We start from the raw sequence: 55868 nt of genomic DNA, 5'->3' as shown, positions 1-55868 counted from the left end.
TCCTCAGAAGTGGCAGATTTCGGTCTAACCACTCCATCGCGAGACGCTCGGAGGCGTCCAACACCGATTCCGCACGCCCGATGCCGTACGGGTATCGTCGCCGCTGATGGACCTACGCACGCTGCGCTACTTCGTGGCCGTCGCCGAAGAGCTCCACTTCGGCCGCGCCGCCGTACGCCTGCACATGACACAGCCGCCACTGAGCAGGGCCATCAAGCAGCTGGAGACCGACCTCGGCGCCGTCCTGCTGCACCGATCACCCACCGGAGTCTCGCTCACGCCGGCCGGAGCAGCACTCTACGACGAGGCGCGCACCCTGCTGGAGCAGGCAGATCAGGCCCGCACCAGGGTCGCGGCCGCGGCGGGCACGGCCACCATGACGATCGGAACCCTGGCCGACAGCGCCGAACAGGCCGGCACCCAACTCGCCGCCGCCTTTCGGCAGCGCCATCCAGGCTTGAACGTCCGCATTCGCGAAGCCGACTTCACCGATCCGACCACTGGCCTGCGCTCCGGCCTCGTCGATGTGGCCCTCACCCGAGCACCGTTCGACGAAACCGGCATCACCACCCATGTCCTGCGCTCCGACCCGGTCGGAGTGGTCCTGCGCGCCGACGACCCGCTGGCCGGCCGTGACCGCCTGCGCCTGAACGACCTCGCCGACCGCCGCTGGTTCCAGCTACCTGAAGGTATCGACCCCGTCTGGCGGGCGTTCTGGAGCCACCCCATGGGCCTGGGCCAGGACGGTCCGGTGGTACGAACCGTCCACGAGTGTCTTCAGGCGGTCCTGTGGAACGGCACAGTCGGGCTGACCACGCTCGCCCACGCCCTTCCGGAGGGTCTCGTCGCGGTTCCGCTGCTCGACATGCCGCCCAGCCGTTTGGTGGTCGCTTGGAACAGCACCGACACCAGCCCGCTCATCCGCTCATTCCGGCAAATCGCCGCCGCTGTCTACCGCCGTGCCAGCTAGTTAGCGACAGTGGCTGTGGTGCTTGACGGGAGCAGCCACCGAGCCGCAGGTAGCGGCGGGCACCCCGTTGGGGGTGTATTGCGCCCGCGACGGGCGGCAGGCCACCGTGGACACCGCCCGGGGACTTGTGCCATTGCTCTTACCCGCAGCCCTGGGATCCGCGTTTCTGGAGCCCATATTCCGACCACAGTCGCGCCTTCCGGGACAGGCACCCCAAGTCGTACGCCTGGGCCACCCCCGGCATCCGCGCCAGCCGACGGCTCGGCGAGTCCAAGTCGGCCTTGGGCCGCATCGACAGCCGGTACGACTCGGGCATGTCCGACACCCTGGTGGCCGCGACGAGCGCCTTGTTGTCCGCGTACGTCTTGACGAAGTTCCGGTAGGCCGCCCTCTGGTCTTCGTACACGTACGATTCGAGCCCGGGGACCCGCTCGATGACGGCGACGATCGCCTTCCTCTCTTTGACCGTGACCGCCGACTTGTTCGCCTTGCCCCGTCCATGCGCACAGGCAGGCACGATCCGCCGCGGTGTTTCCTCGGGTACGGGAAGACCTGGCGAGTTGGTCCGGACCGAACCGTAGGTTGTCAGCCAGTTGGTTTGGTGCCCTCGTAGATTTGGGCGATCTCCGGTGCCTACTCAGTCACCTGCTGAAACCTGTCGATCAGAGGCATGACCAGAGGTTACTGTTGCGACGGGATCTCATCATTTCTCGCTGTTCTCGGCCATCCCACGGAACAGTGGCGGAACAGGGTAGGAGATTGCTCATGGCGATCCCGAAGAGGGGTTCGCGGCTCATCACCGTCGATGACACCGTATTCCGCTGGCGCGTCCGTCGTAAGCCCACGTATTGCCAGGGAAACAGCTGGGGCCCGATGACGTTCGCGGTGGAACTGGCCGGCACGTCGGGTCGCGTTCTTCTGGTGTCGCTCCCCTGCTCACGGCCGGACGCATGGTGGGGAGAACGGACGATGGCCATACAGCCGGCGCTTGTAACGGCAACCATACGCACGGCGCTCGGTCACGGCTGGGATCCGCGGCGAGCAGGCAACGCCTTCGAGCTTGCCCTCACTGATGGGGGCTTGACCAAGCTGATGAACGGCCAGCCGCCTGCCTACGACGTCCCTTTCATGCGGAGGTAGCTTCCAAGATCGCTCAGGTGTGCACGCCTGCGCACGAACACCGGATCCAGCTTTTCCTGGGCTGCCGGCCCGATCAGGGTCACCCCAACGTGGTCTGCCGCAGATCCTTAACCACGGCTGGGTCGACCGTGGGATGTCCTGCACACCACTCGCCATGCAGGTCCAAATCCTCAAACGAAGTGGCGATTGCCGCGCCCGGAACGAAGTACAAGGGGTCGAGCTCGTACGTCGCCAGCGTTCCGTCTCTTACGGGAGCGACGATCGCCCGCGGAGGGGCCAAGGGCCGCGTCCCGACCAACTCTTGGCGATAGCCGCGCCCCTCCGTCCATACCTCGATGATCGTATGGGCGCTCAGCGCTGTCGCGGCGGCCTGGATCCACCGCCGCCGATCGAGGAGTGACCCGAGATGGTCCAGCTTGGGCGCCCCTTGCTCGTCTGTTTCGCGGATCTGATCGTCAACGACGCTGAAACGCAGGTCGCTGATGATCTCGACGTTCGCCTTTCTGTGTTCACCGTCTTGAAGATGGAGTGCGTCCGTCATCAGAGCAGCCAAGATTCTGGTGGGTAAATCCGGATGCTGCTGACCAACTCCGAAGTACATTGCAGGGCGCCTACGAACGGCCTCGTCCCAGCTCAGCACCGTAATATCCGCAGCGGAGTACCGCCGTCGCCCCATCGTGCCCACCTCCGCTGGCAAGCGTCATCCTCACCTGGATAGACCGTAGCCAGATAATCCGAGACTTTCCCTAGAGATCTGGAGCGGACGGGGAATCGAGCCCCTGACCTTCTGTTTACAAGCAGGATCAAGGACGTCCACGAGCATCCACAGCGAACAGAACAGCCTGCTCATGGCCTCCCGCAGGACTTCGGCTCCAACTCCGTCCACGTTCGCCCGCGAGGTCAGAGGGCCCCAGTTTCGTCCAGATCAGAGTCTTGACCTGCCCTTCCGGGACTGATCCCACCACCATCGACTAGGGTCATCTGCGGGCTCCATCAACAGAGGCGCTAGCAATCTCGGTGCATGCGTCGCTGTCTGAAGCGCCGTACGTGACGCTCGTACTGGCCAACTCGCGAACGCTGAGCCCGATCGATCAAGAGCGTCCGAGGGTCACAGGCCGACTCGTACAACTCAACCTCGAATGGATCCGCATCCCACTCGACGAGGCGCGCGAGAGCCGCTCGATCCTGCTCAACCGTATGCCGACGGCGAACCTCATCCCTCCACGCCCGGCCGCTCGCCTCCGCCTCATCCATGGCGCCCAGAGTACGCGGGGCTGACGAATTCAAGTAGCGTCGCTGCCTTTGCGTCCATCGCCTGGACAGACTGCGACCATCCCGGCCCCGCATCCCAACATCATATCCGGCCTCTTTGAAGCATTGTCGCCGCTCCAGCCTTCAAAACCAGGTCGGCGATCGCCCAGATATCCTGCTCAAGTCAGCCTAATAGGCGCCCAACTCCATTCGTTCGCTCGCGGCGCCGTCGAGCAGATTAAGCATCGGGAATGTCCGCCTTCGCTGCCAGGATCGTATTCCGTGGGATGATAACCAGCCGTTCGCCGGGGTCGACGCTGACCCCGGGAGGGAGACGATCCTCATACGACGCCGTCAGGTCCGACCCGATGACCGCGACGTCACCATTGTCGAGCTCCCAGATATCTGGACAACTCGAATTGCCGGAACTTTGTCCGAGCTCATGGGATGACTTCCCCATGCGCCGAAGGAAAGACGCGGTTGGATCCGCTTCCCATTTTTCGGTCATGACATTTCTCCCGAGAGATCGTGACCGCTATTATCATTAGCGAGGGCGGTGGAATCGATGTGCGACAGGCAAACGTTCTCATCGTGGGTCTACATCTATAGCTACCTGGGATTCCCTTAGCGTGCAAGCGGGAATTGCATCACAAGTACCCAAGCCGGTAATTATGGTGACAGACCAGCAAATGTCAGCCGTGATCGCAACCGCCTTGGCGATCAAGGCAGCCGAAGGACTTGGCGAGTGTTGCCAAGCCGAGTTCGGCGGCGATGGTCGGGTTGGTGCGGCGCAAATTCGAAGGTCTCGATTACGCGCAGCCCGCGCTCGCTGATGCCGACGCCGATCCGGAAAATGAAGCCAGGGGCTCTTCGTCAGGAGTTGGGGTAGGCCGCTACAGAGGATCCTGCGTTCGAGAAGTAACTTCGAGGCCTCTGGCGAGAGATCATGCCGTATCTGAGCCCGAGCGACGGCGGCGTAGTCAACACTGTCTCCGGCACCGTCGACGACAGCGTGGTGCAGGCGTGCGATGTCCACGGCGGCATCGGCTTCGGGGTCCCCGGTCGAACCGAGCCCTGATGCGAGTCAGGCCATCGAACGGAGCGGCCGTTCAATAACCCGACCGTTGACACCGTGGATGCCTCGCGTGCGAACGGCATCGGCCAAGCTCTCCGTTTCCAGGACGGTTGTCCACCTGTGGGGCTTGACCCGAATCCGGTGATGGTCGAGACCAACGTATATGTCCCAGGAGCAGACACTGTGAGCCAGACCTCGAAGTCCACGATCTCCTCGGCGGACCGGCCGGAGAGATGAATCCTCAGCCGCTCCAGTCGCGTCGACCGGGTACGAGCCCCCTGGCGGAACAACTTTCCCGCAGGTCGGTCAGTTGTCCAATTCCTCCGACGCCACCGTCTCATCCGCGGGCGGGGGCTGGATCTCCGCCTTCATCCCCCAGTCCGACAACCGGAGATCCTCCTCGAAGGCGTAGTACGGCTTTTCTCCGGCGGACTTGTCGAGGCTGTCGTTCGGGTCGTGCCACGCACTCCATGCCCTGCGGACGAGCTGGTCACGGCCGATCCACAACCGCCAGGACACCTTCCAGCTGGCGTACTTGCCCGTGGGCTTGCTGCGGAAGCCGATGCGCATGCCCGGGTTCACCTTGTGGAGTTGCGCGAAGGTGATGGTGCCCTCGTAGAGGGTGGTGCGCACACCGTCGTAGACCCCGGTGGCCCGCTTGCGCGCGGTGGTGGCCAACACCGCTCTTAGCGTGGCAGGGTCGCTGAGGCTGACATGGTGGCCGGACTTCAGAACAAGCTGGCATGGCCACTCGTACGTGACCCAGCTCTTGCCCGGCGGCAGCGGCCGGTCAGGGTCGGGCTTGGCGTACAACTGGTAGCCGCGCTTTCCGATGCAGACGTTACGGGTACCGTCGCGTCCCAGGTTGAAGTTCGTCAGGTCTGTGGCCACGATCTTGCCCTTGCCGAACCCCACGACGCCGCGCACAGGCTTGAAGGCGGACCAACTGCCGTACCAGTTCGCCCGGGTACGCTGGACGATCTTCACCCCATGACCCGGGACGAGCTGGCGCTGAATAGCGCCGGCTGGATCCATCACGGCTTTGGCCCTTACGGCCGGCCCTGCAGTGACCGTGGATGCGGTCACCAGGAGAACCACCACGGCCATTCGTCGCCTCATCACGTAGGGATCTTCGCAGCGACAGATCTCGTCGAAATCACATCTTGATCGGTGACTGGACCTAGCTAGTGCGGGTCCACGATGGATCCCTTGCCCGGCTTGGTGGTGATGAGCCCTCGTTTCCTGAGGGCCTCCATCGCCTTGCGGACAGTGACGCGGGCGACGTCGAACTCTTCTTGTAGCTTCACCTCGGAGATGAGCGTCAGGGTCGGGTAGGTCCCGTCCTCGATGCGCTCCGCCACGACGTTGGCTATCTGCTCCCACTTGTAGAGCCGCGGGTCCCATTCGATCACAGGACGACCTTAGATATCCCTGGACCTGATGCATAGAACAGGCAGGCCTAGCGATGGCATGGCTCCGGGGACCGACGCTGGCGGTATGGCGTCGGCGAGTGGCGGTCGGGAGCTCCAGCGGGTGGAGCCTCTCGTCGTGTGCACCCCGGCTTGTGGTGTCGCGGGTGCGCACCAATCGGCACCCACTCATCGGCGCCCCCGCCACGCAGTGGAGCCGCAGCTGTACGCGCCTACACCTGCGGCTGCGAGATCGTCACTGGTCCCGGTAGCGGGCTATCCTCGGCAGCCTGCGAGCCAATTCCTGCTCGTCGTCGAAGTCCCACTGCTCTCCGTGGGGGATGCCGCCGAGCGCCGGAATCAACGGGAAACCGCTTGAAACGCCGCGTGCACTCACAGCTTCGCCGAGCCCGTCCGGATCCTTTCCGGTCACCTGTTCGTAGGCGTGATACGCCACGTGGGCCAGCTGCTCGAACTCAGGTCGCTCTTCCCTCATCTGCTCCGGATCTTGGCGCTGGCGCTTGGTTGAGCTGCCATATGACTTCTCCAGCTCCAACAGGTGCAGCACCTGGGGCTGCTCGATCAGCCGATCAGGGCAGTCAGTGATGGTGTCGAACGTCTTACGCCCCAAGCTGATGAGCCAGCTCACGAAGTACTCGAAGCCGTCGAGCGAACCCATGCCGAACACGAACCAGTACGTTGCATAAAGATCGATGGTGCAGCCGCGGTTGTGTGTGATCGTCCACCAACTGTCATAGTCGATGATCTCTTCGACCGGACGGCGAGAGAGCTCGTCTTCCAACCACGCGACACGCGTTTTCCTCGTGTCGGTCTCACGTCCGGAACGCTCGATCAGGTCCCAGAACTCATCGACATCCATGCCGCGTGATGCTGACACCCCTCGGCCACCTTGTAAAGATCACGGAGCAGGCTGAGATTGAAGATCAGCCAGCGTTCCGGCGAACCCGGCCCGCCCCACAAGAAGCAGCGGGTCTCCGCACGTCAACGCTTACTTCAACAACTGCCGGGCGATCACCATGCGCTGGATCTGGTTGGTGCCCTCGTAGCCCTCGATGGACAGGTTCGCGCCTCGTCTACCACGCCGCTATGGGCCGGCGATTACTCGTCCGCGTGCTCAGCGGTGACGAAGCTGCCGAGGTTGGGGACGGTGTAGACCCTGCCTGCGTTTCTGAGGCGTTCCATGGCCTTGCGGATGGTAGGGCGGGCAACGCCAAACTCCTCCATCAGCTTGACCTCGGAGATCTTGAACTTGGGCCCCCACTCCCCTGAGTCGATCCGCGCCTGGAGAACTTCGAGGATCTGCTCCCAGCGGGAACGATCCTCATCAAACTCCCACATACGGGTGTGCTCGACATATCTGGCCACATTACAAGGCTAGAGGGGAGCTTCACGGCCCTCCCAAGCGGATCATGAAGCTCCATGGAGCTTAATGGAATAGACAGGCACTTACAGGCTGCCGTACTCTGGCGGTATGGCGTCGGTAACTGGTGGTCGAGAGCTCCTCCGGGTGGAGCTTCCCGCCGTGTGCGCCCCGGGGGGTGTCGCGGGGGCAGCCCGAGCGGCACCAGTCAGTCACCAACGCCGTCCCCGATCATGCGGCGCGAGCCATCGCGGGCAGCGTGACGATCCCCTCACGACAGTGACAAGAGACCAAGAGATACGGAGAGCGCGCGACCGACCTCGAGACCTCCCACGGCCTCCACCCAGCAGCTCCCCGAGCGGACGTCACCCTCGTGGACTGGTATCCGTGGTATCCGAGCAGCACAGTCACTCGCGTACGCGCCTACACCTGCGACTGCGCACCAGTCGTCTACGAACTGTGCGCCGCGGGCGGACACACCTACATACGGCGCTGCGACTGGTCCACCTACCCCACCTCGATCATGGAGAGCGAACGCATGATCGACCGTCGCGCCCAAGACCTATGGATGCGCATCATGAGCGGCGAGGCGAGGTAAGCGACACGCGGCACCCGTGGCACTGTCCGTCACCACGACGGCACGGGCTCGTCATCCGGCAGAAGGTCATTGAAATCCAGGAGATCACGACATCCGCGCGCCGAGAGGCCGTTGGTGAGTGACGCCTGGACCTGGGCGGACAACCCCGACGCCGAGCATGTCATCGCAGGGCTTCCTCCGACGGTCATCTTTGAGGTTGAGCGGCTTGCCGACCAACTCGCAGTCCTCGGGTGGCCGCAGTCTCCGGGTTTCGTCTGGCTGAGGATACGGCGAAGCGGCTTTTTGGCTGGGGGTTTGGGGGGCCGCGCCCCCCAATGTCACGGCCTGAGCCCCGGCGAAGACGATGCTTGTAGGGCTATTTGAGGAGTTGCCGGGCCATCACCATGCGCTGGATCTGGTTGGTGCCCTCGTAGATTTGGGTGATCTTGGCGTCGCGCATCATCCGTTCCACCGGGAAGTCCCGTGTGTACCCGTACCCGCCCAGCAATTGCACCGCATCAGTGGTGATCTCCATTGCCGCGTCCGATGCCGCGCACTTCGCGGCGCTCGACAGGAACGTGAGGTCCTTCTGTGGCTGGCCGTGCATGGCCAGTTCGGACTTGGCCGCCGCGTGGTACGTCAGCTGCCGAGCCGCCTCCAGTTTCATCGCCATGTCCGCGATCATGAACTGCAGTCCCTGGAAGTCGGCGATCGGCCGGCCGAACTGCTTGCGTTCCTTGACGTACCCGATGGCGTAGTCCAGTGCTCCCTGGGCGATTCCCAGGGCCTGGGCGGCGATGGTGATGCGGGTGTGGTCGAGGGTCGCCAGGGCGGTCTTGAAGCCGGTGCCCGGGTCGCCGATCATGCGGGAGGCGGGGATGCGGACGTTCTCCAGGATCACCTGGCGGGTGGGAGAGCCCTTGATCCCCAGCTTCTTCTCCTTTGGCCCGAAAGAGACGCCTTCGTCGGATTTTTCCACGATAAAAGCGGAGATGCCGCGAGGGCCGGCCGTCGGGTCCGTGACCGCCATCAGCGTGTAGTACTCCGAGACGCCCGCGTTCGTGATCCACATTTTTGTGCCGTTGAGCACATAGTGGTCGCCGTCCAGCACCGCCCGGGTGCGCATGGCCGCGGCGTCCGAGCCGGCCTCCCCCTCAGAGAGCGCGTACGAGAACATCGCGTCCCCACGGGCCACCGGCGCCAGGTATCGGGCCTTGAGGTCGGCCGAGGCCGACAGCAGCAGGGGCACCGTGCCGAGTTTGTTCACCGCCGGGATGAGCGAGGACGACGCGCAGGCGCGGGCCACCTCCTCGATCACGATCACCGTGGCCAGCGCGTCCGCCCCGGCGCCCCCGTATTCTTCCGGGACGTGAACGGCGTGCAGGTCAGCCGTCACAAGCGCCTTGTAGACGTCCCAAGGGAACTCCTCGGTCTCGTCCGTCTCCGCGGCGCGCGGGGCGATCTTCTCGTCGGCGAGGGCTCGAATCGTCTCCCGGAGCATGTCGTGCTCTTCGGCGGGCGCGTACAAAGGGAAGTCCATGGCGAAATACTAGGACGTCCGACCATCTTGTTACTAGGCGGTACAGTTTGCGGAAATGCCCAGGTGGCACAGAACGAGGTAGCGCGGGCCGGTAACATGCCTGGCACTCGAAAGGAGCTCTCTCGTGCCATATCGCCTCACGGTGATCGGGACCGGATACCTGGGCATCACGCATGCGTCCTGCATGGCGGATCTAGGATTCGACGTCCTGGGCCTCGATATAGACGCCGACAAGGTTCGCCGGCTCAACAGCGGTGAGCTCCCGATCCACGAACCGGGGCTCGAACCCGTTCTCCGCCGTGGACTCGACTCCGGCCGCCTGCGCTTCACCACGTCCTATGAGGAGGCGGCGGCCTTCGGCGACGTGCACTTCGTCTGTGTGGGCACGCCCCAGAAGCGCGGCGAGTACGCCGCCGACGTCTCCTACATGGACAGCGCCATCGAGTCGCTGGCCCCGCACCTCAACCGTGAGTGCCTGGTGGTGGGCAAGTCGACGGTGCCGGTGGGCACCGCGGAGCGGCTCGCCGACAAGCTGGCCCGGCTCGCCCCGGCCGGGGCCGAGGTCGAGCTCGCCTGGAACCCCGAGTTCCTGCGTGAGGGCTATGCCGTGGAGGACACGCTCAAGCCCGACCGCATCGTGATCGGCGTGCGTTCCGAGCGGGCGGAGAAGGTGCTGCGCGACGTCTACCAGCCGCTCGGGGAGATCCCGATGGTGGTCACCGACTTCGCGACGTCCGAGCTGGTCAAGACGGCCGCCAACGCGTTCCTTGCCACCAAGATCTCCTTCATCAACGCGATGGCCGAGGTCTGCGAGGCCGCCCACGCCGACGTCACAAAGCTGTCGGAGGCGCTGTCGTACGACGACCGCATCGGTGGCCGGTTCCTCAACGCCGGGCTCGGGTTCGGCGGCGGCTGCCTGCCCAAGGACATCCGCGCGTTCATGGCGCGGGCGGGCGAGCTGGGGGCGGACCAGGCGCTGACGTTCCTGCGCGAGGTCGACGCGATCAACATGCGCCGCCGCGCCCGCATGGTGGACCTGGCGCGTGAGCTGGCGGGCGGTTCCTTCCACGGCTGTACGGTCGGCGTGCTCGGTGCCGCCTTCAAGCCGAACTCCGACGACATCCGCGACTCCCCCGCGCTCGACGTGGCCGTGACGATCGGCCAGCAGGGCGGCCAGGTGACCGTGTACGACCCGATCGCCCTGGACAACGCCCGAAAGGCACACCCCGAGCTGCACTACGGCGAATCGGCCCTGGAGGCCGTCCGAGGGGCACACGTGGTGCTCCTGCTCACGGAGTGGCCGGAATTCGTCGACCTGGACCCGGAGGAGCTCGGCCAGGTGGTCGCGGCCCGCCGCATCGTCGACGGCCGCAACGCCCTGAACACCGAAACCTGGCGCTCGGCGGGCTGGCACTACCGCGCCCTGGGCCGCCCCTAAAGCACCCCAAGAACCCCAAAGCGCCATAAAGCACCAAGACCACGCTTGCCGGCCGAAAGGCAGCCGCCCAACGGCCGGCCGGCGAGGTGCTAACCGCCCAGCCGAGCCGCTTCGGCGCGCAGGCGTTCGCCCTTGGCATGGGCCTGTTCCTTCAGCTCGCCCTGGAACTCCTCCATGCGTTCCCGCAGCTCAGGGTCAGACACCCCCAAGATGCGTACGGCCAGCAGCCCCGCGTTACGCGCCCCGCCCACCGCCACAGTGGCCACCGGCACCCCGGCCGGCATCTGCACGATCGACAGCAGCGAGTCCATCCCGTCCAGGTACTTCAGGGGCACCGGCACCCCGATCACCGGCAGCGGCGTCACCGAGGCCAGCATCCCCGGCAGGTGGGCCGCGCCCCCCGCGCCGGCGATGATGACCTTGACGCCGCGCGCCGCGGCCTGACGGCCGTACTCGATCATCTCCGTCGGCATCCGGTGCGCGGAGACCACGTCGGCCTCGAACGGTACGCCGAACTCCGCCACCGCCTCGGCCGCGGCCTTCATCACCGGCCAGTCGGAGTCACTGCCCATCACAATGCCGATCATCACGCCGCCCTCAACGCCAGAGATCTCACGTGTACTCCCCAGTGGTCAGGTAGACGGCGGCGTGCCTGGCACGAGCGCGTACGGTCTCGAGATCGTCGCCCACAGCGGTCACATGGCCGATCTTGCGACCGGGACGGACCTCTTTGCCGTAGAAGTGCAGTTTGATGCCGGGGTCGTGAGCCATCACGTGCTCGTACCGCTTGAACAGGTCGGGGTCGTCGCCACCGAGCAGGTTGGCCATGACGACGACGGGCGCGCTCATCGACGGCGAGCCGAGCGGCAGGTCGAGCACGGCCCGCAGGTGCTGCTCGAACTGCGAAGTGCGGGAGCCGTCGATCGTCCAGTGGCCGCTGTTGTGCGGCCGCATGGCCAGCTCGTTGACCAGCAGCCCGTCGGCCGTCTGGAACATCTCCACGGCCAGCAGCCCGGTCACGCCCAGCTCGTGCGCGATCTGCAGCGCGATCCGCTGGGCCTCGGCGGCCTCCTCCGAGTCCAGGCCGGGGGCGGGCGCGAGCACCTCGACGCAGATCCCGTCCTGCTGCACGGTCTCCACGACCGGGTAGCTGACGCCCTGTCCGTGGGGCGAGCGGGCGACGAGTACGGCCAGCTCCCGCTCGAACGGCACGAACGCCTCGACCATCATCGGCACACCACTGCTCAGGGCCTCCGTGACCTCCGCGGGGGTCCGGCAGACCCACACCCCGCGCCCGTCGTAGCCGCCCCTGATCGCCTTCAGCACGACCGGCCACCCGTGCTCGGCGGCGAAGGCGGAGACGTCCTCGACGCCCGACACGCGGGCCCAGGCCGGACAGGGCGCGCCGAACGAGGTCAGCCGCTCGCGCATCACGGCCTTGTCCTGGGCGTGCACCAGCGCGTCGGCCCCGGGCCGCACCGCGTACCCCTCGGCGGCCAGCGCCCTGATGTGCTCGGTCGGCACGTGCTCGTGGTCGAACGTGATCGCGTGACAGCCCGTGGCGAACTCGCGCAGGTCGGCCAGCTCGCGGTAGTCGCCGAGTCGCGTGTCGACGATGACCCTGGCGGCGCTCTCGTCAGAGGTGTTGGCCAGCACCCGCAGTTCGACGCCCAGCGCGATGGCGGACTGCTGCGTCATCCTGGCCAGCTGGCCGGCGCCGACCATGCCGACGACCGGCCCGATTGGACTGTTTGCACTCACGCCAGCTGAGCTTACCCAACCTGCTCAGGCGGGGCCGCGCCGCACGCCGACCGTGGTCAGGCCCTCCGCCGCCTTGATGACGCTGGCCAGGACGATGATCTCGGCCTCCTTCTTCAGCGGGTGGGCCAGGGCCGACGCGCCCGCCTTGGGGCGCTGCCGGTAGACGACGCGCAGCGCGTCGAAGGCGAGCATGGTGTCGGCCGACAGGGGGAGCGCCATCGTGGGCTGTTCGGGCAGCTCGACGTCGATGTCGAGCCGGTCCGGCCGTACCCGCCCGGGAAGCGCGGCCAGCTCGTCCCGCAGGCCGCGTACGGGATCCCCGGCCGGGAAGCGCACGCCCGCCACCCCGGCCGGGTCGGTGAGGTAGGTGAGGTGACGCTGCGCCACCACGCGGGCCTGGCTGATCAGCCCCGCGTCGGGGGTGATGGTGGTCGGCGTCTCCGGCGCCGCCCCGCGCGCGGGGATGGGTCCCGCGCCGAGCCGCCAGCGTCCGCCCTCGCGCAGGAACACGAAGTACGCCGGCGACGGCTTGCTCGCCAGGGCGGCGAACCAGTCGCCCTCGCCGGGCAGGAAGAAGCTGGGCTCGCTGTAGAGAGCCGGGCGGCCGTTCCGGGTGCCCTCACAGGCACGACCGCCCAGCGTCCTCTCCACCCACGTGGTCAGCTCCGCGACGGCGGCGCAGTCCCGCCGCTTCCATGCCTGGTCGAGCTGGCCGAGCAGCTGGAACGCCTGTTCGGCCGTCGCCGTGTCGACGCTGTGGGCGGCCGCCGGAGCGGAGGTCGGATCCTCGGGGGGCGCCACCGTGGCGACGCCTGTGGTGCCGCAACCGGCCGCCATGACGGTCAGGCCGGCGAGCAGGACGAGCAGTCGAAGCGGCACGGGTGAACCCCGAGGGTCGTGGCCGTCTGCGACGGCGGTCCGTCTGAGCCCATCGCCGGTACGTACCGGCGATCTGCCACCGCAGCGTAACGCCCCAGATTCGTAATTGTCGGGCATAAGGCGATTTTTGTAAGCGTGTTGATAGGGGTGGGATGTCATCCGCCGTGGCCCACCACCAGCCTGACGGCCGGTACGCTGAAGTGGTCATGACCTGATTTGCGCCACGACCGGGAAGGGCCGAGTAGCAGACGTGAACTTCGCCAAGGGGCTCTACCAGCGGTTCTCGTCTCTCCTGCACGAGCTGACGAAGTTCGGGACCATCGGTGCCATCGCGTTCGTGGTCGACACCGGCCTGTACAACGTGTTCCTGGCGCTCGGCATGGGCCCGCTGACCTCCAAGGTGGCGGCCACGGTCATCTCGGCGACGTTCGCCTACCTGGGCAACCGCTTCTGGACCTTCCGGCATCGCGAGCAGAGCGGCCTGGGCCGCGAATACTTCCTGTTCTTCCTGCTCAACGGCATCGCCCTGCTGTTCGGGTTGCTGACCATCGGGTTCACCAAGTACACCCTGCACCTGCACGACCTGCTCAGCCTCAACATCGCCAACTTCGTCGGCGTCGGCCTCGGCACGCTGTTCCGCTACTGGTCGTACAAGAAGTGGGTGTTCCTGGAGGCCACCGAGCCCATCCCCACGGAGCTGCCCGGGGTCAAGCAGGACCGCTGACCACGCGGGTCCTGTCGTTCTCCTCTGCGTGGCGCAGGAAGATGGCGAACGTCGCCGGACGGCGCCGTACGAGCTCCAGACGACCCCCGTCGGCGGCGGCCAGCGCGCGGGCCAGGGTCAGCCCCAGGCCGGTGCCCCCGGCCCCGCTGACGTTGCGTTCGAAGACCTTGGGAGCGATGTCGTCGGCGATGCCGGGGCCCTCGTCGGAGACCTCGGTCACCACGTAGTTGTCGCCACTGGTCGTGGTGACGGTGACGGTGCCGCCGCCGTGGCGCAGGGAGTTCTCCAGCAGTGAGGCGATGACCTGGCCGAATCCACCGGTGGTGGCCAGCGCCCTGAGCCCGCGTGAGCCTTCGAGCAGCAGCGAGCGGCCCTCGCCGCGGAAGACCGGCTCCCACTCGGTGACCTGCTGGACCAGGACCTCGTCGATGCCGACGGGCTTGGCCTGGGCGTGCCGCTGGCGGCGGGCGGCGGCCAGCAGCTCGTCGATCACGGCGGTGAGCCGCTCGGCCTGCACGATGGCCGCCTCCCCCTCCTCACGGACCACCTCCGGCTCCTCGCTGGCGGCGACGATCTCCTCCAGGCGCATGGTGAGGCCGGTCAATGGGGTGCGGAGCTGGTGGGAGGCGTCGGTGGCGAACTCGCGTTCTCTGGTGAGCAGGTCGGAGATGCGGGTGGCGCTGCGGTCGAGCACCTGAGCCACCCGGTCGAGCTCGGGTATGCCGTAGCGATGTTTGCTGGGCCGGGCGTCCCCGGACCCGAGCCGGTCGGCGATCTTCGCCAGGTCCTGCAAGGGCAGCGTCAAACGGCGTGACTGCACGATGGCGAGGCCCACCGCCACCGCCAGAGCCGCGACGGCCAGGGCCACGATCAGGAGCAGGCGTGCTCGAACATCCTGCTCCACCTGGTCCCGGTCGCGGCTCACCCGGACATAGATCCCGTTCTCGGACTGGGCGTCCGCGGTCATCTCGTGGCCGGGCGGCGGTGGGGTGCCGACGATGGTCGCCTTGGGCTGGGTGGCGCGCTCGTAGATCTGGATGTAGCGGTCGGGGTACTTCTGTTTGAGTTGCTGAGGATCGAGAGGTGTGTCCTGGATGCGGGCGTACTCGACCTCCCCCACCAGGCGCGTCGCCTCCGCCCTGAGCTCCTGGGCCGCCTCGTCGACGATCAGACGGCTGACCACGATGCCCAGGGGGACCCCCAGCAGCAGGACCGCGATGACCGCGACGAGCAGGGTGGATGTGAGCAGGCGTCGGCGCATCTCCTACTCGCGTTCGAAGCGGAAGCCGACTCCTCGGACGGTGGTGATGTAGCGAGGCTTGGCCGCGTCGTCGCCCAGCTTGCGGCGCAGCCAGGAAATGTGCATGTCCAGGGTCTTGGTGGACCCCCACCAGTTGGTGTCCCACACCTCCCGCATGATCTGCTCACGGGTGACGACCTTGCCGGCGTCGCGGACGAGCACGCGCAGCAGGTCGAATTCCTTGGTCGTAAGATGCAGCTCCTTCTCTCCCATCCAGGCTCGGCGGGAGTCGGCGTCGATGCGGACGCCCTGCACCACCGGCGTCTCCGAGGTGCCCCGGCGCAGCAGCGCACGCACTCTGGCGAGCAGCTCGGCGAGCCGGAACGGCTTGGTGACGTAGTCGTCGGCGCCGGCGTCGAGGCCGACGACGGTGTCGACCTCGTCGACGCGGGCGGTGAGTATCAGGACCGGGGTGCCGTGCCCTTCGGCGCGGATCCGGCGCGCGACCTCCAGCCCGTCCATTTCTGGCAGGCCGAGGTCGAGAACGATGAGGTCGATCCCACCCGACAGGGCCCTTTCCAGGGCCTGCGGGCCGTCGGGGCTCACCTCAACCTGATAGCCCTCTCGGCGCAGCGCACGCGCGAGCGGCTCGGAAATCGAGGTGTCATCCTCGGCGAGAAGTACGCAGGTCATAAAGCGATCGTAGGACCTTAGGCGATCGTTTCCCGGTCACAGCGCGCGGTTTGACTCGTCGTTGACCTATCCATTGACCTGGGCAAACACAGATAAATGTCAGTTAGTCCCGCTTAAATTACCGCACTCGTCGAAGACAAAGGCGATTCCCGATCTTGCAGAATCGCAAAACCTTCTGTAGCGCCCGGCGTGTCGCGAAAACGCGCGCGCCCGCCGGGAGTACCGGCGGGCGCGTGGGACGGGCTCGATGGAGATTCACTCATCCGAGGAGGGCGGCTCGGCGTAGCGGGCGAGGTAGAGCTGCTCGCCCAGCGCCCTGATCAGGGACAGCTCGGTCTCCAGGTAGTCGATGTGGAGCTCCTCGTCCGCGAGGATGTCCTCGAAGATCCGCGCGGAGGTCGCGTCGCCCTTCTCCCGCATGAGCTGGATGCCCGGCCGTAGCCGGGACACGACCGACAGCTCCACCTCCAGGTCGGCCCGCAGCTGCTCCTCGACCGTCTGGCCGATGTGCAGGGTGCCTAGGCGCTGGTAGTTGGGCAGGCCCTCAAGGAAAAGGATGCGATCGGTGAGGCGCTCGGCGTGGCGCATCTCATCGATGGATTCGGCTCGGGTGTGCTCGGCGAGTTTGGTGTAGCCCCAGTTCTCCTGCATTTTGGCGTGCAGGAAGTACTGGTTGATCGCGGTCAACTCCGCGGTGAGCTGCTCGTTGAGCAGCTCGATGATCTGGATGTCGCCCTGCATGAACGGGCTCCTCGTGCTATGCGGTTGTGAGTTCCTCAGACCGCTTCAGGATCGCACATATCTTCCTGACACAAGTCGCACAGTCGCCCCCGGCGCCCGTGGTGTCGCGGATCTGCTTGGCACTCCTCGCGCCCGCGGCAATGCAGTCGTGCACCTCGTTCTCGGTCACGGCACGACAGACACACACGTACATGCGGGGAAAAGCCTCTCACGTCGAAGGGGACACCAAAGGTTAGGCACACCTAAGGTAACCCACTTCGGTAAGGCTTGCCTATGTTAGGTACGACACAGATCAGTGACCCCGGGCGATCCACTCCTCCAAGTGCGGCGCCTCGGCCCCGATCGACGTCGAGTCGCCGTGACCGGTGTGCACGACCGTCTCGCCGGGCAGCCCCAGCAGCCGCCGGGCGATCGAGTCGACGATGGTGTCGAACGACGAGTAGGACCGGCCGGTCGCGCCGGGCCCGCCTTTGAACAGCGTGTCGCCGCTGAACAGGACGCCGAGGTCGGGGGCGTACAGGCAGACCGCGCCCGGCGCGTGGCCGGGGGTGTGGAGCACCTCCAGCGCGATCCCGCCGACCTCGACCTTCTCGCCGTCGGCCAGGGGCTCGTACGGCACCTCCTGGCCGTACACCTGGTCCCAGAGGACCTGGTCGGCGGGATGCAGCCGGATCGGCGCCCCGGTCAGCTCGGCGAGCTCCTTCGCGGCGTTGATGTGGTCGTTGTGCGCGTGCGTGCAGACGACGGCCTTGACCGTCCGCTCACCGACGCGGTCGGCGATGGCGCGCGCGTCGTGCGCCGCGTCGATGACGACCACCTCGCGGGCGTCGCCGACCAGCCAAACGTTGTTGTCGACGTCCCACGTGCCGCCGTCGAGCGAGAACGTCCCCGAGGTGATGACCCTGTCGATCATCTAGAGGACCACCACCGAGCGCAGCACCTCGCCGCGGTGCATCTTGGCGAAGGCCTCCTCGACCTCGTCCAGCGCGATGGTCTCCGTCACGAACTTGTCGAGCGGGAGCCGCCCCTGCAGGAACAGGTCGATCAGCATGGGGAAGTCGCGCGAGGGCAGGCAGTCGCCGTACCACGAGGACTTGAGCGAGCCGCCGCGCCCGAACACATCCAGCAGCGGCAGCTCCAGCGCCATCTCGGGCGTCGGCACGCCGACGAGCACGACGGTGCCGGCCAGGTCGCGGGCGTAGAACGCCTGCTTGTACGTCTCGGGCCGGCCGACGGCCTCGATGACCACGTCGGCGCCGAAGCCGCCGGTGAGGTCGCGGATCGCCTCAACCGGGTCGTTCGCCCGCGAGTTGATCGTGTCGGTGGCGCCGAAGCCGCGGGCCCATTCGAGCTTGTTGTCGTCCACGTCGACCGCGATGATCTTCGCGGCGCCGGCGAGCGACGCGCCCAGGACCGCGGCGTCGCCCACGCCGCCGCAGCCGATGACGGCGACCGTGTCACCCCTGGAGACGTTGCCCGTGTTGAGCGCGGCCCCGAGCCCGGCCATGACCCCGCAGCCGAGCAGCCCGGCCACCTCGGCGGGCGCGTCGGCGGAGACCTTGGTGCATTGCCCCGCGGCGACCAGCGTCTTGCCCAGGAACGCGCCGATGCCCAGCGCGGGCGAGAGCTCGGTGCCGTCGGCCAGCGTCATCTTCTGGGCGGCGTTGTGGGTGTTGAAGCAGTACCACGGGCGCCCGCGCAGGCAGGCCCGGCACTGGCCGCACACGGCCCGCCAGTTGAGGATCACGAAGTCGCCGGGCGCGACCCCGGTGACGCCCTCGCCCACCGCCTCGACCACGCCCGCGGCCTCGTGCCCGAGCAGGAACGGGAAGTCGTCGTTGATGCCGCCCTCCCGGTAGTGCAGGTCGGTATGGCACACCCCACAGGCCTTGACGGTCACCACCGCCTCCCCTGGTCCGGGGTCGGGCACGAGCACCGTCTCGACCGATACTTCCTGGCCCTTACCTCGGGCGATGACTCCCTGCACTTCGTACGGCATGGCAGCCATCTTGTGTCAAGGGGATGATCTCCGCAAGGCGTAGGGCTGCACCATCCCGATCCCCCGCGCCGGCCTGCGCCGGATCCTGCGGAGCTCGAAGCCCGTGTCGCCGTCGAGACCCTCGGCCAATTCGGCGTCCACGACGATGGTGCCCGGCCGGGCGATGGCGGTGAGCCGGGCGGCAAGATTTACCGTCGTGCCGAAGACGTCGCCCATCATGGGCAGGACCGGGCCGTAGGCCAGGCCGATGCGCAGGTCGCCCGGCTCCACCAGGTCGAGCGCGATCGCCGCCGCGTCGGCCGGGGTGTGGGCGGTGAACAGGACCTCGTCGCCGAGCGTCTTGACCAGCCGGCCGCCATGCGCGGCCACCACGTCGGAGGCCCGCGCCTCGAACCCCTCGACCAGCGCGGCCAGCTCCCGCTCGTCGAGTTCGCGGGCGCGCCGGGTGAAGGAGACGAGGTCGGCGAAGCCCACGGCGATCGACACGCGGGCGGGGATGTTCTCCTCGTCGAGGTCGGCGACGGACAGCAGCCGGGTGCCCGCGGCGGCCAGTTGGGCCCGCCAGACGTGGATCAGCACCTGCTCGAAGTCGGGCAGCAGTAGCCGGGCCGTGTCGAGCACCCGGCCGAGGTCGTCGTCGGACGGCCGCTCGCCGGGCGGCAGCATCGCGCCGATCATGATCTCGGCCTGCCACTGGGCCAGCCTGGCCGTGGTCTGGCCGAGCGCGCGGGCCATCCGGATGACGGTCGGCTCGTCGAGCAGGCCGTTGCCGAGCATCCTGCTCACCCGCCGCAGCGCGTCTACGTCACCGTCGGAGAAGGCCACCGCGTCGTCGGCGAGCGAGGCGAAGCCCAGCGCCCGCCAGATGCGCTCGGCCAGCGCCGGCGACACGCCGGCCTCGGCCGACACCTCCGCCTTGGTGTGACGGGCGGGCATGCCGACCAGCAGCCGGTCGATCTCCTCAGCGGTGGGCCTGTTCAATGGCCGTCGATATCTCCGTCGGAGGCGTCCTCCAGGAGGCGGAACAGGTCGGTCCTGACGTCCTGGATGTGGGGGATGTCGCGCAGGGCGATCTGCCCCCGGTCACCCGCCGACTCGACGGTGAGCGTGCCGCAGCCGAGGATGCGCTCGAAGAAGGTCTGGTCGGAGCTGACCGTGTTGACCTTGGCCATCGGGATCTCGTCCGTCGACTTGTTGAGCACGCCCATGCTGATCGTGAAGCGGTGGGTGGTGAGCACGTAGCCGGTGTTCTTCCACTGCAGGTACGGCACGAACGACCAGATCGTCAGCAGCAGCACGGCGACGACGCCGACGGCGATCCTGGCGTAGTTGGCGTACTCGAAGCTGCCGGGAATGAGGAAGAGCGCCACGCCCGAGGCGGCGACGATCAGCACGAGCGCGATGAAAGGCACCACGAGCCGCTTCCAGTGCGGGTGGAACGACCTGATGCGTCGCTCACCCTGCGTCAAGTGGTGGTCGGGGAGGGTCATGGGCAAATGGTGTCACCTCCGCGCCCTCGGGGCTACGAGGACGCGCGAACGTGGACGACGTCGCCCGCGCTCAATGTGTGCCGCTGGCCGTTGGCGGTCACCTGGAGGTGTCCGGCCTGGTCGATGCCGGTCGCCTGGCCGGTCAGCACCTGGTCGCCGGGCAGCTCGATCCGAACCTGCCGCCCGATGGTGGCGCTCGACGCCTGGTAGGCGGCGCGCAGGCCGCATGCGTCGGCGTCGCCGCCCGCCTCGGACCAGTCGCGGTAGTGCCGCTCGACCTCCCTGAGCACGGCCCTGAGCAGCGGATCCCGGTCCACGCACGCGGCCTGCTCGATGGCCAGCGAGGTGGCCGTCTCCACGGGGAGCTCCTCGGGCTTGAGCGAGACGTTCAGGCCCATTCCGATGACCACGGCGTCCTCTGCCCGCTCGGCCAGGATCCCGGCCAGCTTGCGCTCGCCGATCAGCAGGTCGTTCGGCCACTTGAGCCGTACGTCCACCTCGGCCAGCCGGCGCACGGCCGAGGCCGCCGCCACGCCGTACAGCAGCGCCAGCCACCCCTGCGCGGCGATGGGCACCCGCGGGCGGAGCAGGACGGACACGGTCAGGCCTGAGCGCGGCGGCGCGATCCAGGTGCGGCCCAGCCTGCCCCGGCCGGCCACCTGCGACTCGGCGACCAGGATCCGGCCCTCCTCGGCGCCCTGTCTCGCGGCCTCGGCGAGATCGGCGTTGGTCGAGCCGGTGCTCTCGACGACGCTCACGCCGGTCCACAGGCCGCCGGGGCGTACGAGGGCGCGGTTGAGCGCCACCTCGGACAGGGGCGGGCGGTCGAGGTCGGAGTAGCGCGAGTCCGGCATTCCTCCATCTTCGCCCAAGCTCGACTGTCCTCTGGCGCCCCACGCGGGTGAAGATGGGGAGATGAGCAGACGTCTGGATCCGCGCAACTGGGCCTCGTGGCGGCCGTTCGGCCTCGGGCTGCGCAAGCCGAACAACTATCTGGAACTGCTGAAGGCGTTTCGATCGGTCAAGGGCAACAGGCGTTACGCCTGGCGGATTCTCCAGCAGGGCACGTGCGACGGGTGCGCGCTGGGCACGCGGGGCATGCGCGACTGGACCATGGACGAGATCCACCTGTGCAACATCCGGCTGCGGCTGCTGCCACTGAACACGATGCCGGCGCTCGACGTCTCGCTGCTGGGCGACGTCTCCGGGCTGGCCGGTAAGAAGAGCGCGGAGCTGCGGGAGCTGGGGCGGCTTCCCTACCCCATGCTTCGGCGGGCGGGAGAGCCGGGCTTTCGGCGGATCTCGTGGGACGAGGCGTTGGGGGTGGCCGCCGGCGGGCTGCGGGACGCGCGCTTCGGCGCCTACCTGACCAGCCGCGGCATGCCGAACGAGAACTACTACGTGGCGCAGAAGGCGGTCCGCGCGCTGGGCACCAACAGCGTGGACAACGCGGCGCGCATCTGCCACTCCCCCTCGACCGTCGCGCTCAAGCAGACGATCGGCGCGGCGGCCACCACCTGCTCCTACACCGACTGGATCGGCTCCGACCTGATCGTCTTCATCGGGTCGAACCCGTCCAACAACCAGCCCGTGGCGATGAAGTACCTCTATCACGCCAAGAAGGCCGGCACCCGTGTGGCCATGGTCAACGCCTACCGCGAGCCCGGCATGGACCGCTACTGGGTGCCGTCGAACGCCGAGTCGGCGGTGTTCGGGACGAAGATCACTGACGAGTTCTTCGGCGTGAACGTGGGCGGCGACATCGGCTTCCTCAACGGCGTGCTCAAGCATTTGATCGAGAACGACTGGGTGGACAAGGCGTTCGTCGACCAGCGGACCTCCGGCTTCGAGGAGGTACGCCAGGCGCTGGCGGAGCAGTCGTGGGAGGCCCTGGAGGCGCTGTCCGGGGCGACCCGCGACGAGATGCTCCGGCTGGCCCGGCTGCTCGGCGAGGCGAAGTCGGCGGTGCTGGTCTGGTCGATGGGCATCACGCAGCACGCCTTCGGCGAGGACAACGTCCGGTCGATCGTGAACCTGGCCCTGGCGCGCGGGTTCCTGGGGCGCGACAACTGCGGGCTGATGCCGATCCGCGGGCACAGTGGGGTGCAGGGCGGGGCCGAGATGGGCGCGTACGCCACCGGCCTGCCGGGCGGCCTGCCGATCACCCCAGAAAACGCCGCAAGATTTACCGATATTTGGGGATTTGAGGTGCCGACGGCGCCGGGTCTGACGGCGACCGACATGATCGACGCGGCCCACTCGGGCGACCTCGACGCGCTCATCTCCTCGGGCGGCAACTTCCTGGAGGTACTGCCCGATCCCGGCTACTGCCGGGAGGCGCTGTCCCGGCTCAAGCTCCGGGTGCACATCGACATCGTGCTGTCCTCGCAGATGCTCGTGCCGTCCGAGGGCGACGTGCTACTGCTGCCCGCCCAGACCCGCTACGAGATGACCGGCGGGGTGACCGAGACGTCCACCGAGCGCCGGATCATCTTCTCGCCCGAGATCGAGGGTCCCCGGATCGGCGAGGCGTGGCCGGAGTGGAAGATCTTCGGCGAACTGGCCGCCCACACGAACCCCGAAATTTCGGCAAAAGTCCGTTTCACCGGGACGCCGCAGATACGTGCGGAGATCGAGCAGGCGGTGCCGTTCTACCAGGGCATTTCCGACCTCAAGGCTTTCGGGGACAACGTCCAGTACGGCGGGCGCCACCTGTTCGCCGACGGCCGTTTCAACACCCCTGACGGGCGCGGCGTGTTCTCCGCCGTCGAGCCGCCCGCGCTGGAGCGCCCCGACGGCACGTTCATGGTGGCCACGCGGCGCGGCAAGCAGTTCAACAGCATGGTCCACGAGCGCCTCGACGGCTTCAACGGCGCGATGCGCGAGGCCGTGCTGATGAGCCCCTATGACGCCGACCGCCTCGGCCTGCCCGACGGCACTCCGGTCGAGCTGCGTTCGGGCGAGCGTACGTACGGGGGCAAAGTCCTCCGCGCGCCCCTGATGCCGGGCAACCTGCAGATCCACTGGCCGGAGGGCAACGTACTCCTCGACGAGACCAGGCGCTCGCCCCAGGCCAGGATCCCCGACTACAACGCGCTCGTCACCGTGCGGCGGCTATGACCGACCGGCTGACCCGCGTGGGTCCCACCACCCGCATCCGCGTCCGCGAACTGTCCGGCTCCACGGTCCGCGACCGGCGCGACGACCTCGCCACCGAGGAGCCGCTGGAGATCCGCCTCACCGCGCTGGACGGGACGCGCAAGACCGTCGCCATCACCATGCGCACCCCCGGCCACGACTTCGAGCTGGCCGCCGGGTTCCTGCACGGCGAGGGCCTGGTCAAGCCCGGCGGCATCGCGGCCATCGCGTACTGCACCGACGAGGACCTCCCGCCGGAGGCCCGCTACAACACGGTCACCGTACGCCTGCACGGCCCTATCCCCGACCTGCCGTCGCTGGACCGCCACTTCCTCACGTCCAGCGCCTGCGGCGTGTGCGGCTCGGCCAGCCTCGACGACCTGCACGACCGCTGCGCGCCGCTCCCCCGCGGCACCCTCGCCCTCACCCCCGAGATCCTGTACGGCCTGCCGGACGCGCTGCGGGCGGGCCAGGGCGTCTTCGGCAAGACGGGGGGCCTGCACGCGGCCGGGCTGTTCCGGCCCGACGGGACGCTGGTGGCGCTCAGGGAGGACGTGGGCCGGCACAACGCGGTGGACAAACTGGTCGGCTGGGCAGCACTCGGCCAGCGGCTCCCCCTGACCGAGCATGTGCTGATGGTAAGCGGCCGGGCCAGCTACGAGATCATGCAGAAGGCGCTGGCCGCGGGCATACCGGCGGTGTGCGCGGTCTCGGCCCCCTCGTCGCTGGCCGTGGACCTGGCCAGGGAGTTCGGCATGACGCTCGTCGGGTTCCTGCGCGGGCAGCGGTGCAACGTGTACGCGGGTCAGGAGCGCGTCCCAGTGGAATGAAGCGTTCCGTTCTGCTATTGTTGGAACAGAACAACTCGTTCCGACAAGGAGCCTGAGATGAGCGTTCACCCCTTCCGCGTCGAGATCCCCCAGGCCGACCTCGACGACCTGCGGACCCGCCTCGCCATGACCCGCTTCACCGACGAGATCGCGGACGCCGACCAGGGTGTGGGCGTGGCGCGGGTCCGCCGCCTGGTCGGCCGCTGGCTCGACGGCTTCGACTGGCGGGCCCAGGAGGCCAGGCTCAACGCCTACCCGCAGTTCACCACGGAGATCGACGGGCAGAACATCCACTTCATCCACGTCCGCTCTGCCAACCCCGACGCCCTCCCCCTGATCCTGACCCACGGCTGGCCGGGCTCGATCGCCGAATACCTCGACGCCATCGAACCTCTGTCGCGGCACTTCCACCTCGTCGTGCCCTCGCTCCCCGGCTACGGCTTCTCCGGCCCGACCACCGAGCTGGGCTGGAACAACCAGCGCATCGCCCGGGCCTGGGCCGAGCTGATGTCCCGCCTGGGCTACGACCGTTATGGCGCGGTGGGCAACGACGCGGGCTCGATGATCTCCCCCGAACTCGGCCGGCTCGCCCCCGAGCACGTCGTCGGCGTCCATGTGACGCAGCTGTTCTCCTTCCCCTCCGGCGACCCGGCCGAGTTCGCGAACCTGAGCGAGGAGGACCAGGCCGGGCTGGCCGTACTCGACTGGTTCTGGAAGGAGAAGGGCGCCTTCAACGTCCTGCAGTCGCAGCAGCCGCAGACGCTCGCCCACGCCATCACCGACTCACCCGCCGGGCTGCTCGGCTGGCTCGCCCAGCTCTTCGACGAGGACCTGGACGACGACTTCGTGCTGACCAACGCGGCGATCCACTGGTTCACCGGCACCGCCGGCTCGGGCCTGCGCCTGTACTGGGAGAACGCCCGCATGGAGACGCCGAAGGAGCCCACGACCGTGCCGACGGCGCTGGCCATGGCGGAGGGCGACTTCAAATCCATCCGCGCCTTCGCCGAGCGCGACCACACCGGCATCGTCTCCTGGAAGACCCTGGAAGCCCCGGCCCACGGCCACTACACGGCCCACACCGCCACAGAAGCCATCACCACCGACATCAAAGCCTTCTTCGACGGCCTTGGCTGACGTCAGCCGGTGTTCTGCAGGCCCGCCGCCACCCCGTTGACCGACAGCAGGAGCAGGGTCGACAGGCGTTCGCGTTCGTGGTCCGACAGGGTGCCGGTGCGCATGGCCGTCAGCGCGCGTAGCTGCAGGTGGGACAGCGCGTCCACGTACGGGTCGCGGAGCTGGACGGCGCGGGAGAGGACCTTGCGGTTCTCCAGGAGGCGGGTGTGGCCGGTGACCTGCAGCACCAGGCTGCGGGTCCGGTCATACTCCTCCATGACCTGGCGGGCGAAGTCGTGGCGGCCGCCGAGTGCCAGGTAGCGTTCGGCGATCGATCTGTCGGTCTTGGCCAGCGACATCTCCGCGTTGTCGAGCAGCGCGTTGAACAGCGGCCACTCGGCGTAGGCCGCCTTCAGCTCGTCGAGTGAGGCGACCGCGGCCAGGCCGGTGCCCAGGCCGTACCAGCCGGGCAGGTTGACCCGGGTCTGGGCCCAGGCGAAGACCCAGGGGATGGCGCGCAGGTCGTCGAGTGAGCGGGGCGCGCCGAGGCCGCGGCGGGCGGGGCGGGAGCCGAGGCGCAGGGAGCCGATCTCCTCCAGCGGGCTGACCAGGGCGAACCACTCCGGGAAGCCGGGGGCTTCGGTGAGCGAGCGGTAGGCCTGCTCCGAGGCCGTGGCCACCTGCTCGGCGAGCGAGCGGAAGCGGTCGGCCGCGGCGGCGGTGCGGGAGCCGACCGAGGGCGAGGAGGCCATCAGCACCGCGTTCGTGACCTGCTCCAGGTGGCGGCGGGCGATGGCGATGTGGCCGTAGCGGGCGAAGATGACCTCGCCCTGCTCGGTGACCTTGAAGCGGCCGGCGACCGAGCCGGGCGCCTGGGCGAGCACCGCGCGGTTGGCGGGGCCGCCGCCACGGCCGAGCGCGCCGCCGCGGCCGTGGAACATGCGCAGCTTCACATCGTGCTTCAGCGCCCAGGCGGTCAGCTGCTCCTGCGCCTCGTACAGGCGCAGCGTCGCGGCGGCCGGGCCGAGCTCCTTGGCCGAGTCGGAGTAGCCGAGCATGATCTCCATGCGCCTGCCGTTGGCGGCCAGCCGCTCGCGCATCGGCGGCAGCTCCAGCATGCCGGACAGCACGTCCGGGGAGTTGGCCAGGTCCTGGCCCGACTCGAACAGCGGCACCACGTCGAGCACGGGCGCGCGCTTGCCTAGCGCGTGCTCGGCCAGCTCGTATACGGCGGCGATGTCGTCGGCGGAGCGGGTGAAGGAGACGACATAGCGGGAGCAGGCCGTGACGCCGAACCGCTCCTGGATCCAGGCGATCACCCGGATCGTGGCCAGCACCTCCTCGGTGCGCTCCGACAGCTCGCCGCCCGCCCTGATCTCCTCCAGCGCGGCCGCGTGCACCTGGGAGTGCTGGCGTACCTCCAGCTCGGCCAGATGGAAGCCGAACGTCTCGACCTGCCAGATGAGCTGCTGCAGTTCCCCGTACGCCTGACGCGCGGCGTGGCCGGAGAGCGAGTCCTGGGCCAGGCGCAGGTCGGCGAGCAGTTCGGCCGGGGCGCGGTAGGCGAGGTCGAGGTCGCGGCGGAGGGTGGCGGCGATGCGGGCGGCCACGAACATCAGCCACTGCCGGTGCGGCTCGCTCGGCGAGCGGGTGGCCATCTCCGAGACCACCTCGGGATGGGCGTCGACGGCCGCGGCCAGGGCCGCCCTGAGCTCCGGCGACGGGGGCGCGAACTGCTCGGCCGCGGTGAGTGTGCGGGCGATGCGCGTGCAGGCCGTCTCGAGGGCGGTCAGCACGTGGTCGGACTGGATCTGGACGGTCTCGCGGGTGACCTTGGCGGTCACGTTGGGGTTGCCGTCGCGGTCGCCGCCGATCCAGCTGCCGTAGCGGATGAAGGGCCTGGCCAGCGGCGGGCGGGTGCCGGTGCCCTCGCCGAGCGCCGCGTCGAGCGAGCGGTAGACCTGCGGCACCATGCGGAACAGCGTCTCGTCGAAGGCGGCCATGGCGGTGCGTACCTCGTCGAGCGGGTCGAGCTTGGTGGAGCGCAGCTGGGCCGTACGCCACAGCAGGTCGATCTCCTCCAGCAGCCGCCGGCGGCTCTCGGCGCGCTCGGAGGCGCCGCGCCCGGCGGCGTTGTACTCGCTCAGCTGGCCGCTGACCCGCTGGATCGCGGTGACGACCGCGCGCCGGCGCGCCTCCGTCGGGTGCGCGGTCAGGACCGGGTGCAGCTCCAGCCCCTCGACCAGCTCGGCGACGCGTTCGTGGCCCAGCTCGTGTACGGCCTGCGCCAGCGACTCCCGCTCCACCCGGTCCTCGGTGTCACGTTCGCGCAGGATGCGGATGCGGTAGTGCTCCTCGGCCAGGTTGGCCAGATGGAAGTAACAGGTGAACGCGCGGGCGATCTGTACGGCCCGGTCGATCTCCCACTGCGCGACCATGGCCGTGATCTCGTCACCGGTGACCTCGCCCCTGCGGGCGGCGATCACGGCCTTGCGCAGGCGTTCGACGTCGGCCAGCAGATCCTCGCCGCCCTGCTCGGCGATCACCTGCCCGAGCAGCTTGCCGAGCAATCGCACGTCCTTGCGCAGCTCATCGGGCATCTCGGTGACCGCGGCACTGCGACGCTCAATCCCCTGGTCAATCATGCTTCAAAGGTATCCACAAGCGTGGAATGTCCGTAAGGCGGTCTCACGTATTGGACTAGACCAATGCTCAGGTGGGCCGGGACACCGCGGCGAGCAGCTCGGGGAGGCGGGGGAAGCCGATCTTCGCGCCGAGCCGCCGGCCCAGCACCTCGGCCAGCAACCCGTAGAACGGCGCCAGCACGGACACCCAGAGCAGCCCGAAGAGCAGCGGCACCACGAACGGCACCGACAGGAGGGAGATGCCCAGCAGCGCGCCCACGCCGGAGACGAACGCCTGGCCGCCCTGACCGGGCGCGGCCCCGCTGAAGGCGTTCATCCGCTCGGGCATGGTGTACGGGATGACGACGCTGGTCACGGAGCCGACGCCGAATCCGGTCCCGAGCGCGCCCAGGCCGATGAGCACCGCCGGGACGATCCCCTCCGGGTGGCCGGCGAACAGCCCGGCGGCGACGGCGATCAGCGTGAGCAGCGGCGTCGCGACCAGCGCGCCGGCCAGGTGGCGGCCGGCCAGATCGGTGCTGAGGCCGCGTTCGGAGCCGATGGTCACGGCGTTCATCCAGAGCGAGCGGCCGTCGATGCCGAACGAGTTGGCCGACTGCAGGGCGATCATCATCCCGGCCGACGCGGTGAGCAGAATCGGCGTCGACGCCCCGGCGTCTCCGGAGCGGGTGACCGAGAAGCCCAGCACGATGGCCACCAGGACGGAGGAGAACCAGCCGACCCGGTAGCGGGGCTCGCGCATGATGTACTTGAGCTCCTTGGTGACCACGGCGGCCAGCGGCCCGCTCGGCACGAACCGGTCGACCAGGCCGCTCCCCCTGCGTACGGAGGCCGCGCGCGTGGAGGAGTCGGGTGTGACCAGGGCCCGGCTCAGCGCCTTGATCCACAGCCAGCCGACCACCACGACCACGAGGGCCACGACGACGAGCTCGGCCAGGCCGGTCAGGCCGCCGTCGGCCATCGCGTGCGCGGCCATGCCCGAGGGCGTCCACCTGAGCAGGGCCGCGACTTGGCGCAGCATCCCCGCCGGGTCGCCGATGTTGCTGTTGAGCAGCAGGTTCGGCAGTTGCGCGAGCAGCACGACGAAGATCGCGGCCACGGCCAGCAGGTCCCGGCCGCGCCTGGTGCGCAGGGCGCTGGACAGCGCCGTGGTGACCAGCCGGGAGGCGACCAGGCAGAGCGCGAACTGCAGGAGCACCGCGACGATCCCGAGCAGCACGCCGCCGACGCCGGTGGCGAGCCCGGCCAGGGCGCCCGCCGTGATGATCAGGGTGGCCAGCGGCCAGACGCCGGTGGCGGAGGCGGTGAACATGCCGACCGCGAGCCGGTGGGTGGGCAGCGGGAACAGCGACAGCCGCGCCGGGTCGAGCGTGTCGTCCAGGCCGAACGCCAGCAGCGGCACGACCATCCAGCCGATGAGCATGATCGAGAACACCACGACGACGATCGACGCCGCGACATCGTGCGGCGCCAGCCGGAGCAGGCTCATGAGCAGGAAGCCGATGACGCTCACGAACACGGACATGATGAGGGTGAAGATGAAGCCGAGCTTGCGTTGTATGTCGCCGCGGAGGTTGCCGGCCAGCAGCCGGAGCTTGAGCTGGGCGAAGAGCGCGACAGTGTTCACGCCGGCTCCTGCTTGCCCCGGCCGAGCCAGGTCAGACCCGAGTCGCCGTTGTCGCGCGGACCGCCGACGAGCTCCAGGAACGCCTGGTTGAGGCTGCGTCCGGCGCGTACCTTCTCCAGCGGGCCCTGGGCCACGATGTGCCCGGCGCTCATCACCGACACCCAGTCGCAGAGCCGCTCGACGAGGTCCATCACGTGGCTGGAGAAGATGACGGTCGAGCCCGAGGCGGTGAAGCGCCGGAGCACTTCAGTGAGCGTGTTGGCGCTGACCGGATCGACGCCCTCGAACGGCTCGTCGAGGAAGAGCACGGAGGGGTTGTGCAGCAGCGCCGCCGCCAGGCCGATCTTCTTGCGCATGCCGGTGGAGTAGTCGACGACGAGCTTGTCGGCGGCGTCGGCCAGGTCCATCACCCGCAGCAGTTCCTCGGCGCGCTGCTCGACGTCGGCCTTGGCGATGCCGCGCAGCCTGCCGTTGTAGAGGAGTAACTCGCGGCCCGACAGGCGTTCGAACAGCCGCAGCCCCTCGGGCAGCACGCCGATGCGGGCCTTGACCTCGACGGGATCGCGCCACACGTCGAAGCCGTCGATCTCGGCCTGGCCGCCGTCGGGGCGGAGCAGTCCGGTGATCATGCTCAGGGAAGTCGTCTTGCCGGCGCCGTTGGGGCCGACGAGCCCGGCGAAGCTGCCCGCCGGGACCACGAGGTCGATGCCGGCCACCGCGATCTGCGGGCCGTATCGCTTGAACAGGCCGTGCGTGTGAACCGCCTCCGTCATGGATCCACTGTAGGAGCCGGGTTAATGTTGCGCGCATGACTGCTGCCGAGGCCGTACCGGACCCGCCGGACATTCACACCACCGCCGGGAAAATCGCCGACCTCGAGCGCCGGCTCGACGAGGCGGTCCACGCCGGGTCGGCGGCGGCCGTGGCCAAGCAGCGCGACAAGGGCAAGCTGACCGCGCGGGAGCGGGTGCTGGCGCTGCTCGACGAGGACTCGTTCGTGGAGTTCGACGAGTTCGCCAGGCACCGGTCCACGATGTTCGGGCTGGAGAGCAGGCGACCGTACGGCGACGGCGTGATCACCGGTCACGGCACGATCGACGGGCGCCAGGTATGTGTGTTCTCGCAGGACGTGACCGTGTTCGGCGGCTCGCTCGGCGAGGTCTACGGCGAGAAGATCGTCAAGGTGCTCGACCTGGCCCTGAAGACCGGCTGCCCGATCATCGGCATCAACGAGGGCGGTGGCGCCCGCATCCAGGAGGGCGTGGTCGCGCTCGGCCTCTACGCCGAGATCTTCAAGCGCAACGTGCACGCCTCGGGCGTGATCCCGCAGATCTCGCTCATCATGGGCGCCGCGGCCGGCGGGCACGTCTACTCCCCCGCGCTGACCGACTTCGTGGTGATGGTCGACCAGACGTCGCAGATGTTCATCACCGGGCCCGACGTGATCAAGACCGTGACCGGCGAGGAGGTCACGTTCGAGGAGCTCGGCGGCGCGCACACGCACAACACCAAGTCGGGCGTGGCCCACTACCAGGCCACCGACGAGAGCGACGCGCTCGACTACGTCAAGGCGCTGCTGTCCTACCTGCCCTCCAACAACCTGGACGAGGCGCCGGTCTTCGAGGGCGCCGGTGACCTGGAGCCGGATCCCGAGCTGGACCTGCTGATCCCCGACTCGGCGAACCAGCCCTACGACATGCACCGGGTGATCGAGCACGTGCTCGACGACGGTGAGTTCCTGGAGGTCCACGCGCTGTTCGCGCCCAACGTGGTGGTCGGGTACGGCCGGGTCGACGGTCAGGCGGTGGGCGTGGTGGCCAACCAGCCCATGCATTTCGCCGGGTGCCTGGATATCAACGCCTCCGAGAAGGCAGCCCGTTTTATTCGAACATGTGATGCTTTTAATATCCCGATCCTGACTTTTGTAGATGTCCCGGGATTCCTCCCAGGGACCGATCAGGAATGGAACGGAATCATCCGCCGCGGGGCCAAGCTCCTCTACGCCTACGCCGAGGCGACCGTGCCACTGGTGACGGTCATCACCCGCAAGGCGTACGGTGGGGCGTACGACGTCATGGGGTCCAAGCACCTGGGCGCCGACGTCAACCTGGCGTGGCCCACGGCGCAGATCGCGGTCATGGGCGCGCAGGGCGCCGTCAACATCCTCTACCGGCGCGAGCTCACCGCGGCGGGCGACGATGCCGACGCCGAGCGGGCCAGGCTGGTGACCGAATATGAGGACACGCTGGCCAACCCGTACATCGCGGCCGAGCGCGGCTACGTCGACGCGGTGATCCGACCCGCCGAGACGCGGGCTCAGGTCGTCAGGGCGCTGCGGGCGCTACGGAACAAGCGGGCCTCGCTGCCGCCGAAGAAGCATGGGAACATCCCGCTATGAGCGCCTATCTGCGGATCGTTCGTGGGGACGCCACGCCGGAGGAGATCGCCGCCCTCGTGACCGTTCTCGCGACACGGCAGGCCGTGCCGGAGCCGGCGGTCATGCCGCGAAGTCAAACATGGCGAAACCCGGCGAGAGCGATGCGTAAGGCACCCGCACCGGGGAAGTCGGGTTGGCGGATGAGCGCCCTGCCTTAGATAGATCCTGGGAATCGGGTGTCAAGTTCTCGAGGAGTTGGGACTATCTAGAGAAAGTAGGCGTATATAGTCAGCCGATCAACTAACCGCGGCCTGGAGGACACATGGCCATCCCAGACCTCATGCCGCATGCTGTGGCAGCGAAGTACGCCGTCCTGGTGGACGTCGGTTATCTCTATGCTGCCGCAGGCGAAGTGCTGCTGGGCGCCAAGGAGCGCAAAGAATATCGAGTGGCCGCCGATGAGCTGATCCAGAGTCTACAGAAACATGCGCTGGAACGTATATCTGGCGAACTTCTGCGGATCTATTGGTATGACGCCGCTCGCGACCGTGTGCCGACCGTCGATCAGCGGGTCATCGCCCAGTTGCCCTGGGTCAAGGTACGGCTTGGCAACCTGAACGCCCGTGGCCAGCAGAAGGGCGTGGACGCGCAGATCAGGAGCGATCTGGAGGCCCTGGCCCGGCATCATGCGGTGACTGACACGATCTTGCTCGCCGGAGACGAGGACATGGTCCCCGCGGTGGAGGCGGCGCAGGCGTACGGGGTGCGCATCCACTTGTGGGGCGTCGAGCCGCCGTACGGCACCAACCAGGCCGAACGGCTGGTTTGGGAGTCGGACACCGTGGAAGTGATCACTGCTGAATTCCTGAGGCCCTTTTTCAGCCGTGCTCCGCAACCCGTTCCAGTCGCCCCGCCGGTGACCGCTCCGTCGCCCGCGCAGGTGTTCGCCGGGCGCGCGCCCGTCAAACCGCACGTCAAGCCCGGCCAGGTGGCCAAGCTCGGGCCCAGCCGGCCACGCGTCGAGGACGTGGGCGAGCACGTGGCACAGAAGTGGATCCTCACCCGAGGCCGCGACAACATCCGCGACCTGCTGCCGGGGCCGATCCTGCCGACGGTCATCGACACCGAACTGCTCATCGAGGCGGAGAAGGAGCTCGGCCACTCGTTGCGGCCGTTCCCCGAAGCGCGGGTGTGGCTGCGCGACGGGTTCTGGGCGCGCGTCTACCGGGAGTTCGACCTAGGTGTGGGCGTCTCGTCCAAGTGACGTCTGATTTCCGCTGGTCGGTGGGTTTGACCTGCTGACCAGCGATTTAACGATCAGGTCCGATTCCCGCCAGTCGACAGGCCGGGCGAACGCATACGCTCGGTGTCATGTCACCACTTGAGCTCGACTTCGACTCCTGCTACCGGGCGGTAGCCGCCCGGGACGCCCGATTCGACGGGCGCTTCTACACGGCGGTGACCTCGACGCGGATCTACTGCCGTCCGATCTGCCCGGCTCGCACGCCGGCCTCGCGCAACGTGCGGTTCTACCGGCACGCGGCGTCGGCGGAGGCGGCGGGCTTCCGCCCGTGCAAGCGCTGCCGCCCGGAGCTCTCCCCCGGCGATCCGGGGTGGGACCTGCGCGGTGACCTCATCGGGCGGGCGCTGCGGCTGATCGATGACGGGGCCGCCGACGAGCGTGGCGTGGCGGGGCTGGCCACGCGGCTGCACATCACCGAGCGGCACCTGCACCGGCTGTTCGTGGCCGAGCTGGGCGTGGGGCCGCTGGCGGTGGCCAGGACCAAGCGGCTGCTGCTGGCCAAGCAACTGCTGACCGAGACGCGGCTGCCGGTCACCGAGGTGGCGTTCGCGGCCGGGTTCGGGAGTGTGCGGCAGTTCAACGCCACGATGCGGGAGACATACGGGTTCACGCCGAGCGAGCTCCGCGCGACCGCGGGCGGCCCTTCAGGCCCCGCCGTTTCCGCTGTTTCCGCGCCGCCGGCGGTCGAGGTGGTGGCCGGACCCGCGACGCTCCGGTTGCGCCTGCACCGGCGGGAGCCGTACGACATCGCGGGCGTGCTCTCCTTCCTGACCTCGCGCGCGATCCCCGGCCTGGAGGTGGCCAGCCCGACGTCCTACAGCCGGGCCGTCCCAGGCGGGACGATCACGCTCACCCCCGAGCCCGGCCACATCGCGCTCGACGTCGCCGTGGACGACACCCGGCAGCTGGCCCGCATCGTGGCCCGCTGCCGCCGCCTGCTCGACCTCGACGCCGACCCCGACGCCATCGCGGCCGCGCTGGGCGAGACCTCACTGCGCCCGCTCATCGAGTCCCGGCCCGGCCTGCGGGTGCCGGGCACGTTCGACGGCTTCGAGCTGGCCGTACGCGCCGTCGTGGGCCAGCAGATCTCCGTCGCGGGCGCCCGCACCCTGCTCGGCCGGATCGTCGAGCGAGCCGGGCGGCTCACCGAGCGTCCCGGCCTGACCCACCTGTTCCCCACCGCCGCGGAGCTGCTCGAGGCGGACCTCACGGGGCTGGGGCTCACCAACCGCCGCGTCGCGACGCTCAAGGAGCTGGCCATCGCCGTCTCCGAGGGCCGGATCGACCTCGACGGCGGTCAGGATCCGGGCGAGGCCGTGGCCGAGCTGCTCGACGTTCCCGGCATCGGCCCCTGGACCGCCAGCTATGTCGCGCTGCGCGCGCTGCGCGACCCCGACGCCTGGCCCATCGGCGACCTGGTGCTCAAGAAGCGCATGGCCTGCCTGGGCATTCCCGACGACCACATCGAACGGTGGCGGCCCTGGCGGGCCTACGCCGCCCTGCATCTCTGGAGCTCCTCATGATCGACGCCCAAGTCATGCCGACCCCGATCGGCCCGCTGTCCCTGCTGTGCCGTGATGGCGTGCTGGTCGCGGCTGGCTTCACCGCCGACCCCTCGGACATGTTCGTCCGGCTGTCGCCCGCACTGCAGGCCGAAGGGCTGGACGTGGTGGACGATCTCGGCCCCGCCGCGCAGGCCGTACGCGACTATCTGGACGGCGACCTCCTGGCCCTGGACGCCATCCCGGTCGAGCAGCCGGGCACGGCCACCCGCAAGCGCCTCCACCAGGCACTCCGCGAGGTCAAGCCGGGCACCACGGTGACGTACGCCGAGCTGGCCGAACGCGCCGGCATGCCCAGGACGGCGGCCCGCGCGGCCGGGTCGGCCTGCGCCCAGAACCTCATCGCCCCCTTCGTCCCCTGCCACCGGGTGCTGCCCGGCTCGGGTGGCTATGGCGGCTACTACTACGGCGTACCGGTCAAGGAGTGGCTGCTCGCCCACGAGTCCGGCCGGCTCTAGCAACTCCCCGTCATGGTGCGGCAGCGCTCTGTACGATTGGGTGGATGGCCGGAGCACACGAATACAGGGGCGAGCCGGAACGAACGCCGGCTCAGTTGATCCTGGGATTTCTGGACGCACGCGACATCTCGGTGCCCGAGGAGGCTCGGGCCCGCATCCGCACATGCACGGATCAGAGCCTCCTCGACCGCTGGACCGTCAGGGCCGTGACCGCGCTGAGCGTGGACGAGCTGTTCAGCTGAGCCCCCGCTCTCAGCGGCCCTGTGGCGTTGTCATCAGGTGGCCGGGGCGAGTTGGCGGCGGGCCTGCACGCCGGCGAGTCCCGCCACCGCCAGCCCGGTCAGCCCGAGCAGCGCGGCGGTCCAGGCCGGAGCCGTGTAGCCGAAGCCCGCGTCGATGGTCAGCCCCGCCGCGAACGACCCGATCGCGTTACCCAGGTTGAAGGCACCGATGTTGGCCGCGGAGGCCAGCGTCGGGGCGCCCGCGGCGGCGTCCAGGACCCGGGTCTGCAGCGGCGGCACGGTCGCGAAGGCAGCCACCCCGAACAGGGTGATCGTCACGATGAACGCGACCTGGTTCCCCGCCACCAGCGCGAGGACCACGCCCAGCAGCGTGAGCAGGGCCACCGAGCCGTAGATGCTCGGCATGACGGCGCGGTCGGCGAGCCGGCCGCCGATCAGGTTGCCGACGACGAGCCCCACCCCGAACAGGGCCATGACGACCGGCACGGCGCCGGGAGAGAATCCGCCCACACTCGTCATGATCGGCGAGATGAAGGTGATCACCGCGAACACCGGCGCGAACCCGAACACGGTCATCGCCAGCGCCAGCCATACACCGCCCTTGCGGAAGGTCGCCAGCTCGCGCAGCATCCCACCGCCTTCGGGCCGCGGCTGGGCGGGCACCAGGGCGAGCACGCCGATCAGCCCGGCGACGCCGATGGCCACCACGACCCAGAACGTCGCCCGCCAGCCGAACGCCTGCCCGATCCAGGTGCCGAGCGGCACCCCGAGCACGTTCGCCAGGGTCAAACCGGTGAACATGAGCGCGATGGCGCTGGCCCGCTTCTGCGGAGCGACCAGGTCGGCGGCCACCACGGATCCGACGCCGAAGTAGGCACCGTGCGCGAACGCCGACAGGAACCGGCCGACCATGAGCACACCGTACGAAGGCGCGAGCGCGGAGAGCAGGTTGCCCACGATGAACAGCACCATCAGCGACAGCAGCATGGTCTTGCGGGACAACCGGCCGCCGAGCATGGTCAGCGGCGGCCCGCCGATGGCCACGCCCAGGGCGTAGCCGGACACGAGCAGGCCGGCGGCGGGGATCGTGACGGCGAAGTCCGCGGCCAGCTCCGGCAGCAGCCCGTTGATGATGAACTCGGTGGTGCCGATGCCGAAGGCGCTGATCGCGAGGGCGAACAGGGCGAGTGGCATAGAATACTCCTCAGACGACGTTAGTCAGCGTAGACATTATTTGCACACGCCGACTAACTGACCATACAACCTTGTCCGGGAAGGTGTCACATGCCGCTAGCCGATGACGCCGTCGAGGCGCGCGCCCAGGGCTGGCGCACGCTCGCCGCGCTGCACGCCAGAATCGAGGACCGGCTGGAGCGGGCCCTGCAGAAGGAGCACGAGCTGAGCGTGAGCGAGTACACCGTGCTCGACGTGCTGGGCCGCCAGGACGGCTGGCACATGCGCATGCAGCAGCTCGCCCGCGCGGTCGTGCTGAGCCAGAGCGCCACCACCCGCCTGGTGACGCGGCTGGAGAACCGTGGGCTGCTGTCCCGCTACCTGTGCGATGACGATCGCAGGGGCATCTACACCGAGGTCACCCCGGCCGGCCGCGAGCTGCTCGCCCAGGCGAGCCCCACCCACGACACCGTGCTCAAGGAGGTGCTGGCGGAGGCGGCGGAGCTGCCGGAGCTCGCCCCGCTCGCCGCCGTCATCGCCTGAGGCACCGTCTACGGTTTGACGTTGCTCTGCACCTCACCCACCGGCACGTCGCGGGTCACTCCCACCTCGACCGGCGCGAACTGGACCGGCACCGCCTGGCCCGCCACCGTCACCGGCCACACGGTCGTCACGGTCAGCTGGTAGACCTGGCGCGGCTGGTCGATCGACGAGCGCAGATACTGCACGCCGCAGGTGAACGGGGCGCCCTTGGCGTACGGCTTGCCGGTGGCCCCGCACTGCTCACGCACCTCGGCCCGGTCCTTGCCGGTGCCCGCGTCGATCTTGATGTCCTGGAGCGTGGCGACCACGGTCGCGCTCATGACGCCGGGCAGCGTCGCGGTCGCCGTACGCCGAGGCTGACCGATGCCTTCGAGCCACACGAACGTCGGCAGGTTGACGAAGCTCTTGGCATCCGGGCTCAGCTTGACCGTCGGCTGGGGCACGGTGATCGCCGCCCGCGCGATCTCGGCCAGCTGCGCGATGGTGATGCCGGAGGGCGGCGTCTGGTTCGGCGGTACGAAGACGAACAGTTCCAGCCCGGCCCAGCAGGTGGCGCCGTTGGGGTCGGACGCGTCGTAGGCGGGCGTCCACCAGTTCCCCGGTTGCCCCTTCTTGTCCTTGAACTGCTGGACGAACTTATTGAAACTGTCCTCGTCGGCCTTCACCCTGGCGAACTGGGTCTTCGAGTCCGTCTGGAACTTGAGCATCTCGTCGGCGCTGAGCCCCGGCTCATACCAGCAGGGCCGTTTGATCCGATAGCCGTCGCTCTTGCCACCCTTGCCCACGTCGCCGCTGACCACGATGCCGGAGTGCGTGAGCTTGACGGACGCGGTTCTGCCCTGCTGGCCGGTCCTGACGTCCGTGGTGGATTGGGGGCCGGGCGTGGGCGTGGCCAGCAGGAGCGACCCTGCCATGAGCACCGGGATCAGGGGATTCATCAGCTGCACCCTTCTTTGTCCTGGCGGAATTCCCTGATCCGCCACACACCGTCGTCGCCGCGATGCGCGAGCACGGTTTGGAGGTAAGGAGCGCGCACCCAGTCGGGCTGGGGCGCGACCGCCTTGCCGGTGGGCGTGGAGACGAGGCGTACGCCCCGCTCGTCCACGCAGGTGTCGACCTGGGCGCCCTTGCCCATGACCGACGTGATCCGCAGTCTGGAGAGACGCGCGACGCCGCGCGCCGACTCCTGCCGGTCGGCGAACCCGCGTACCCATTCGCCGGCCTGCGGAATCACAGACGGCTCGACATGACGCAGGTAGCCGGTGTCGCCGGTGACGACCGCCTTCCACCGCTCCACGTAGTAGTCGGCGAAGAGCCGTTGCAGCGCGCTGGCCGACGGCCCCTTCTCCACCTTGACCTTCAGTTCGTCGCCGACATCGACCGTCTTGCCCTGGGTGGACGTGGGAGCGGGCGCCGCGGTGGTCTCGCCGGTGACGGGGGCCGCCACGCCGCCGGGGGTGTACGGCCGCTCGGGCGGGCCGCAGCCCGCCGCGAGCAGGAGCGCCAGCATTACTACCGCCATCCGCCTCATGCCGTCGACTCCCTCACGATGTGGATGCGCCACGACGGCAGCAGCTCGTCGATCAGCGCCTCGGTCTCGGGCGCCATCCCGCCGCCATAGGGGTGGGAGGACGAGCGCCTGCTCAGCCCCTCGACGACCGTCCGGAGCCGCAGCACGTCCCCGGTGGCGTGCGTGGCCCGCAGCAGGTCGCGCCAGAGCCCCTCGTCGTCGGTGGCCAGCAGCAGGGCCGCGCGTACGGCCGCGACCGCGGCGTCCGGCTCGCCGTGCGCCAGCCGCAGCTCGCACAGCCGGTGGGCGGCGTCGGCGACCCCGGCGGCGACGTCGTACTCAAGGTCGTCGCCCGCCAGCCACGCGTATCTCCCGGGCGGCCGCCCGCTCAGCAGCGGGCCTCTGACCAGGACGAGCGCCTTCTCCAGGAGTACGGTCCGCGCCGTGGGATCGCCGTGCGAGCGGCGGACCAGCTCGCGGAAGAGCGCCCAGTCGGTGCGTACCGCGGGTCCCAGTCGCAGCCTGCCCGCCTCGTCGACGTGCAGGTGCTCGCGGCCCAGCCAGTCGACGACCCTGGCGATCGTGGCGTCCCTGACCATGGGCTGTACGCCACGCGGCCACAGGACGCCGCCCAGCACGACGGGGTGCACGCCACCGGGATGCGTGGCCAGGTAGACCAGCAGCTCGGTGGCCAGCGCCATCCGCCCCTCTTCGAGCGGGTCGCGGCCGACGATCTCGATGGGGCCGAGCATCCTGATCTCCACCGCGGGCGGCGCCAGCTCCTCCAGCGGCTCCGCCTCTGGCACCGCCTCGCCGTCGAGCTGCTCCGCCGTACGGAAGAGATCGATCAGCGCCTGGTAGTGGCGGCGCGGCAGCAGTTGCGCGGTCACCTCGAAGCCCAGCTCTGCGATCTTCGCCTTGCCGTCCTCGGTGATCTCCAGGGTCCAGGTGGCGTGCGGCACGTCGCCCGTCACCACGTATCCGGCGGTGTCCTTGCGGGCGAGCAGCGCCAGGCGGCGCGCCTCCTCGTGGGTGGGGGCCACGGCGGACAGCAGGTAGTGGGCGTCGCGCGGGCTGCCGGTGACGCGCCCGGTGAGCACCTCCTGGCGCGGGGCGGCGGTGGCCTCCAGCTCGGGCAGCACCTCGGCCAGGCTGCCCACGGCCCGGATCCGGTCGGGCGCGATCGCCGTCAGCTCGTCGCCGAAGCCGACGAGCGTGATGCGCATCCGGTCGGACCAGCGGTTGGTCGCCAGTTCCACGGCCAGCGCCGCGAGCGCCGCGGTGGTCTGCGGGCCGCGGATGTTGATCAGGCCCTGCGCCGCCTCCAGGTCGATCAGCACCCGGCCGCTCTCGTCGGCGCCGAGCGAGACCAGTCCGGGGTACGGGGCGCCGCCGGGCTGCTCCTCCAGCAGGCGGCCCTCGTGCGCGGCCAGCCGCCACACCTGGCCGCCGTCCTGGGCGATCCACGGCGCGGGCGCGTCGCCGTCAGGCGGGTGGATCCACAGGTCGAGGTTGCGTGGCGACAGGTGAGCGGCGTAGACGGTCGGCGGCGTGCGGCCCTGCGTGGCCAGCTCCGCGCCGAGCAGCCTGAGCCCGATGTCGAGGATGCGCGTGCCCGGCGCGTCGGCGCCCAGCCTCAGCGCGACCTCGGCCTTGGCCGCGTCGTCGCGCGGCCGGACGATGCGGCGGCCGAACGCGCGCCGCCACAGCTGCTCACGCCGCCGCCTGGCCAGCACGACCAGCAGACCGGCCGCGGCCAGCGACGCGGCGGCCAGGTAGTCGGTCAGGTCGACTCCTGGGCTCTGCACCACGGGCTGCTCGGCTCCGGTCTCGTGTCGCGCGTGCGCCGGGCCCTGCTTGACGCTGGAGGTCTGGCGGGCCTCGTCGGCGACTCGCCGGTGTTCGCCGTGCGACCCCGCCGGGTGCTGCTTCAGCGTCTGGGCCCGCGCCTGGTTCACGGGTACGACGTGCGCGTGGCGCGCGTCGTCGGGCATGTCGAGCACCCAGCCCGGCCTGATCAGGTCGGCCATCCGCAGGCGGGTGCCGTCGGGCTGCTCCTTGTGCTGGTTGAGCCGGTAGATCTCCGGATATCGGCGCCCGTCGCCCAGGCACTTCTCGGCGATCTCCCACAGGCTCTCGTGGTGCCGGCCGTGGGGCGGCTGGACCACGTACACCTTCTTGGTGGCCTGCGCCCGCACCGGCTGCTCCACGATCGGCGCGGAGTAGGCGACCGTCGTCATGGGCGGCGCGGTGGGCGGCGGCGCCGCCAGCTTGATGATGGGCACGACCATGGCCCCGGCGGTGAACAGCACCAGTACGGCCGAGACGAGCTTGTTGGCCAGCGCCTGGGACCCGCCCGAAAGCGGCACCCTGGCGGGCATGCCCACCCTGCGTACGCCCGCGTAGACCTCGACGATCACGCACGAGAAGAACTGCAGCCAGGCCAGCCACACGAACAGCACCAGGACGGCCATGATCGTGCTCGGCCCCACGCGGCTGTTGAGCACGTCGAGATCGAGCAGTTCGGGAGAGATCGGCGGCCCGACGAACGTGAGCAGCGCGTACGGCACACCGCCGACAATCGCCACGAGCACCGCGAGCGCGCCGAGGCCGGCCAGCACGTCGCCCACGCTCCGCCTGGCCGGGATGCGCACGGGCGCCTGCCCGGGCCCGTGCGGCCGGCCCGCTGGACGCGCTGGGTCTCGCGTCGGCATCGCCTCTCCCTTCTCCGTGTTCAGGGTCCTGCGTGGTGGTGTTCTGATCCATCGAGTGAGCGGAATCGGTCTGGCTCACCTGGCCTGTGGCCCGGCCGTGGCCTCGCCCTCCATCTCGGTGCCGGGGAAGCCGATGGCCTGCAGGAAGAAGGCCGTCCACCGCACCTTCACGGAGACGGTCACGCCGTCCTGTCCCTGCGCGACGGTGCACGTTCCCCTGGTCACGTCGGCGCTGCCCGCCGCCGCGATCACCTCGTCGGCCCGGTCGCACACCTGGCCGTCGCCGAGCAGCCGGATCTCGCCCGTCTCGTGGAGGTGGTCGGCGTCGATCTGGTCGGCGCCCGCCCGCGCGGCCTGCTCGGCTACGTCGGCGGCCCGCAGCCGCGCGTTGATCGCCCCGCCGCCGTCGACGAGCAGCCCCGCCAGCAGGAACACCGCCACGGAGAACAGCACGGTGAAGACCGACATCGTCCCGCGGTCGCGGCGGCTCGTTCGGCCCTCTTGCATCGCTCCAGAAACACCGCGGCTCATTCGGTCCTCCTGAACTGTTCCAGGGGCACCACCGAGGTGCCGGTCATCCGCTTGGTGCCGGAGAACCCCAGGAAGCTCAGGTCCAGCTCGCAGGTGACCTCGGCCTGCACCTGGCCGCCCTCTTCCCACTTGGAGCCGGCGAGGGACACCGCCGGACCCTGGCATCGCCCGTCGAGCGCGGCCTTGACGCTCCTGTCGGCCGCGTCGCCCGCGTCGTCGAACGACCGCCGCACCGAGGCGGCCCGCGCCGCGTCCCGTGCCGCGCCGTTGACCTCGCCCTGCGCCTCGACCAGCCGGCCCGCCCCCGCCAGGAACATCAGGAACAGCAGGAAGATGGGCGCCAGCATGACCGTCTCCACGGCCATCGAGCCGCGCTCACGCCACCGGTTCTGGCTCGTCCGCAGCCGGTTCTGGCTCGTCCGCAGCCGGTTCTGGTTCATCCGCAGTCGTCACCCCCGTCGTCCGGGCGGAAGCACTCGACGGGACCGCCCGAGGTGGCCGTGATCGTGAACGTGAGCTCCGGCAGGAGCGGGATGACCTGTACGGCGCTGCCGGTCACGGTGACGAAGCGCTCGTCGGGCTCCTTCTCCGCGGTCGTGACCGCGGCGTTCGAGAGCAGGCGGGGTCCGATGGCCCGGACGATGTCGGTGGCCTTGGTCGAGGCCGCGCCCTCCCAGTCGCCCGAGTCGAAGGGGGCCGACCTGGCCACCCTGGCGCCTTCCTTGGCGGCCGCCTCGGCCACCTGACGGCCGTGGAACCAGAGCGCCACCTGCACGATGAGCAGCACGGCCGCCAGGATGACCGGCATCAGCAGGGCGAGCTCGATCACGGAGGCGCCGCGGTCGCGTCGTGCCCGGCGGCGCCGCCCCGGAGGTCGGCTTGGTCGCCGAGGTTGCCCGCGCGGGCGCCGGGCACCTGTCACGTGCGCCCGCCGGTCTGGCCGAAGCTGGTTTGGAGCTCGCTCTGCTTCCCCTCGACCAGCTGCTTGATCAGCGTGGCCAGGCCGAGGGCGACACCGGCGATGATCGCGGAGATGATCACCCACTCGACCGCCGAGGCGCCCCGGCTGGGGGCGGTGCGGGCGCGCTGGATACGCACGCTGAGGCATGCCTGCAGGTAGATGACCCAGGGATGATTCATTAGGACCCCAACATCTTCATAGCGGCGGGATAACTGAGAAAGATCACGAAGCCCGCGCAGAGCAGCAGCTGGGCGACGAGCATCGACTGGGAGCGCTCACCGGCGCGGCCTTCGATCTCGGCCAGCTCGCGGCGGCGCAGCGTGGCGGCCCTCGCGGTCAGGGAGGCACGTACCTTGGCGCCGTCGTCGGCGACCAGGCCGAGCGCGGCGGACAGGTCGCGCAACTCGTCGACGTTGATCTCCTCGCCGAGCTGGCCGAGCGCCTGCCAGGGGGTGATGCCGACGATCCTGGCGCCGGCCAGCGCCTCGCGGATGCGCGACATCGCCCAGTTGGGCTGGTCACCGCTGACCGAGACCGCCATCATCAGCGCCTCGGGCACGCCGCGGCCGCCCGCGAGGTTCATCGAGACCAGGTCGAGGAAGGCGCCGACGACGTGCCGGAAGTCGCGCCGCTTCGCCGCCGCGTCACGCCGTACCTGAACGTCGGGCAGGAAGAAGAAGACCAGCGACACGAGTACGGCCGACCAGAACGGGATGGTCAGGGACGTACCCCACTCCATCAGCACCAGCCAGCCGAGCAGCACCGGGAACGCCAGCAGCCCGGCCGACGCGAGCAGCGCCTTCGTGGCCAGGTAGCCCTCGAACGACCGCCCGACCAGCGCCAGATCGGCCTTGACCGACCGGACCTCCCACCCTCGCGCTTGGTAGAGGCGGGCCAGCCGGACGCCCAGGCCGCGGCGGAAGGCGGAGACCTCCTCGTCGGGCAGGGCGAGCTGGATGCGCGGCGCGTCGGCGTCCTCGCGGACGGCCTCGATCGCCAGCAGTCGCGACACGAGGCCGGGGCGGGCCGGGAACAGCGCCCGGAGCAGCAGGAACAGGCCGAGGCCCAGCACGCAGCCGGCCAGCACACCCTCAACCATGACCGCCCCCTCTCTCCATTGCCGCCCTATCCATGACCGTCTCCGACGAGCAGGCGGGTGGGCTTGCTATCCATGACCGCCTCCTACGAGCAGGCGGGTGGGCTTGTCGAACCGGGCGAGGCGCCGCATCCAGGCGAATCCGGCGCCGAACAGCCCCGCCACGACCGCCAGCACGGCCTGGCCGAGGAGGCCGCGGTATTCGCTGACGTAGGAGGGGTTGAAGACGACGAGCAGCCCGGCGAAGACCAGCGCGGTGATCACCACGATCTGGACGCTGCGCCTGGTGGCCCGGCGTTCGGCCTCGACGCGGCGGCGCATGTCGAGCTCCTCGCGGGCGGACACCGCCAGCGCCCCGAGCACGTCGCGCAGGCCGGGGCCGCGCAGCTTGGAGTTGAGTATCAGCGCGGCGACCACCAGGTCGGCCGAGGGGTCGTCGAGCTCGTCGGCGAAGAGCGCGAGCGCCTCCGGCAGCGCCATGCGGGTGTGGAGGCGGTCGACCAGGGCGCGCAGGTGCGGTTTGAGCGTGGGCGCGGCGGCCCTGATCGACGACGGGATGGCCTGTTCGAGCCCGGCCGCGCCGGCGATCGTGTCACGCAGCGACTCCGTCCAGGCGGCCAGCCCTTCGAGGCGGCGCATCGCGGCTCGTTCCTCGGCGGCGCCGCCTGACAGGCCGCGCCAGGCGAACACCAGCAGCACCGTGCCCACCGCCGCGACCGCCCAGCCGGTCACGACCAGCACCAGGGTGGCGGCCACCGCGGCGATCGCGGTGCGGGTGGTGAGCGTCTTGAGCAGCTCGCGCTTGGGGCGGGCGGGCCGGACGCGCATGCCGTACAGGGAGAGGAAGAACAGGAACAGTCCGCCGCCGACGAGCGCGCCGGCGAGCAGGGCGAGGGGATCGAGGTCGATCACAGCCAGCCTCCGGGGTTGTATCCGTGGGCGGCGAGCTCCTCCAGGCAGGAGACGGGGGCGTGGGGCAGGGCGGTGCCGTCGGGGCCCGGGATGAACACCTCGCTCGACAGGACGCGGCCGTCGCAGCCGTTGACCTCGCGGATGCTGGAGACGTAGCGCCGCAACGTGCCGCCGCGGCTGTAGTCGTTGCGCTTCTCGACGAAGACCACGAAGTCGATCGCGCCCGCGATGAGCATGTGGGTGGCGTCGATCGGCAGCCGCTCGCGGGCCTGCAGGGCGTAGGTGGAGATGCGGTTGAACACCTCCATGCTGGAGTTGGCGTGGATGGTGGACAGGGAGCCGTCGTTGCCCTGGGTCATCGCGTTGAGCATCGTGACGATCTCGTCGCCGAGCACCTCGCCGACGATCACCCGGCTGGGGTTCATCCGGAGCGACCTCCTGACCAGCTCGGCCATGGTGATCTCGCCTTGGCCCTCGGAGTTGGGCAGGCGCTGCTCGAAGGCGACGACGTTGGGGTGGAGCTCGGGGAACTGGTCGAGGCCGAGCTCCAGGGCGCGTTCGACGGTGATCAGGCGCTCGTGCGGCTGGATCTCGTTGGCCAAGGCTCTGAGCAGGGTCGTCTTACCGGCGTTCGTGGAACCGGCGATCATGATGTTCTTGCGGGCGCCGACCACCGCGCTGAGGAACCTGCCCACCTCCGGGCTCAACGTGCCGTTGCCCACGAGATCCGACATGAACACCTTGCCCAGACGGGCGCGGCGGATCGAGACGGCCGGCCTGAGCGTGACGTCCATGACGGCACTCAGCCGCGATCCGTCGGGCAGGCGCAGGTCGAGCTGCGGGTTGGCGGTGTCGAACGGCCTGCTCGACAGCCCCGAGTAGGCCGCCAGGATCTGGATCAGCTCGATGAGCTCGTCATCGGACTCGGCGACCGGCTCCTGCATGAGCTCCTGGCCGTCGGCGTAGCTGACGAAGACGCGGTCGCAGCCGTTGATGTCGATGTTCTCGACCTCGGGGTCGTCGAGCAGCGGCTGGAGGCGGCCCACCCCGAACAGCGCGGCGTGGATCCCGGCCGCCAGCGCCTCCTCCTCCTCGACCGTGGGAGGAGTGCGGCCCAGGCCGATCTCGCTGCGCGCGTGCTCCTCCAGGACCTGGGAGATCAGCGCCCTGGCGAACTGGCGCTCGTCTTCGCCGGTCATCGAGACCAGGCCGTTGACCTGGTCGAGGCGGCGCTGGTGGGCAAGGCGGTCGCCGACTTCTTGGCGGAAGCGCTTGACCAGGGAGTGATCGATCACGGGCTGCTCACTTTCGCGAGGACGCGTGTCGTACTCCCGGTTGTACGTAGCGGACCTCTCGCGAGGTTGAATGCCATGCCGAAATTCATAGGTTGCTCACCAGCCGTCCCGCGAGATCGCGCGCCGTACGGATGAGCAGACAGCGGTCGAGGCGCCCGCCCCACTGGCCGCGCAGCAGCTCAGCGCCCTTGGGGTCGTGCGCGAGACCGTGGACGAACTTGACGCTCGGACCGACGATCCTGCGTACGTCGTCGATCGAGGAACGATAGTTGCGCGGGTCGGCGATCACGGCGACGCCGTGGGCCTTGGTGATGGACAGGCGTTCGCGCAGGTGGGCGACGTGGTCGAGAGTCGCCCGGGTGAGCAGCACGACCTGCTCGGCCTGCGCCATCAGGTCGCCGAGCTGCGGATGGCCGCCGAGCCGGCCGCAGTCGGCGATCACGTCGGCGTTGGGGATGGCGGCCAGCGCCCTGCCCAGCGGACCCCACAGCCAGGTGAGCCCGGCCGCCTGCTCGCCGTGGGTTAGCCCGGCCAGCACGTCGAGGCCGCCGACGATCTTCTGGGTGTGCTGGTGGATCTGAGCGGGTTCCAGGCCGCGCCGGGCGGTCGCGGCCAGCGTGAGCAGGCCCTTGCCGGGGTTGAGCACGCCGCCGTCGGCCGCGGGCAGCCGGTAGGCGAGATCGCCGCCCGCGGGGTCGCATTCGGCGAGGAGTACGGGACGCGGCCACACCGCCGCGAGGGCCGTCGCGGCAGTGGTCACACCAGGCGCGCCCTTGTCGGCGGCCAGTACGATCAGCGCCACGTCAACTTACTCCGGGCAGGTCGGCCACGGCGATCTCACCGCTGGAGGCGTATTGGACGATGGTCTTCGCCGCCGGGGCGTCGACGATCACGGTGATCAGGATGGATCCGCCGGCTCTGCCTCCGTCGCTGACGCTCTCAACGAGGGCGCTCTGTGCGAGTACGCGGCTTTCCGCCTGGTCGGTGCGGCCGGGGACGTACACGACCTGGACCCGATGGCTTCTTTCCAGGCCCGCCGGGAACTGCCCCGGTTTCAGGGAGAGGCCCACCTTGGCCTTGCCGGGCACCAGCTCGCTACTGGCCCTGACGCCCATGTTGTGGGTCAGCAGGGTGCCGGGCACGATCGTGACGGCCGCGAAGCTCTTCACCACCTCGAACCGCTGTGACCAGGAGACGTAGTCGAGACCGGTGTTGGCGATCTGCACCTCTTCGAGCGCGGCCGCGGTGAACTGCTGGCCGGCGCCGATCTGCTGGGTGACCCTGATCGCCGAGACGCGGTCGCCGCTGCGCAGCACGAGCAGCGTCGTGGCGAGCGCGCCGCCGAGGATCAGGAGCACGGCGAGAGCGGCCAGGGCGGGTTTGCGTTCGCGGGGTGGCACGGGGAGCTTGCGCGAGGCAGGGCCGGACAACCCCGCCGTGTTGACGGCAGGCTTTTCACTGGTCCTCATGGGTGGGGGGCTCCCATTGTGAATTGTCGAATTCACGCCATTATGTGCACCCGCCGGTGGGGGCGGGGCTGGAATGCGAGGAACCATGCTCGTTTCGCAGGTGGCGTGGTGTCAACAAGAAATAATCAATGCCTATTGTTTACAGTGAGTTGACCTGGGTGGTTTTTCGGGATAAGCGCGGCGATGGCGGGACAGAGCGGGGTTTTTTCGCAGCTGGAGGTTGCTGACGTGGGGCGATCCCTTGCGTCCCTTATCTCACAACATTCCCTCCCTTAACACGCGATGGCGACCATGCCCTAAATGGGCAGCCAAATCAGCCACTTTCCACAGGCCGTAATTACCGTCCGCGGTTATCCACAGGTCGGCCTATCCATGCCATTGCCGACAACCTCGGGACCTACCCTTTGTTCTGGCGTTACCTTTGCGCCCAGGCCCGATCGAGGAGACGGCACATGCGGATCATGCTCACCGTGCTCGGCGAGCAAGGCGATCGTGACGTTGTGATCGAGGGTGACAACGGCGCCACGGTGGCGAGGGTGAGTGAAGCCCTCAGCGGTCAGGCGCCGCTGGCCGAGGTCGTCCGTCTGCCCAGGGCGCGAGCCCCCTACGGCATGTCGGCAACTGAGCCCGGCGCCCGCCCCTCGGCGCGGCGCACCCAGTCCGGCGGATCGTCCGAGTCCAGCCGGTTCGACGCCCCCCACCCATTTGACGTCCCGGGCGCTCGGCGTGACATCGGCGGCGCGTCCATCCGGGATCGGGGCGACGGGCTTGGCAGGTCGGGTGACGGGCTTGGCAGGTCGGGCGATGGGTTCGGCCGGGCGGGTGCCGTGCTCTGGCGCAACGGGCGGCCGCTCGACCCGCGCGCCCTGGCCGGGGCGGTGCTGCGCGACGGCGACAAGGTCACCCTCGACGCCCATCTCGCCCGCGCCACGATCATCCAGGAGCCCGGCGGTGTGGCCGAGGTGCGGGTGGTGGGCGGTCCGGCCGCGGGCGCCGTACACCGCCTGGGCCTCGGTGTGCACGTCATCGGATCCGACCCGATGTGCGCGATGACCGTCGCCGACCCGTCCCTCGCCCCCGAGGCCGCCATCCTGCGCGTGACCCCCGACGCGATCACGGTCGAGCCGGCCCGGCACCGCGCGCCCCAGCAGGCGCAGCGACTCAAGCTCAAGGGCCGGTGGGCCGACGAGGTCGCCGAGCTCACCGCCCGGGTCGCCGAACGCGAGGCGGCGGAGGCGGAGCCCGTCCACTACGAGCCGCCCGAGCTGGCTGCCCAGCCACTCACCGAAGCTACCGACTGGGCCGAGCACACGCTTCTGACCTGCGGCTCCTCGGTGTTCACACTGACCGCGATCGAGCCGCAGGACGCGCACCTGGCGCCCCTCCCGGAGGGCGGCGTCGCCTACAACCGGCCGCCGCGGCTGCGCAGGCCGGAGCCCGAGCGCACCTTCGAACGCCCCCTGGAGCCCACCCGCGCCGAGGGGATGCGCCTGCAGTTGCTGGCCGCGCTCCTGCCCGCGGTGATGGGCGTCACGCTGGCCTACGTCATGCGCCAGCCGTACTACCTGCTCATCGCCCTGATGACCCCCCTCATCATGATCGGGCAGTGGTGGAGCGACCGCCGCCACGGCAAGAAGCAGCACAGGAAGGCCGCCAAGAAATACAAGGAGCGGCTGGAGGCGTACGAACTGGCGGTCGAGCAGGCCAGGGCGGAGGACGAGCTGATCCGCCGATCCGACGCGCCCGACCCGGCGCAGGTGCTGCTCACCGCCACCGGCCCGCGCCGACGGCTGTGGGAGCGCCGCATCCACGATCCCGACGCGCTGCGGCTCAGGGTCGGGCTGGCCGACCTGCCGGCCAACCTGGAGCTGTCCGAGGAGAAGGGCGGCGCGATCTCCCCGCCGATCTGCCGGTCCGTGCCGGTGGCCCTGGCCATGCGCAGGCTCGGCGTGGCCGGCGTCACCGGCCCGCGCGACACCGCGACCGGCCTGGCCGGCTGGCTGATCGGCCAGGCGGCGACCCTGCACAGCCCCCGTGACCTGGCCATCGTGGTCCTGTCCGCGCACGCCGACGGCGAGCACCGCTGGGGCTGGGTCCGCTGGCTGCCGCACTGTGCCCCGCGCGGCGGCGAGGACTGCGTGGCCCTGGTCGGCACCGACCCGGAGTCCGCCGCCCACCGCGTCGCCGAGCTGGCCGCCCTCATCGACGAACGCCAGAACACCGCCATCCCCGAACTCGGCAAGATCCCCACCGGCTGGGACGACCTGGGCGGCCCGGAGACACCGGCTCTGACCTCCTATGACGTACGCCCCTACGACGTCCTGGTCGTGCTCGACGGTGCCCAGGTCCTGCGCGGCCTGCCCGGCATGCCGCAGATCCTGCGCCAGGGCCCCCGGTCGGGCGTCTTCACCCTCGCCATCGACGACGACCAGCGCCTGCTCCCCGAGGAGTGCGCCACCGTCGCCGCGTGCGCCGCCGACGGTCAGGTGCGCCTACTCGGCGGCGGTCTGGAGGCCATCGGCCCGGTTCTGGCCGACCTGGTCTCACCGTCGTGGTGCGACCGCGTGGCCAGGGCGCTCGGCCCGATCCGTGACGTGAGCAGGGACGACCCGGCCGGCCACCTCCCCGAGGCGGTCCGTCTCCTCGACCTCCTGCGCCTGCCCGCCCCCTCCGGCCACGACCTCGCCACCCGCTGGCACGGCCACGGCTCCACGAAGGCGGTCATCGGCATCGGCCCCGACGGCCCGTTCTCGGTCGACCTGCGGGTGGACGGTCCGCACGGCCTGATCGCCGGCACCACGGGCGCGGGCAAGTCGGAGCTGCTGCAGACGCTCATCTGCTCGCTGGCGGTGGCCAACCGGCCGGACCAGCTGACGTTCGTGCTGGTCGACTACAAGGGCGGGGCCGCGTTCAAGGAGTGCGTACGGCTGCCGCACACGGTCGGCATGGTCAGCGACCTGGACGGCCACCTGACGCAGCGGGCCCTCGACTCCCTGGCCGCCGAGATCCGGCGCCGCGAACGCCTGCTGCTGGCCGCGGGCGCCAAGGACATCGACGACTACACCGGCGAGCCGCTGCCCCGGCTGGTGCTGATCATCGACGAGTTCGCCGCCTTGGTGGCCGAGCTGCCCGACTTCGTCAACGGTCTGGTCGACATCGCCCGCAGGGGCCGTTCGCTGGGCATCCACCTGATCCTGGCCACCCAGCGGCCGGCGGGCGTGGTCACGGCCGACATCCAGGCCAACACCTCGCTGCGGATCGCGCTGCGGGTCACCGAGCCCGCCGAGTCCTCCGACGTCATCGACCTGCCGGACGCGGCGCACATCTCCAAGTCGACGCCTGGCCGGTGCTACGTGAAGTCAGGGGTGGGGGCGGCGGCGGCCGTACAGACGGCCAGGGTGGGAGGCAGGAGCCCGGTGGCAAGCACCTCGCTCAGAGCCGACCCGACGGGCGCGGGGGCGACACTCGGTCCGAGTGCGATGCTCGGCCCAGGCGGCTTGGCGGGTGCGGGCGGTCAGCTGCGGGTGGTCGACGTGGACTGGCGGTCCTTGGGCAGGGCGCTGCCGCCACTCCCGGAGCCTCCGGAGGGGTCGACGATCACCGACCTCACCGTCCTCGCCGACGCGCTCATCGAGGCCGCGCGCCTGACCGGCGTACCAGAGCAACCAAGCCCTTGGCTGGAGCCGCTGCCCTCGGCCGTGACCCTCGACGAGGTCACCACTGCCTTGATGACTGGACCGCTTGCCGGGTCGCCGACCTTCTCCGCATCGGCGACGAACACCGGATCGGGGACATTCGCCGAAGTCGGTCCGCTGGCCTTCGGGATGATCGATCGGCCCTGGGCGCAGGATCGGCGCCCGCTCGCGCTGGACCTGGCCCAAGGCGGCCATCTGCTCATCGCGGGAGCGGCCCGCAGCGGCAGATCCACCGCGCTACGGACGATCGCGGGCGCCATCGCCGCACAAGCCTCCCCTGCCGACGTCCACCTGCACGCCATCGACTGCGGATCGGGCGCGCTGCTCCCGCTGATGGCCATGCCGCACTGTGGCGCGGTCGTCACCCGCGACCAGCTCGACCGCGTCGAACGTCTGCTGTCCCGCCTCCGCGCCGAGGTGGGCCGCCGCCAGCAACTGCTCGCCGAGGCCGGACACGCCTCACTGGCCGAATACCGCCAGGCGGGCCACCGCCTCCCCTGGCTGGTGCTCATGGTCGACCGCTGGGAGGGCTACGTGGCGGCCTTCGAGGGCTACGACTACGGCCGCCTCACGGAGTCGCTCCTGCAACTCCTCAGAGAGGGTCCGGCGGTGGGGCTGCGGGCGGTGGTGACGGGTGACCGTTCGTGCCTGCTCGGCCAGGTCTCCACGGTCTTCGATGACCGCCTCCTTCTCCGCCTGGCGGACCCGGCCGACTACGGGCTGGCCGGCCTGCCGATGAAGGGCCTGCCCGCGTCGATGCCCGCCGGCCGCGCCCTCTCGATCGGCGAACACGGCATCATCGAGAGCCAGATCGCCCTCCTGACCCACGACCCGTCGGGCCCAGCCCAGGTAGCCGCCCTCCAGTCCCTCGCCCGGGCCGCGGCCCCGCTCCGCAGCGTCCCGACGTACGCGTCCACGTCGGCACCCGGGAGAGCCACCCCCCAGCTCACTGCGACCTCCTCTGCGACATCTGCGACAAACCACCGCAGAGCCCTGATGGGCGCGCCAGACGGCGCATCAAGCGGCACCTCGGGTGACACATCGGGTGGCACCTCGGGTGGCACGTCAGGTGGCACCTCGGGCGACAGCATCCCTGGCGGCATGGCAAACGGCACCTCAGGCGGCACGTCGGGTGGCGGCTTCCGGGGCGACCTGCCAGAGGGTTCGGCCGGAAGAGGTCGGTCGACTCGGCTGGGACGCGGCGCGTGGCTCTGGGAGGGCGAGCCCCCGCTTCGGGTCGACGCGCTTCCCATGCGCATCACCGCCGGCCAGGCCATGGACCTGGAGCCGAACTTCACCCATCCCTCGCCGCTGTGGGCCCTGATCGGCGCAGGCGGCGACGCCCTGGCTCCGATGGGCCTGGACCTCCTCGCCCACGGCCCCGGCGCCGTCGTCGCCGGACCGGCCCGCTCCGGTCGCTCCTCGGTGCTGGTCACGGCCGCCAGGTCGCTCATCTCGTACGGCACGCCGGTCATCGCCATCGCTCCCCGGCGTAGCCCCCTACGTACGCTGGAGGGCGCCCTCGCCATCCTCGGCGGCGACGGAGCGGGCCTACAGGAGTTGCTCGCCGACCGCGAACGCTACGTGGTGATCGTGGACGACGCCGAGCTGATCAACCCGGACTCCCCCCTCGGGACGGTCCTGGAAGAGGTCCTCCGATCAGGCCGAGACGGAGACCACGGCCTCATCATCGCGGGCGCGACAGGCGACCTGGCGACGGCCTACCGCGGCTTCGTCGCCGAGACCCGCAAGTCGCGCACCGGCGTACTCCTGTCGGTGCAGAGCCCGGCCGACGGCGACCTGTTCACGGTCCGCCTGCCGCGCGGCGCCGTCGGAGGCCCACCGGGACGCGGCCTGCTGATCACCATGGGCAACACGACCCCCATCCAAGCGGCCATCTCGGACACCGGCCCGCCGTAGAGCCAGGCGGATTGGACCTCGACCTGCCGTAGAGCCAGGCGGACCGGACCTCGACCCGCCATAGAACCAAACAAACCGGACCTCGGTGATCCGGCAGGGCACCGCCTCCACAAACGACCAGGAGCCCACCGCCCGCATCGCCGCCGAAGCTGATCCTCTCCGGCGCCGCCGCTCCCCAACCCCCGACGGAACGCCGCCCCCGCTCACGCGAAGTCCAGGAGGGTCCGCAGAGTTACGTCGCGTACGGCCGCGACGATCCGAACGGCGAACCCACCATAGCCATCAAGGGTGCCCCTCCCCACACAACCCGTTACTCGCACACTCTGCCCGGCCCTCCTTCAAGCGCCTTCTACCTGGGCTGACACCGCTCGCGTGCACTTGGCGACAGCCTCCTTTACGACAAGTCGCTTCGGGGACCTGCGAGGGGACGGGTACAGAGACCATATTGCACTGATCTGTCCAAAACGTGCTACCGTCGCGGTATGGCGCGGCCGAGGGAGTTTGAGGAGGAGCGGGCGATCGAGGCGGCCATGCGGGCGTTCTGGAGCGCGGGCTACGAAGGGACCTCGACCCAGGACCTCTGTGAGGCCACCGGGCTGGGGCGGAGCAGCATCTACAACACGTTCAAGAGCAAGCATGATCTGTTCGACCAGGCCCTGCGGCGCTACATGGACAGCAAGACCGCCTGGCTGATGGAGTTGCTCGAAGGCGATCTTCCGGTTCGGGAGAAGGTGCGGACTCTGTTGTGGCAGGCCGTCGATGTTGAGACTGGCGATCCGGTCGGGTGTTTGGTGGTCAACTCGCTGGTGGAGTTGGCGCCGCGAGATCCGGCGGTGGCCGAGCAGCTTCGGCGGGACGGTGAGCGGCGGCTGGCGGCGCTCCGGGCGGCGTTTGAGCTCGGACAGAGCCGTGGCGAGTTGCAAGCCGGTAAGGATCCGGTCGCGCTGGCGCATTTCGTGGTCGCGGCGATCAGTGGCATGCGGGTGATGGCGCGCGGGGGGTCGGATCGGGGAGCGCTGGAGTCGGTCGCGAAGACCACGCTCGACGCGCTTTTCTGACGCCCGGATCGCTCCACCCGCGCAGCTGACGCCCCGGGACACGCCCCACGCGAGCAGCTTGACGCAGCTGCGCGCGAGCAGCCTGATGCGGCCCGATGTAGCCCGGGGCGGTCCAACGCGGGCAGCCTGGTGCGGCCCCAGGCCGGGCAGCCTCAGGCGGGCAGGCCAGGCGGCAGGCCGGGGGGCAGGCCCAGGCGGGCAGGCCGGGGCGGGCAGGCGGCCCGGGACGACCCACGCGAGCAGCCCGGTGCGGCCCCACGCGAGCAGCCCGGTGCGGCTGAACGTGAGCAGGCCGGACAGGGGTTCACCGCTCCAGACGAGCATGCGTCGTTTCGCGTCTCTTGATTTTGCACTGTTCTATCCAAAACTAGGAGGAGTTCCAATGCCGTTGGCCGTGTACATCCTGGGATTGTCGATATTCGCCCAGGGCACTTCCGAGCTCTTGCTCGCCGGGCTGTTGCCCGAAATGGCGGCCGACCTGGGGGTATCCGTTCCTCAAGCGGGGCTGCTGATCTCCGGGTTCGCGCTCGGGATGCTGGTGGGGTCGCCGGTGCTGGCCGTGGTGACCTTGCGGTGGCCGCGTCGTACGGCGTTGCTGACGTTTCTGGCGATCTTCGCCCTTACGCATGTCGTGGGGGCGGTGACGCCGAGCTACGGGGTGCTGTTCGGGACGCGGGTGGTCGGAGCGTTCGTGTACGCGGGCTTCTGGGCGGTGGCGGCGGTGACAGCCGTGGGGCTCGTCCCGGAGGGCGCGCGGGGCAAGGCCATGAGCATCGTGGCGGGCGGACTTACCGTGGCCACCATCGTGGGGTTGCCCGCGGGGACGGTCATCGGGCAGCAATTCGGGTGGCGGGCGGCGTTCTGGGCGGTCACGGTGCTGTCGGGCCTCGCGGCGGTAGGAGTGGCGGCCACGATTCCCGGCGGGCGGCCCGAGCCGGGGAGCGTGCCGCAACTGGGGCAGGAGCTGCGGAACATGCTCAACTCGCGACTCTGGCTCTCATATGGGACGACGGCGCTGGCGACCGGCGCGGTGCTGGTCACGTTCAGCTATCTCGGCGCGATGCTCGTCGACACCACCGGACTGGCGGCGGGGTGGGTTCCCGCGGTGCTGGCGTTGTACGGGGTGGGGTCGCTGATCGGCATCGGCCTGGGTGGTCGTCACGCTGACGCGCGGCCTTTTACGACGCTGTACGTGGGTGTAGCGGGAGTTGTTGTTATCTCGGCAGGTTTGGGAGTGTTCGCCGGGACGCCGGGGGTGGCCATCGGGCTGATCTTCCTGCTGGGGGCGTTCGGGTTTTCCACGAATCCGGCCTTGAACACGCGGGTGTTCACCGTGGGCAAGGATGCTCCGACGCTGGCCGCCGCCACCAACTTCTCGGCGTTCA

Annotated in this window: 55 protein-coding genes (1 of these 55 cut by a window edge); 19 read left to right on the top strand and 36 right to left on the bottom strand. The window is 69.4% G+C overall.

Going from position 1 to position 55868, the window contains the following annotated elements:
* The first annotated feature begins 106 nt into the window (after nt 1–106).
* Nucleotides 107–970, top strand: coding sequence for a LysR family transcriptional regulator (locus AB0C30_RS26185; protein WP_357948896.1), 864 nt, complete (start codon nt 107–109; stop codon nt 968–970).
* A gap of 139 nt (nt 971–1109) precedes the next feature.
* Here AB0C30_RS26185 and AB0C30_RS26180 read toward each other — a convergent pair whose 3' ends face one another.
* Nucleotides 1110–1487 carry a permease-like cell division protein FtsX gene (locus AB0C30_RS26180; RefSeq protein ID WP_357948893.1) on the bottom strand — a complete coding sequence of 126 codons (378 nt, stop codon included), beginning with the start codon at nt 1485–1487 and terminating at the stop codon, nt 1110–1112.
* Nucleotides 1488–1735: 248 nt separating this feature from the next.
* On the opposite strand from AB0C30_RS26180, the gene AB0C30_RS26175 reads away from it, so the two are divergent.
* Nucleotides 1736–2110: a hypothetical protein gene (locus tag AB0C30_RS26175; protein ID WP_357948890.1), complete on the top strand. Its 375-nt coding sequence runs from the start codon at nt 1736–1738 to the stop codon at nt 2108–2110.
* 79 nt (nt 2111–2189) lie between these two features.
* Here the strand turns inward: AB0C30_RS26175 and AB0C30_RS26170 are convergent, their stop codons facing one another.
* Both AB0C30_RS26170 and AB0C30_RS26165 read right to left on the bottom strand, forming a co-directional pair.
* Nucleotides 2190–2651, bottom strand: coding sequence for a hypothetical protein (locus AB0C30_RS26170; RefSeq protein ID WP_357948887.1), 462 nt, complete (start codon nt 2649–2651; stop codon nt 2190–2192).
* A 948-nt stretch (nt 2652–3599) separates the two neighbouring features.
* Nucleotides 3600–3869: a hypothetical protein gene (locus AB0C30_RS26165; protein ID WP_357948884.1), complete on the bottom strand. Its 270-nt coding sequence runs from the start codon at nt 3867–3869 to the stop codon at nt 3600–3602.
* 438 nt (nt 3870–4307) lie between these two features.
* Between AB0C30_RS26165 and AB0C30_RS26160 the strand changes: the two genes are divergently transcribed.
* Nucleotides 4308–4439, top strand: a complete 132-nt coding sequence (locus AB0C30_RS26160) for a hypothetical protein (protein WP_357948882.1) — start codon at nt 4308–4310, stop codon at nt 4437–4439.
* A 303-nt stretch (nt 4440–4742) separates the two neighbouring features.
* Here the strand turns inward: AB0C30_RS26160 and AB0C30_RS26155 are convergent, their stop codons facing one another.
* The 4 genes from AB0C30_RS26155 to AB0C30_RS26140 form a co-directional block, all read right to left on the bottom strand.
* Nucleotides 4743–5423, bottom strand: a complete 681-nt coding sequence (locus tag AB0C30_RS26155) for a hypothetical protein (protein ID WP_357948879.1) — start codon at nt 5421–5423, stop codon at nt 4743–4745.
* Between the two features lie 197 nt (nt 5424–5620).
* Nucleotides 5621–5848 (bottom strand): winged helix-turn-helix domain-containing protein, encoded by a 228-nt coding sequence (locus AB0C30_RS26150; RefSeq protein ID WP_357948877.1) that lies wholly within the window; start codon nt 5846–5848, stop codon nt 5621–5623.
* A 253-nt stretch (nt 5849–6101) separates the two neighbouring features.
* Nucleotides 6102–6725, bottom strand: a complete 624-nt coding sequence (locus AB0C30_RS26145) for a DUF4240 domain-containing protein (protein WP_357948874.1) — start codon at nt 6723–6725, stop codon at nt 6102–6104.
* Between the two features lie 239 nt (nt 6726–6964).
* Nucleotides 6965–7231, bottom strand: a complete 267-nt coding sequence (locus tag AB0C30_RS26140) for a winged helix-turn-helix domain-containing protein (RefSeq protein WP_357948871.1) — start codon at nt 7229–7231, stop codon at nt 6965–6967.
* A 368-nt stretch (nt 7232–7599) separates the two neighbouring features.
* Here AB0C30_RS26140 and AB0C30_RS26135 point away from each other — a divergent pair, with 368 nt between their 5' ends.
* A complete protein-coding gene (locus AB0C30_RS26135; RefSeq protein WP_357948867.1) occupies nt 7600–7824 on the top strand; it encodes a hypothetical protein in 225 nt (74 codons plus the stop codon).
* A 355-nt stretch (nt 7825–8179) separates the two neighbouring features.
* Here the strand turns inward: AB0C30_RS26135 and AB0C30_RS26130 are convergent, their stop codons facing one another.
* Nucleotides 8180–9343: an acyl-CoA dehydrogenase family protein gene (locus tag AB0C30_RS26130; RefSeq protein ID WP_357948865.1), complete on the bottom strand. Its 1164-nt coding sequence runs from the start codon at nt 9341–9343 to the stop codon at nt 8180–8182.
* A 124-nt stretch (nt 9344–9467) separates the two neighbouring features.
* On the opposite strand from AB0C30_RS26130, the gene AB0C30_RS26125 reads away from it, so the two are divergent.
* On the top strand, nt 9468–10781 hold the full coding sequence (locus tag AB0C30_RS26125) for a UDP-glucose/GDP-mannose dehydrogenase family protein (RefSeq protein ID WP_357948862.1): 1314 nt from the start codon (nt 9468–9470) through the stop codon (nt 10779–10781).
* 89 nt (nt 10782–10870) lie between these two features.
* Here the strand turns inward: AB0C30_RS26125 and purE are convergent, their stop codons facing one another.
* The 3 genes from purE to AB0C30_RS26110 are packed head-to-tail and all read right to left on the bottom strand — an operon-like array spanning nt 10871 to nt 13421.
* Nucleotides 10871–11368: a 5-(carboxyamino)imidazole ribonucleotide mutase gene (gene purE / locus AB0C30_RS26120; RefSeq protein ID WP_357948859.1), complete on the bottom strand. Its 498-nt coding sequence runs from the start codon at nt 11366–11368 to the stop codon at nt 10871–10873.
* A 25-nt stretch (nt 11369–11393) separates the two neighbouring features.
* Nucleotides 11394–12542, bottom strand: a complete 1149-nt coding sequence (locus AB0C30_RS26115) for a 5-(carboxyamino)imidazole ribonucleotide synthase (protein WP_357948856.1) — start codon at nt 12540–12542, stop codon at nt 11394–11396.
* Nucleotides 12543–12566: 24 nt separating this feature from the next.
* Complete coding sequence (locus tag AB0C30_RS26110) at nt 12567–13421, bottom strand: hypothetical protein (RefSeq protein WP_357948854.1); 855 nt, start codon at nt 13419–13421, stop codon at nt 12567–12569.
* 250 nt (nt 13422–13671) lie between these two features.
* Between AB0C30_RS26110 and AB0C30_RS26105 the strand changes: the two genes are divergently transcribed.
* Nucleotides 13672–14145, top strand: a complete 474-nt coding sequence (locus tag AB0C30_RS26105; RefSeq protein ID WP_357948851.1) for a GtrA family protein — start codon at nt 13672–13674, stop codon at nt 14143–14145.
* Here AB0C30_RS26105 and AB0C30_RS26100 read toward each other — a convergent pair.
* The 9 genes from AB0C30_RS26100 to AB0C30_RS26060 all read right to left on the bottom strand — a co-directional run bounded on the left by AB0C30_RS26100 (nt 14129) and on the right by AB0C30_RS26060 (nt 21162).
* A complete protein-coding gene (locus tag AB0C30_RS26100; RefSeq protein ID WP_357948848.1) occupies nt 14129–15406 on the bottom strand; it encodes an ATP-binding protein in 1278 nt (425 codons plus the stop codon). The genes AB0C30_RS26105 and AB0C30_RS26100 overlap by 17 nt on opposite strands.
* 3 nt (nt 15407–15409) lie before the next feature.
* Nucleotides 15410–16078, bottom strand: coding sequence for a response regulator transcription factor (locus AB0C30_RS26095; RefSeq protein WP_043620820.1), 669 nt, complete (start codon nt 16076–16078; stop codon nt 15410–15412).
* Between the two features lie 255 nt (nt 16079–16333).
* Entirely contained in the window at nt 16334–16819 is a 486-nt protein-coding gene (gene bfr / locus AB0C30_RS26090; protein WP_357948845.1) for a bacterioferritin, read from the bottom strand.
* Nucleotides 16820–16835: 16 nt separating this feature from the next.
* The gene (locus AB0C30_RS26085; RefSeq protein WP_214633455.1) at nt 16836–17012 is read right to left on the bottom strand and encodes a (2Fe-2S)-binding protein; all 177 of its coding nucleotides are present in this window, start codon (nt 17010–17012) and stop codon (nt 16836–16838) included.
* 99 nt (nt 17013–17111) lie between these two features.
* Nucleotides 17112–17732, bottom strand: a complete 621-nt coding sequence (locus AB0C30_RS26080; protein ID WP_357948843.1) for an MBL fold metallo-hydrolase — start codon at nt 17730–17732, stop codon at nt 17112–17114.
* Complete coding sequence (locus tag AB0C30_RS26075) at nt 17733–18818, bottom strand: S-(hydroxymethyl)mycothiol dehydrogenase (RefSeq protein ID WP_357948840.1); 1086 nt, start codon at nt 18816–18818, stop codon at nt 17733–17735.
* A 15-nt stretch (nt 18819–18833) separates the two neighbouring features.
* Nucleotides 18834–19754, bottom strand: coding sequence for an adenylate/guanylate cyclase domain-containing protein (locus AB0C30_RS26070; protein WP_357949485.1), 921 nt, complete (start codon nt 19752–19754; stop codon nt 18834–18836).
* A 41-nt stretch (nt 19755–19795) separates the two neighbouring features.
* Nucleotides 19796–20308, bottom strand: a complete 513-nt coding sequence (locus AB0C30_RS26065; RefSeq protein WP_357948837.1) for a PH domain-containing protein — start codon at nt 20306–20308, stop codon at nt 19796–19798.
* 32 nt (nt 20309–20340) lie between these two features.
* Nucleotides 20341–21162 carry a biotin--[acetyl-CoA-carboxylase] ligase gene (locus AB0C30_RS26060; RefSeq protein WP_357948835.1) on the bottom strand — a complete coding sequence of 274 codons (822 nt, stop codon included), beginning with the start codon at nt 21160–21162 and terminating at the stop codon, nt 20341–20343.
* 61 nt (nt 21163–21223) lie between these two features.
* Here AB0C30_RS26060 and AB0C30_RS26055 point away from each other — a divergent pair, with 61 nt between their 5' ends.
* From AB0C30_RS26055 to AB0C30_RS26045, 3 genes are read left to right on the top strand one after another with little or no spacing between them, the layout of a single operon-like run.
* Nucleotides 21224–23428, top strand: a complete 2205-nt coding sequence (locus AB0C30_RS26055) for an FdhF/YdeP family oxidoreductase (RefSeq protein ID WP_357948833.1) — start codon at nt 21224–21226, stop codon at nt 23426–23428.
* Entirely contained in the window at nt 23425–24276 is an 852-nt protein-coding gene (fdhD, locus tag AB0C30_RS26050) for a formate dehydrogenase accessory sulfurtransferase FdhD (RefSeq protein ID WP_357948831.1), read from the top strand. Before AB0C30_RS26055 ends, fdhD begins: the two co-directional genes overlap by 4 nt.
* 57 nt (nt 24277–24333) lie before the next feature.
* Nucleotides 24334–25413, top strand: coding sequence for an epoxide hydrolase family protein (locus AB0C30_RS26045; protein ID WP_357948829.1), 1080 nt, complete (start codon nt 24334–24336; stop codon nt 25411–25413).
* 2 nt (nt 25414–25415) lie between these two features.
* On the opposite strand, the gene AB0C30_RS26040 is transcribed toward AB0C30_RS26045, so the two are convergent.
* From AB0C30_RS26040 to AB0C30_RS26030, 3 genes are all read right to left on the bottom strand, one after another.
* Nucleotides 25416–28037: a phosphoenolpyruvate carboxylase gene (locus tag AB0C30_RS26040; protein ID WP_357948826.1), complete on the bottom strand. Its 2622-nt coding sequence runs from the start codon at nt 28035–28037 to the stop codon at nt 25416–25418.
* Nucleotides 28038–28104: 67 nt separating this feature from the next.
* A complete protein-coding gene (locus AB0C30_RS26035; RefSeq protein WP_357948824.1) occupies nt 28105–29664 on the bottom strand; it encodes a hypothetical protein in 1560 nt (519 codons plus the stop codon).
* Nucleotides 29661–30437 (bottom strand): ABC transporter ATP-binding protein, encoded by a 777-nt coding sequence (locus tag AB0C30_RS26030; protein WP_357948821.1) that lies wholly within the window; start codon nt 30435–30437, stop codon nt 29661–29663. The genes AB0C30_RS26035 and AB0C30_RS26030 overlap by 4 nt, the downstream gene beginning before the upstream one ends.
* Nucleotides 30438–30472: 35 nt before the next feature.
* Here AB0C30_RS26030 and AB0C30_RS26025 point away from each other — a divergent pair, with 35 nt between their 5' ends.
* From AB0C30_RS26025 to AB0C30_RS26000, 6 genes are all read left to right on the top strand, one after another.
* The gene (locus tag AB0C30_RS26025; RefSeq protein WP_357948818.1) at nt 30473–32062 is read left to right on the top strand and encodes an acyl-CoA carboxylase subunit beta; all 1590 of its coding nucleotides are present in this window, start codon (nt 30473–30475) and stop codon (nt 32060–32062) included.
* Nucleotides 32059–32259: an acyl-CoA carboxylase subunit epsilon gene (locus AB0C30_RS26020; RefSeq protein ID WP_357948815.1), complete on the top strand. Its 201-nt coding sequence runs from the start codon at nt 32059–32061 to the stop codon at nt 32257–32259. The genes AB0C30_RS26025 and AB0C30_RS26020 overlap by 4 nt, the downstream gene beginning before the upstream one ends.
* Nucleotides 32260–32363: 104 nt before the next feature.
* Nucleotides 32364–33305, top strand: a complete 942-nt coding sequence (locus tag AB0C30_RS26015) for an NYN domain-containing protein (protein WP_225293467.1) — start codon at nt 32364–32366, stop codon at nt 33303–33305.
* A gap of 107 nt (nt 33306–33412) precedes the next feature.
* A complete protein-coding gene (locus AB0C30_RS26010) occupies nt 33413–34867 on the top strand; it encodes an AlkA N-terminal domain-containing protein (protein ID WP_357948812.1) in 1455 nt (484 codons plus the stop codon).
* Complete coding sequence (locus tag AB0C30_RS26005) at nt 34864–35364, top strand: methylated-DNA--[protein]-cysteine S-methyltransferase (protein ID WP_357948810.1); 501 nt, start codon at nt 34864–34866, stop codon at nt 35362–35364. Before AB0C30_RS26010 ends, AB0C30_RS26005 begins: the two co-directional genes overlap by 4 nt.
* Nucleotides 35365–35408: 44 nt before the next feature.
* Nucleotides 35409–35606 carry a hypothetical protein gene (locus AB0C30_RS26000; RefSeq protein ID WP_357948808.1) on the top strand — a complete coding sequence of 66 codons (198 nt, stop codon included), beginning with the start codon at nt 35409–35411 and terminating at the stop codon, nt 35604–35606.
* 33 nt (nt 35607–35639) lie between these two features.
* On the opposite strand, the gene AB0C30_RS25995 is transcribed toward AB0C30_RS26000, so the two are convergent.
* Complete coding sequence (locus AB0C30_RS25995) at nt 35640–36800, bottom strand: MFS transporter (protein WP_357948805.1); 1161 nt, start codon at nt 36798–36800, stop codon at nt 35640–35642.
* 90 nt (nt 36801–36890) lie between these two features.
* Between AB0C30_RS25995 and AB0C30_RS25990 the strand changes: the two genes are divergently transcribed.
* The gene (locus tag AB0C30_RS25990; protein WP_357948803.1) at nt 36891–37322 is read left to right on the top strand and encodes a MarR family transcriptional regulator; all 432 of its coding nucleotides are present in this window, start codon (nt 36891–36893) and stop codon (nt 37320–37322) included.
* Between the two features lie 8 nt (nt 37323–37330).
* Here AB0C30_RS25990 and AB0C30_RS25985 read toward each other — a convergent pair whose 3' ends face one another.
* From AB0C30_RS25985 to AB0C30_RS25930, 12 genes are all read right to left on the bottom strand, one after another.
* A complete protein-coding gene (locus AB0C30_RS25985) occupies nt 37331–38260 on the bottom strand; it encodes a hypothetical protein (RefSeq protein ID WP_357948801.1) in 930 nt (309 codons plus the stop codon).
* Nucleotides 38260–38853: a hypothetical protein gene (locus AB0C30_RS25980; protein ID WP_357948798.1), complete on the bottom strand. Its 594-nt coding sequence runs from the start codon at nt 38851–38853 to the stop codon at nt 38260–38262. Before AB0C30_RS25980 ends, AB0C30_RS25985 begins: the two co-directional genes overlap by 1 nt.
* A complete protein-coding gene (locus tag AB0C30_RS25975) occupies nt 38850–41546 on the bottom strand; it encodes a BTAD domain-containing putative transcriptional regulator (RefSeq protein ID WP_357948795.1) in 2697 nt (898 codons plus the stop codon). Before AB0C30_RS25975 ends, AB0C30_RS25980 begins: the two co-directional genes overlap by 4 nt.
* A gap of 75 nt (nt 41547–41621) precedes the next feature.
* Nucleotides 41622–42053 carry a flp pilus-assembly TadE/G-like family protein gene (locus AB0C30_RS25970; RefSeq protein ID WP_357948794.1) on the bottom strand — a complete coding sequence of 144 codons (432 nt, stop codon included), beginning with the start codon at nt 42051–42053 and terminating at the stop codon, nt 41622–41624.
* Between the two features lie 20 nt (nt 42054–42073).
* Entirely contained in the window at nt 42074–42517 is a 444-nt protein-coding gene (locus tag AB0C30_RS25965; RefSeq protein WP_357948792.1) for a TadE family protein, read from the bottom strand.
* A complete protein-coding gene (locus tag AB0C30_RS25960; protein ID WP_357948790.1) occupies nt 42514–42906 on the bottom strand; it encodes a TadE/TadG family type IV pilus assembly protein in 393 nt (130 codons plus the stop codon). Before AB0C30_RS25960 ends, AB0C30_RS25965 begins: the two co-directional genes overlap by 4 nt.
* 89 nt (nt 42907–42995) lie before the next feature.
* The gene (locus AB0C30_RS25955; protein WP_357948787.1) at nt 42996–43217 is read right to left on the bottom strand and encodes a hypothetical protein; all 222 of its coding nucleotides are present in this window, start codon (nt 43215–43217) and stop codon (nt 42996–42998) included.
* A complete protein-coding gene (locus tag AB0C30_RS25950; RefSeq protein ID WP_357948785.1) occupies nt 43217–44137 on the bottom strand; it encodes a type II secretion system F family protein in 921 nt (306 codons plus the stop codon). The genes AB0C30_RS25955 and AB0C30_RS25950 overlap by 1 nt, the downstream gene beginning before the upstream one ends.
* A gap of 66 nt (nt 44138–44203) precedes the next feature.
* The gene (locus tag AB0C30_RS25945; protein ID WP_357948783.1) at nt 44204–45046 is read right to left on the bottom strand and encodes a type II secretion system F family protein; all 843 of its coding nucleotides are present in this window, start codon (nt 45044–45046) and stop codon (nt 44204–44206) included.
* Nucleotides 45043–46341 (bottom strand): ATPase, T2SS/T4P/T4SS family, encoded by a 1299-nt coding sequence (locus tag AB0C30_RS25940; RefSeq protein ID WP_357948780.1) that lies wholly within the window; start codon nt 46339–46341, stop codon nt 45043–45045. Before AB0C30_RS25940 ends, AB0C30_RS25945 begins: the two co-directional genes overlap by 4 nt.
* An 85-nt stretch (nt 46342–46426) precedes the next feature.
* On the bottom strand, nt 46427–47143 hold the full coding sequence (locus AB0C30_RS25935) for a hypothetical protein (RefSeq protein ID WP_357948777.1): 717 nt from the start codon (nt 47141–47143) through the stop codon (nt 46427–46429).
* 1 nt (nt 47144) lies between these two features.
* On the bottom strand, nt 47145–47810 hold the full coding sequence (locus tag AB0C30_RS25930; RefSeq protein WP_357948774.1) for a hypothetical protein: 666 nt from the start codon (nt 47808–47810) through the stop codon (nt 47145–47147).
* 452 nt (nt 47811–48262) lie between these two features.
* On the opposite strand from AB0C30_RS25930, the gene AB0C30_RS25925 reads away from it, so the two are divergent.
* The 3 genes from AB0C30_RS25925 to AB0C30_RS25915 all read left to right on the top strand — a co-directional run.
* Nucleotides 48263–53425, top strand: a complete 5163-nt coding sequence (locus AB0C30_RS25925) for an FtsK/SpoIIIE domain-containing protein (RefSeq protein WP_357948772.1) — start codon at nt 48263–48265, stop codon at nt 53423–53425.
* A gap of 482 nt (nt 53426–53907) precedes the next feature.
* A complete protein-coding gene (locus tag AB0C30_RS25920) occupies nt 53908–54483 on the top strand; it encodes a TetR/AcrR family transcriptional regulator (protein WP_357948769.1) in 576 nt (191 codons plus the stop codon).
* Between the two features lie 382 nt (nt 54484–54865).
* Nucleotides 54866–55868, top strand: partial view of a Cmx/CmrA family chloramphenicol efflux MFS transporter gene (locus AB0C30_RS25915; RefSeq protein WP_357948766.1) — the 5' portion only. Its footprint extends 200 nt past the window's final position; the window shows 1003 of its 1203 coding nt (coding positions 1–1003); the start codon lies at nt 54866–54868; its stop codon lies off the right edge, out of view.

The organism is Nonomuraea sp. NPDC048901 (assembly GCF_040649695.1).
Taxonomy (GTDB): domain Bacteria; phylum Actinomycetota; class Actinomycetes; order Streptosporangiales; family Streptosporangiaceae; genus Nonomuraea.
This window is presented reverse-complemented; position numbering and strand designations above follow the sequence as displayed.

Coding starts and splice junctions, on each gene's coding strand:
- AB0C30_RS26185 (WP_357948896.1), top strand. CDS start 107: ATGGACCTACGCACGCTGCGCTACTTCGTGGCCGTCGCCGAAGAGCTC.
- AB0C30_RS26175 (WP_357948890.1), top strand. CDS start 1,736: ATGGCGATCCCGAAGAGGGGTTCGCGGCTCATCACCGTCGATGACACC.
- AB0C30_RS26170 (WP_357948887.1), bottom strand. CDS start 2,651: ATGACGGACGCACTCCATCTTCAAGACGGTGAACACAGAAAGGCGAAC.
- AB0C30_RS26165 (WP_357948884.1), bottom strand. CDS start 3,869: ATGACCGAAAAATGGGAAGCGGATCCAACCGCGTCTTTCCTTCGGCGC.
- AB0C30_RS26160 (WP_357948882.1), top strand. CDS start 4,308: ATGCCGTATCTGAGCCCGAGCGACGGCGGCGTAGTCAACACTGTCTCC.
- AB0C30_RS26145 (WP_357948874.1), bottom strand. CDS start 6,725: ATGGATGTCGATGAGTTCTGGGACCTGATCGAGCGTTCCGGACGTGAG.
- AB0C30_RS26130 (WP_357948865.1), bottom strand. CDS start 9,343: ATGGACTTCCCTTTGTACGCGCCCGCCGAAGAGCACGACATGCTCCGG.
- purE (WP_357948859.1), bottom strand. CDS start 11,368: ATGATCGGCATTGTGATGGGCAGTGACTCCGACTGGCCGGTGATGAAG.
- AB0C30_RS26100 (WP_357948848.1), bottom strand. CDS start 15,406: ATGCGCCGACGCCTGCTCACATCCACCCTGCTCGTCGCGGTCATCGCG.
- AB0C30_RS26095 (WP_043620820.1), bottom strand. CDS start 16,078: ATGACCTGCGTACTTCTCGCCGAGGATGACACCTCGATTTCCGAGCCG.
- bfr (WP_357948845.1), bottom strand. CDS start 16,819: ATGCAGGGCGACATCCAGATCATCGAGCTGCTCAACGAGCAGCTCACC.
- AB0C30_RS26085 (WP_214633455.1), bottom strand. CDS start 17,012: ATGTACGTGTGTGTCTGTCGTGCCGTGACCGAGAACGAGGTGCACGAC.
- AB0C30_RS26080 (WP_357948843.1), bottom strand. CDS start 17,732: ATGATCGACAGGGTCATCACCTCGGGGACGTTCTCGCTCGACGGCGGC.
- AB0C30_RS26075 (WP_357948840.1), bottom strand. CDS start 18,818: ATGCCGTACGAAGTGCAGGGAGTCATCGCCCGAGGTAAGGGCCAGGAA.
- AB0C30_RS26070 (WP_357949485.1), bottom strand. CDS start 19,754: ATGCCCGCCCGTCACACCAAGGCGGAGGTGTCGGCCGAGGCCGGCGTG.
- AB0C30_RS26065 (WP_357948837.1), bottom strand. CDS start 20,308: ATGACCCTCCCCGACCACCACTTGACGCAGGGTGAGCGACGCATCAGG.
- AB0C30_RS26060 (WP_357948835.1), bottom strand. CDS start 21,162: ATGCCGGACTCGCGCTACTCCGACCTCGACCGCCCGCCCCTGTCCGAG.
- AB0C30_RS26055 (WP_357948833.1), top strand. CDS start 21,224: ATGAGCAGACGTCTGGATCCGCGCAACTGGGCCTCGTGGCGGCCGTTC.
- fdhD (WP_357948831.1), top strand. CDS start 23,425: ATGACCGACCGGCTGACCCGCGTGGGTCCCACCACCCGCATCCGCGTC.
- AB0C30_RS26045 (WP_357948829.1), top strand. CDS start 24,334: ATGAGCGTTCACCCCTTCCGCGTCGAGATCCCCCAGGCCGACCTCGAC.
- AB0C30_RS26040 (WP_357948826.1), bottom strand. CDS start 28,037: ATGATTGACCAGGGGATTGAGCGTCGCAGTGCCGCGGTCACCGAGATG.
- AB0C30_RS26030 (WP_357948821.1), bottom strand. CDS start 30,437: ATGACGGAGGCGGTTCACACGCACGGCCTGTTCAAGCGATACGGCCCG.
- AB0C30_RS26025 (WP_357948818.1), top strand. CDS start 30,473: ATGACTGCTGCCGAGGCCGTACCGGACCCGCCGGACATTCACACCACC.
- AB0C30_RS26020 (WP_357948815.1), top strand. CDS start 32,059: ATGAGCGCCTATCTGCGGATCGTTCGTGGGGACGCCACGCCGGAGGAG.
- AB0C30_RS26015 (WP_225293467.1), top strand. CDS start 32,364: ATGGCCATCCCAGACCTCATGCCGCATGCTGTGGCAGCGAAGTACGCC.
- AB0C30_RS26010 (WP_357948812.1), top strand. CDS start 33,413: ATGTCACCACTTGAGCTCGACTTCGACTCCTGCTACCGGGCGGTAGCC.
- AB0C30_RS26005 (WP_357948810.1), top strand. CDS start 34,864: ATGATCGACGCCCAAGTCATGCCGACCCCGATCGGCCCGCTGTCCCTG.
- AB0C30_RS26000 (WP_357948808.1), top strand. CDS start 35,409: ATGGCCGGAGCACACGAATACAGGGGCGAGCCGGAACGAACGCCGGCT.
- AB0C30_RS25995 (WP_357948805.1), bottom strand. CDS start 36,800: ATGCCACTCGCCCTGTTCGCCCTCGCGATCAGCGCCTTCGGCATCGGC.
- AB0C30_RS25990 (WP_357948803.1), top strand. CDS start 36,891: ATGCCGCTAGCCGATGACGCCGTCGAGGCGCGCGCCCAGGGCTGGCGC.
- AB0C30_RS25985 (WP_357948801.1), bottom strand. CDS start 38,260: ATGAATCCCCTGATCCCGGTGCTCATGGCAGGGTCGCTCCTGCTGGCC.
- AB0C30_RS25980 (WP_357948798.1), bottom strand. CDS start 38,853: ATGAGGCGGATGGCGGTAGTAATGCTGGCGCTCCTGCTCGCGGCGGGC.
- AB0C30_RS25975 (WP_357948795.1), bottom strand. CDS start 41,546: ATGCCGACGCGAGACCCAGCGCGTCCAGCGGGCCGGCCGCACGGGCCC.
- AB0C30_RS25970 (WP_357948794.1), bottom strand. CDS start 42,053: ATGCAAGAGGGCCGAACGAGCCGCCGCGACCGCGGGACGATGTCGGTC.
- AB0C30_RS25965 (WP_357948792.1), bottom strand. CDS start 42,517: ATGAACCAGAACCGGCTGCGGACGAGCCAGAACCGGCTGCGGACGAGC.
- AB0C30_RS25955 (WP_357948787.1), bottom strand. CDS start 43,217: ATGAATCATCCCTGGGTCATCTACCTGCAGGCATGCCTCAGCGTGCGT.
- AB0C30_RS25950 (WP_357948785.1), bottom strand. CDS start 44,137: ATGGTTGAGGGTGTGCTGGCCGGCTGCGTGCTGGGCCTCGGCCTGTTC.
- AB0C30_RS25930 (WP_357948774.1), bottom strand. CDS start 47,810: ATGAGGACCAGTGAAAAGCCTGCCGTCAACACGGCGGGGTTGTCCGGC.
- AB0C30_RS25925 (WP_357948772.1), top strand. CDS start 48,263: ATGCGGATCATGCTCACCGTGCTCGGCGAGCAAGGCGATCGTGACGTT.
- AB0C30_RS25920 (WP_357948769.1), top strand. CDS start 53,908: ATGGCGCGGCCGAGGGAGTTTGAGGAGGAGCGGGCGATCGAGGCGGCC.